This window comes from Enterobacter cloacae complex sp. P12RS, assembly GCF_014895875.1.
Taxonomy (GTDB): Bacteria; Pseudomonadota; Gammaproteobacteria; order Enterobacterales; family Enterobacteriaceae; genus Enterobacter; species Enterobacter bugandensis.
In genome coordinates this window covers 57672-112811 of record NZ_JADBQO010000008.1, presented here as the reverse complement: position 1 = coordinate 112811, position 55140 = coordinate 57672, and the positions used below count along the sequence as shown (strand labels likewise).

Below are 55140 nucleotides of genomic sequence, written 5' to 3'. Positions count from 1 at the left end.
GCTCCACGTACAGACGCTCCAGCAGCAGGTTGGTCTCTCCGCGGGCGAAGCCCTGCACGGAAACAATCGCCCCGCTGCGGGCCGCCACCTGCTCGCACAGCTCGCGCAGCTGGTCGGAATCACCGTGGTAGATCACCGCGTCAAACGGCTGGGTCAGCAGGGCATCGGCCTTCGCAAAGCGAATGCGGGCCGAGACCGCTTTCGGCAGCTGTTTGGCGAGATCGCGATGCAGCGCATCGTCCGGCCACAGCACTTCACACCCGGTGGCCATCGCGGCGGCCAGCTGTACCAGCGCGTCCTGCTCGTTATCCGCCACGCACAGTACGTGCTCGCGCGGCATCAGCGTCCAGGTGTTGCGCTCGCCGGTTGGCCCCGGTAGCAGACGCTGGGTACCGGCCTGCGCCAGCTCGCCGTACTGCTGCGCAATCGCACGCAGTTCAGGACGGTTATCAGCCCACTTAATCAGCGCCTCCAGCGGCTGGGTCAGCACGGCTTTCACCTGCGCGTCCACCGGATACTCCGCATCCTGACGCGCCAGGGTGACTCCCAGTGCGTTCTCAGGACGGTTCGCCAGCAGACGATACAGGTAGAGCGGGCCGCCCGCTTTCGGACCCGTACCGGAGAGGCCTTCGCCGCCGAACGGCTGCACGCCCACGACCGCGCCAACCATGTTGCGGTTGACGTACAGGTTGCCGACTTTGGCCGTGCCGGTGACCTGCGCAATGGTCTCGTCGATACGGGTATGCACGCCGAGCGTCAGGCCGTAGCCGGAGGCGTTGATCTGGTCGATAAGCGCGTTGAGGTTGTTACGGTTGTAACGCACCACGTGCAGCACCGGGCCGAAGACCTCTTTTTTCAGCTCGTCGAAGCTTGCCAGCTCAATCAGCGTAGGCGGCACGAAGGTGCCAGTCTGCCACTCGCGGGCATCTTCGCTGTTCTCGCGCACCGCCTGGAACACCGGACGGCCTTTGGCGCGCATGGCCTGAATGTGGTTCTCAATGTTGGCTTTGGCTTCCGCGTCGATCACCGGCCCGATGTCGGTGGTGAGACGGCCCGGGTTGCCCATGCGGCATTCCGCCATCGCGCCGCGCAGCATCTTCAGCGTGTGGTCAGCCACGTCATCCTGTAAGCACAGCACGCGCAGGGCGGAGCAGCGCTGACCCGCGCTGTCGAAGGCGGAGGCCAGCACGTCAACCACCACCTGCTCGGTGAGGGCGGAGGAGTCAACAATCATGGCGTTCATGCCGCCGGTTTCGGCGATAAGCGGGGTAGGACGACCCTGCGCATCCAGACGGGTGGCGATGTTGCGTTGCAGCAGGGAGGCCACTTCGGTCGAACCGGTAAACATCACGCCGCGAACGCGGTTATCGGAGGTGAGTTTGGCACCCACCGTTTCACCGCGCCCTGGCAGCAGTTGCACCACGCCCGCCGGAACGCCTGCTTCCAGAAGAATGTTGATGCCCTGGGCGGCAATCAGCGGGGTTTGCTCTGCCGGTTTCGCCAGCACGCTGTTGCCTGCGGCAAGGGCGGCGGCAATCTGGCCGGTGAAGATCGCCAGCGGGAAGTTCCACGGGCTGATACAGACCACCGGACCGAGCGGACGGTGCGTTTCGTTGTCGAAATCATCGCGCACCTGACCGGCGTAGTAGTGCAGGAAGTCGACCGCCTCACGCACTTCGGCGATGGCGTTGCTGAAGGTTTTCCCCGCCTCACGCACCAGAATGCCGATGAGCTGCTGCATCTGATCTTCCATCAGCACCGCGGCGCGTTCCAGAATGGCGGCACGCTCCTGCGGCGGGGTGGCAAACCAGATTGGTGCGTTATTCACCGCGCTCTCCAGCGCCTGTTCCACTTCCGCTTCGGTTGCTTCACGCGCGTAGCCGACGATGTCCTTCGGCTCTGCCGGGTTGATCACCGGCTGCATTTCACCGTCCTCAACGGACTGCTCAAGGATCGGTTTGGCCTGCCATTTCTGCAATGCGCTGTTGAGCAGGGCAGAGGAGAGCGACGCCAGACGGTGTTCGTTCGCCAGATCCAGGCCCGCCGAGTTGACGCGGCCCGCGCCGTACAGCTCGCGCGGCAGGGCAATTTTCGGATGCGGCAGACCAATCTGGCCTTCCTGCGCCGCCAGCTTCTCAACGGCCTGCACCGGATCGGCCACCAGTTCGTCGAGCGGCAGCGTGGTGTCTGCGATGCGGTTAACGAAGGAGGTGTTCGCCCCGTTCTCCAGCAGACGACGCACCAGGTACGCCAGCAGGGTTTCGTGGGTGCCCACCGGGGCATAGATACGGCACGGGCGGTTCAGCTTGCCGTCCGCCACTTTACCGGTGACCTGCTCGTACAGCGGTTCGCCCATGCCGTGCAGGCACTGGAACTCGTACTGGCCCGGATAATAGTTCTGCCCGGCCAGGCTGTAGATCGCCGCCAGGGTATGGGCGTTGTGGGTCGCGAACTGCGGATAAATCAGGTTCGGCACGCCGAGCAGTTTTTTCGCGCACGCGAGGTAAGAGACGTCGGTGTAGACCTTGCGGGTATAAACCGGATAGCCTTCCAGACCTTCCATCTGGGCGCGTTTGATTTCGCTGTCCCAGTAGGCGCCTTTCACCAGGCGGATCATCAGGCGGCGACGGCTGCGGCTGGCCAGGTCAATCAGGTAATCAATGACGAACGGACAGCGTTTCTGGTAGGCCTGAATAACGAAACCAATCCCGTTCCAGCCTGCCAGTTCCGGCTCGAAGCACAATTTTTCCAGCAGATCGAGGGAGATCTCCAGACGGTCAGCCTCTTCGGCGTCGATGTTGATGCCGATATCATACTGGCGCGCCAGCAGGGTCAGGGACTTCAGGCGCGGATAGAGCTCTTCCATCACCCGGTCGTACTGCGCGCGGCTGTAGCGCGGGTGCAGTGCGGAGAGCTTAATAGAGATGCCCGGGCCTTCATAAATACCGCGACCGTTGGACGCTTTACCGATGGCGTGGATCGCCTGCTGGTAAGAGACCATGTAGGCCTGCGCGTCGGCGGCGGTGAGCGCCGCTTCACCCAGCATGTCGTAGGAGTAGCGGAAACCTTTGTCTTCAAGCTTGCGGGCGTTCGCCAGCGCTTCGGCAATGGTTTCCCCGGTGACGAACTGCTCGCCCATCAGGCGCATCGCCATGTCCACGCCCTTGCGGATCAGCGGCTCGCCGCTCTTGCCGATAATGCGGTTCAGAGAGCGTGACAGGTTGGCTTCGTTATGGGTGGAGACCAGCTTGCCGGTAAACAGCAGACCCCAGGTGGCGGCGTTGACGAACAGCGACGGGCTGCGGCCAATGTGGGAGTGCCAGTTGCCGTTGCTGATCTTGTCGCGGATCAGCGCGTCGCGGGTAGCTTTATCCGGAATACGCAGCAGCGCTTCCGCCAGGCACATCAGCGCCACGCCTTCCTGCGAGGAGAGGGAGAACTCCTGCAACAGGCCCTGCACCATCCCGGCGCGGCCGGTGGCGGTTTTCTGGTTGCGCAGCTTGTCGGCTAACTGATACGCCAGGCTGTGCGCCTGGGCGGCAATGGCTTCCGGCAGGCGGGCCTGCTCCAGCAGCATCGGCACGGCGTCGGTTTCGGCGCGGCGGTAAGCCCCGGTAATGGCGGCGCGGCTGACGGACTGCGGCAGGATCTGCTCGGCAAATTCGAGGAACGGCTGGTGGTTTTCTTCCACCGCCGTCGCGGCGTCTTCGCTTTCGTTCGCTGCGCCCGCCAGCAGGGCAGGCAGCTCCGGCAGGCCGTCTTCACTCTCCAGCCTTTCCAGATAGTTAAAAATCGCCTGCTTGATTAACCAGTGCGGTGTGCGGTCAATGCGGGTTGCTGCGGTCTTAATCCGTTCGCGGGTCGCGTCATCCAGCTTAACCCCCATGGTGGTCATCCCCATGCCAAAACTCCTGTTGTTCTGTAATTGCGTTCTGTTGATAGCGTGAAATATCCACCATGTTGCAACTTTGTGCAACCGTGTTAAATGTGACCTGGTTTGCAAGCTAGAAAATGAATGGATTGTTAACGAATAGTTAGCTGGAAAAAAGCGCTGGCTTCTGCATGCGAAGCCTGTTTTTATGCGGTGCTTAACACTTTTCAAAGGTGCAACCCATATAAATGTGAGCGAGTGCAACCTATAGGAAAGACGTATAAAACCAGGGATGAAATTCATGTAAATGCAGTGTTAAATCGTTTGTCAGTGGGGAGCGTATACGGCAGGATAGCGCGCCCAACGGAAACACATACACACATCACTACGTTCCGGTGATGACATAACAAGGCAACCCGGACGGTTGTCGCTCGACATTTTGGAGAATTTGAATGGCTATTAGCACACCGATGCTGGTGACATTTCTCGTTTATATTTTTGGCATGATCCTGATAGGGTTTTTGGCATGGCGTTCCACTAAAAACTTTGACGACTACATCCTTGGCGGGCGCAGCTTAGGCCCAATGGTCACCGCGCTCTCTGCGGGCGCATCCGACATGAGCGGCTGGCTGCTGATGGGGCTGCCGGGCGCGATTTTCATCTCTGGTATTTCCGAAAGCTGGATCGCCATCGGCCTGACCGTCGGCGCGTGGATCAACTGGAAGCTGGTGGCAGGCCGTCTGCGCGTACACACCGAAGCCAACAACAACGCCCTGACGCTGCCGGATTACTTCACCGGACGCTTTGAAGATAACAGCCGCATTCTGCGCATTATCTCCGCGGTGGTGATCCTGCTGTTCTTCACCATCTACTGCGCATCCGGCATCGTGGCGGGTGCGCGACTGTTCGAAAGCACCTTCGGCATGAGCTATGAAACCGCCCTGTGGGCCGGTGCCGCGGCAACCATCCTCTATACCTTCGTGGGCGGGTTCCTGGCAGTAAGCTGGACCGACACCGTGCAGGCGAGCCTGATGATCTTCGCCCTGATCCTGACCCCGGTGATTGTGATTTTCACCGTTGGCGGCTTTGGCGATTCACTGGAAGTTATCAAGCAGAAGAGCATCGAAAACGTCGATATGCTGAAAGGGCTGAACTTTGTCGCCATCGTCTCCCTGATGGGCTGGGGGCTGGGCTACTTCGGTCAGCCGCACATTCTGGCGCGCTTTATGGCGGCGGATTCTCACCACACCATCGTTCACGCGCGTCGCATCAGCATGACGTGGATGATCCTGTGTCTGGCGGGCGCGTGTGCGGTCGGCTTCTTCGGTATCGCCTACTTCAGCAATAACCCGGCGCAGGCGGGCGCGGTGAACCAGAACGCCGAGCGCGTGTTCATCGAGCTGGCGCAGATTCTGTTTAACCCGTGGATTGCCGGTATCCTGCTCTCCGCGATCCTGGCGGCGGTGATGTCCACCCTGAGCTGTCAGCTGCTGGTTTGCTCCAGTGCAATCACCGAAGACCTCTACAAGGCCTTCCTGCGTAAAAATGCGAGCCAGAAAGAGCTGGTGTGGGTAGGGCGCTTTATGGTGCTGGTGGTGGCGCTGGTAGCCATTGCGCTGGCAGCCAACCCGGAAAACCGCGTGCTGGGTCTCGTGAGCTACGCGTGGGCGGGCTTCGGTGCCGCGTTTGGGCCGGTGGTGCTGTTCTCCGTCATGTGGTCACGCATGACCCGCAACGGCGCGCTGGCGGGGATGATCATCGGTGCGGTGACTGTCATCGTCTGGAAGCAGTTCGCGTGGCTGGGCCTGTACGAAATCATTCCGGGCTTCATCTTCGGCAGCATCGGTATTGTGGTGTTCAGCCTGCTGGGTAAAGCGCCGTCTGCCTCTATGCAGAAGCGCTTTGCGGAAGCGGATGCGCACTACCACACTGCGCCGCCGACTAAGCTTCAGGCAGAATAATTTTCTCACGCAGTACCGTAGGCCGGGTAAGCGCAAGCGCCACCCGGCTTTTTTCTTGCCAAAATCCGTATTTTCCTGTGATATCCATGTGCTTATAACAATGAGGATAGCGACACATGACCATCAAAACAGGGGTAATGGCAGCGGCATTATTGATGCTGGCGGGCTGCAACGCGCCATCGCAACATGCGGCGGTGGAGACCTGCAAAGCGGATAACCAGATGCAGCAGACCACGCTCTATTTTGGCTTGAATCGCCCGGCAGGGGCGCAGATTACCGGCAGCGAGTGGCAGCAGTTTGTTGACCAGGACGTGACGCCGCGTTTTCGCGATGGCTTAACGGTGTTTGATGCGCGCGGGCAGTGGCTGGGGAACGACGGGAAAGTGGCGCGTGAATCCAGCAAAGCGTTAATGCTGATCCACGGTAAAGATGCGCAGAGCGAGAAGAACATCGAAGCATTGCGCGGGATCTATAAGTCTCGTTTCGCGCAGGAATCGGTGATGCGGGTCGACCAGCCGGTGTGCGTACAGTTTTAATAAAAAACGGCGGGATAACCCGCCGTTGTTGTTTTGTAGCAAAGCAATTTACAGCACTAATCCCGCAAAGCTCGCCGACAGCAGGCTCACCAGCGTCGCACCGTATACCAGGCGCAGACCAAACCGCGACACCACGTTGCCCTGCTGCTCGTTCAGCCCCTTAATCGCCCCGGCGACGATGCCGATGGAGGCGAAGTTAGCGAACGAGACGAGGAAGACGGACAAAATACCCAGCCCGCGCGGTGACATTTCATGAGCAATTTTTTGCAGCTCAATCATCGCTACAAATTCATTCGCCACCAGCTTGGTTGCCATAATGCTGCCCGCGTTTAACGCATCGCTGAGCGGAATCCCGATAAGCCACGCCAGCGGATAAAACACATAGCCCAGGATCTGCTGGAAGCTCATGCCGAATACGCTGGAGAAGAGGGCGTTAACGGCGCTGATGAGGGCGATAAAGCCAATCAGCATCGCCAGAATAATCATCGCCACCTTAAAACCGGCCAGAATATACTCGCCCAGCATTTCAAAGAAGCTCTGGGATTCATGCAGTTTTTCCAGCTTGATATCCGGCTCGGCTTCCGGACGTACCGGGTTAATGACCGAGAGAATAATAAAGGTGCTGAACATGTTCAGGATCAGCGCGGCAACGACAAATTTGGCGTCGAGCATGGTCATATAGGCACCGACAATCGACAGGGAGACCGTCGACATGGCCGTGGCCGCCATGGTAAACAGACGACGCGAGGAGAGATCCCCCAGCACGCCTTTATAGGCAATGAAGTTTTCCGACTGGCCGAGGATCAGCGAGCTCACCGCGTTGAACGATTCCAGCTTGCCCATGCCGTTCAGTTTTGACAGCAGCGTCCCGATGATTCGAATAAAAATCGGCAGGATCCGCCAGTGCTGGAGAATACCAATCAGTGCGGAAATAAAAATAATCGGACACAGCACGCCGAGGAAAATAAACGCCAGCCCTTTTTCTCCCATTCCGCCAAAGACGAAATTCGTCCCTTCCGAGGCAAATTTCAGCAGTGACTCAAAGAAGCCGGAAACGTATTTAATCAGGAATAGCCCGCTTTCGGCGTGCAGGAAAAAGAACGCCAGGGCAATTTCAATAACAATCAGCTGTAAAACATAACGAATGCGAATTTTTCGGCGGTCGAAACTCACCAGCCAGGCAAGCGCAAGAATAATCACCAGCGCCAGCAGGAAATGGACAATCTTAAACATGGGATATTTTCGGTTGGTTTTTGAGGCGGATATTTAGCCACAGCACTGGTTAACCGTAAATGGGCATTTTTATTATAACTTATAAACTTAACGGTAACGGCGGCAACTATTAACAGGCTTTGCGTTTACAACTCGTCATCAAATCACCACACATTTCGCTTGTGTTTCCTTTCGCCGTAATGATAATCACTATCACAAGAATTTACCTTTCTTTGCATCAGTTGACCGCGATAAACATTTAAGGTGTCGGCATGTTTGTTCCATTTCTCATTATGTTACGTGAAGGCCTTGAAGCGGCCCTGATTGTCAGCCTTATCGCCAGCTATCTGAAGCGCACCCAGCGTGGGCGCTGGATTGGCGTGATGTGGGTTGGCGTATTCCTTGCCGCGGCGCTCTGCCTGGGCTTAGGTATCCTCATCAATGAAACCACCGGCGAATTCCCGCAGAAAGAGCAGGAGCTGTTTGAAGGTATCGTCGCCGTGATTGCGGTGTTTATCCTGACGTGGATGGTCTTCTGGATGCGCAAAGTTTCCCGCAACGTGAAGGTGCAGCTTGAGCAGGCGGTGGATAACGCCCTGCAGAAGGGGAATCACCACGGCTGGGCGCTGATCATGATGGTCTTTTTCGCCGTGGCGCGCGAGGGTCTGGAATCGGTTTTCTTCCTGCTGGCGGCATTCCAGCAGGACGTGGGCATCTGGCCGCCGCTGGGCGCCATGCTCGGTCTGGCAACGGCGGTGGTGCTGGGCTTTCTGCTCTACTGGGGCGGCATTCGCCTCAACCTGGGCGCCTTCTTTAAGTGGACCAGCCTGTTCATTCTGCTGGTGGCCGCGGGGCTGGCGGCAGGGGCGATCCGCGCCTTCCACGAGGCGGGCCTGTGGAACCACTTCCAGGACGTAGCGTTCGATCTTAGCAACGTTCTCTCCACCCATTCACTGACCGGCACCCTGCTCGAAGGCATCTTCGGCTACCAGGAAACGCCGAGCGTCAGCGAAGTGGCGATGTACTTTATCTATCTGGTTCCGGCGCTGGTGCTGTTCGCGATGCCGCCGCGTACCGGCTCGCAGGCGTCGCGCGTTGCGCCGTAATTATTGTTTTAGTTACAACATACTTTTTAAGGGAAGAGTCATGGCAATTCAGTTTCGTCGTAGTGCATTGTGCGCAGGCATTGCCGCGCTGTTCGCTTCTGCATTCGCTGCGCAGGCTGCGGATATTCCGCAGGTAAAAGTCACCGTTAACGATAAGCAGTGCGAGCCGATGACCATCACGGTTAACAGCGGTAAAACCCAGTTTATCATTCAGAACCACAGCCAGAAGGCGCTGGAGTGGGAGATCCTCAAAGGCGTGATGGTGGTGGAAGAGCGCGAGAACATCGCGCCGGGCTTCAGCCAGAAGATGACCGCCAACCTGCAGCCGGGTGAATACGACATGACCTGCGGCCTGCTGACCAACCCTAAAGGCAAGCTGATCGTCAAAGGTGCAGCGACGGCGGACGCGGCCAAAGGCACGGCCCTGCTGAGCCTGGGCGACGCTATCACCGCCTATAAAGCCTACGTCACCAAAGAGACGGCGGACCTGGTCACGGGTACCAAAGCCTTCACCGACGCCGTGAAAGCGGGCGATATCGAAAAAGCGAAATCCCTGTACGCGCCAACCCGTCAGCACTACGAGCGCATCGAGCCGATTGCCGAGCTGTTCTCTGACCTCGACGGTAGCATTGATGCCCGCGAAGATGACTACGAGCAGAAGGCCGCCGATCCGAAATTCACCGGCTTCCACCGTCTGGAAAAAGCCCTGTTTGGCGATAACTCCACCAAAGGAATGGAGAAATACGCCGGGCAGCTGAACACCGACGTGCTGGAGCTGCAAAAGCGCATCAGCGAGCTGGCCTTCCCGCCGTCGAAGGTGGTGGGCGGCGCGGCCGGTCTGATTGAAGAAGTGGCCGCGAGCAAAATCAGCGGTGAAGAAGATCGCTACAGCCACACCGACCTGTGGGACTTCCAGGCCAACGTCGACGGTGCGCAGAAGATTGTCGAGCTGCTGCGTCCTCAGCTTCAGAAAGAGAACGGCGAACTGCTGGCGAAAGTGGATGCCAACTTCAAAAAGGTCGATACCATCCTGGCCAAGTACCGTACCAAAGACGGGTTCGAAACCTACGACAAGCTGACCGACGCCGACCGTAACGCGCTGAAAGGCCCGATTACGACGCTGGCGGAAGATCTCTCCCTGCTGCGCGGCGTACTGGGTCTGGACTAAGCACGATGAACAAGCACGAAGAATTCGACGTGGCGGAACCTTCCCGACGTCGTTTGTTAAAAGGGGTAGGGGCGCTGGGCGGCGCGTTTGCCCTGGCGGGAGGTTGCCCGGTGGCGCATGCGGCGAAATCGCAGAGCGCGCCCGGTACGCTCTCGCCGGATGCCCGGATGGAGACCCAGCCGTTTTATGGCGCGCACCAGGCGGGTATTCTCACGCCGCAGCAAGCTTCCATGATGCTGGTGGCCTTTGATTCGCTGGCCAGCGATAAGGCGGATCTGGAGCGTCTGTTCCGCCTGCTGACGGCGCGCATCGCGTTTCTTACCGCGGGCGGGCCGGCACCGGATACGCCGAACCCGCGCCTGCCGCCGATGGATTCCGGTATCCTCGGGGCGTTTATCGCGCCGGATAACCTGACCATTACCGTGTCGGTAGGGGAGTCGCTGTTTGACGGCCGCTACGGCCTGGCAAAACAGAAGCCGAACGCGCTGCAGAAGATGACGCGCTTCCCGAATGACTCCCTCGACGCGGCGCTGTGCCACGGCGATCTGCTCCTGCAGATTTGTGCCAATACCCAGGACACGGTGATCCACGCCCTGCGCGATATCATCAAGCACACGCCGGATCTGCTGAGCGTGCGCTGGAAGCGGGAAGGGTTTATCTCTGACCACGCCGCCCGCAGCAAAGGCAAAGAGACGCCGGTTAACCTGCTGGGCTTTAAGGACGGCACGGCCAACCCGGACAGCAGCGATGCGGCGCTGATGAAAGACGTGGTGTGGGTGACGGCAGATCAGGGGGAACCCGCATGGGCGGTGGGCGGCAGCTACCAGGCTGTGCGTATTATTCAGTTCCACGTGGAGTTCTGGGACCGCACGCCGTTGAAAGAGCAGCAGACGATTTTTGGCCGCGACAAGCAGAGCGGGGCGCCGCTGGGCATGAAGCACGAGCATGATGTGCCGGACTACGCGAACGACCCGGATGGCGACGTTATCGCGCTCGACAGCCATATTCGCCTTGCCAACCCGCGCACCAAAGAGACGCAGTCCAGCCTGATGATGCGCCGTGGCTACAGCTATTCGCTGGGCGTGACCAATTCCGGCCAGCTTGATATGGGGCTGCTGTTCGTCTGCTATCAGCACGATCTGGAGAAAGGCTTCCTGACCGTGCAGAAGCGGTTAAACGGCGAAGCGCTGGAAGAGTACATTAAGCCCATCGGCGGCGGCTATTTCTTTGCCCTGCCCGGCGCGCGCGATGCTGGCGCGTATCTCGCACAAGGTCTGATGGAAGCCTGATAATCGTCCCTGTGATAGTTCGCGGGGACATTATTTTTTCATATGACTATCTTATTGTTATATTTCTGTAATATTCATATATAAGACTGATTCCGCTGCAGGAACAGTCTTAAAAGTTGCATTCAGGTAAAATAAATGTTGCATTTATGATAACTCCTGATGTACTTAAGATAAGACAGCGGTAGTTCCCGGCAGTGATGCTGAATCACTATGGAGATCGCGAATGGTTGCGTCCTGTACTGGACAAGGTAAACATAACAACCGCAGCACCCGGCGCGGAGGCTCAGACTCCGGCAGCGATTTCCTCACCACTAAATTCTCCCCCACATCTCAAGAACCTGATTCGACCGACGTGCAGACCGGTGCGCGTAGCCGTTCTGTATCGTCATCTGATAAAGCAAGCAATGGCTTACAAGGAAGCCAACCCTCTGATGTTCGTGCGCATAATCGTGCCGAAGCTGGCGCGTGTGATGAATACCAACAACTCAAGGTGCTATCCATGGGAAGACAAAAAGCAGTGATCAAAGCTCGTCGCGAAGCAAAACGTGTGCTGAGACGGGACTCACGTAGCCATAAACAGCGTGAAGAAGAATCGGTCACCTCGCTTGTGCAGATGAGTGGCGTAGAAGCAATTGGCATGGCCAGAGACAGCCGTGATAATTCTCCAATTGTGGCGCGCAATGAGGCTCAGGCGCACTACCTGAATGCTATCGAGAGTAAACAGCTCATCTTTGCAACCGGTGAAGCCGGATGCGGGAAAACCTGGATCAGTGCAGCCAAAGCAGCGGAAGCGCTGATCCATAAGGACGTGGAGCGCATTATTGTTACCCGTCCTGTACTGCAAGCTGATGAAGATCTCGGCTTCCTGCCCGGCGATATTTCGGAGAAGTTTGCTCCATACTTCAGGCCCGTCTATGACGTGCTGGTGAAGCGACTGGGTGCATCCTTTATGCAGTACTGCCTGCGACCAGAGATTGGCAAGGTGGAAATCGCGCCGTTCGCCTATATGCGCGGACGTACATTTGAAAATGCGGTTGTTATTCTCGACGAGGCTCAGAACGTGACCGCTGCGCAAATGAAGATGTTTTTAACGCGCCTCGGGGAGAACGTGACGGTTATCGTTAACGGCGATATTACCCAGTGTGACCTGCCGTCCGGCGTGAAGTCCGGACTGAGCGACGCCATGTCACGTTTTGAGGAAGATGAGATGATTGGGGTGGTACGCTTCACCAAAGAGGACTGCGTGCGTTCGGCGCTCTGTCAGCGCACGCTGCAAGCGTATTACTGAGTTTGCTGTTGTGTTCAAGGCCCGGGAAACCGGGCTTTGTTTTATGTGCAGGCATAAAGAGCGCAGGGAGTCTCAAGGTTCGAATCCCCAGGTGCGATCCAAAAGAAAAAAGCCCGTACTTTCGTACGAGCTCTCATCTCAAATATGGCGGTGAGGGGGGGATTGACTCGCTTCGCTCGCCCTGCGGGCAGCCTGTTCGCTGCGCTCTCAGTCTGTCCAACTGGCTTTCGCCAGTTGTCGAACCCCGGTCGGGGGTTCTCATCCCCCCACAGGCGTGCAATATGCAAAAAAAAGCCCGCATTTTCATGCGAGCTCTTCTTAAAATATGGCGGTGAGGGGGGGATTCGAACCCCCGATACGTTGCCGTATACACACTTTCCAGGCGTGCTCCTTCAGCCACTCGGACACCTCACCATATTGTTTTGCTGCCTGACCGCTTGGGGGGCAACGGGGCGCTACTATAGGGAGTTGCGCGAAAGCGGTCAAGCAGATTTTCTGCATTCGTGCTTGTTCGGTTAAGCCTTAATCAGCTTATGTCGTACAGCGCAGGATTAACGCTGCGAATCGAGCACTTCGCTGTTTTTCACCACCTCCTGCGCTTTGCCGTAGCTTTCGATCAGCAACTGGTAGGCCGGGAAGATGTGGGTGTATACTTCAGCCCATTCAGCCGCATCTTCACGGTTCCAGGTTCGCTGGATCTCAGAGGCCACAGCGGCGGTATCCATCGGCACCACGCCTGCCTGGACCACGCGGGCCAGGGTGATCTCCTGCGCCATTTTGCTGTAGGTGCCGGAGGCATCAATCACCGCAAACACTTTATATCCGTCCGCCACCGCGCTGATGGACGGGAAGGCCATGCAGACGCTGGTGATCGTGCCTGCAATAATTAACGTCTTGCGACCGGTAGCTTTTATCGCCGCCACGAATTCCGGGTTATCCCAGGCGTTGATCTCACCTTTGCGGGCCACATACTGCGCATGCGGCGCGTTGGCGTGGATCTCCGGGATAAGCGGGCCGTTCGGTCCCTGTGGAACGGAGGCGGAGGTGATCACCGGGATCTTCGCCAGCGTGGCGATCTTTGCCAGCGCCGCCGCACGGGCGCGCAGCTCCGGCATGGGCATGTCGCCGACGGTCTGGAACAGCCCGCTCTGGTGGTCGATAAGCAGCATGACGGCATCATTTACGTCAATGACGGGACGTGCACCGTTGAAGTTTGCAGGGGTAGACATATTGCGCTCCTTAATTACGTTCAGATCTGGCCAAAGCGGCCGGAGTTGAAATCACGAATGGCTTCCGCGATCTCGGTTTTACTGTTCATCACAAACGGGCCGTAGCCCACAATCGGTTCATTCAGCGGCTCACCGGCCATCAGCAGCAATTTCGCGTCGCTGTTCGCTTCCAGATGCAGCTTTTCACCGCTCTGACTTAGCACAACCAGCTGCGCTTCACCCGCTGGCGTGGTGCCGTTCACCGTTACGCTGCCCTCAAGTACCACCAGCGCCGTGCTCCAGCCTTCGGGCTGGTTGAGCGTCAGATGGCTGCCCTGGTTAAGCGCGATGTCCCAGACGTTCAGCGGTGAGAAGGTATGGGCCGGGCCCGTCACGTCCTCAAGGCGACCGGCGATGACCCGCAGCGTGCCGCTGTTATCCGGCAGCGTGACCACCGGGATATCCGCTTTGATGATGCTCTGGTAGCCGGGCGTCGCCATTTTGTCTTTGGCGGGCAGGTTGACCCACAGCTGCATCATTTTTAGTTCACCGCCTTTCTGCGCGAAGGCGCTGGAGTGGAACTCCTCGTGCAGGATGCCTGCGCCCGCCGTCATCCACTGCACGTCGCCGGGGCCAATAATGCCGCCTCTGCCGGTGGAGTCGCGATGCTCCACTTCGCCGGCGTAAACGATGGTCACCGTTTCAAAGCCGCGATGAGGATGCTCGCCCACGCCGCGTTTCGCGCCGTCCGCCGGGAAGGTGTACGGTCCGGCATAGTCCAGCAGCAGAAACGGGCTCAGCGGCTCGCCGTGCGTCTGGTAAGAAAACATTGAACGAACCGGGAAACCGTCACCGACCCAGTGCGGACGAGGTGCGGTATAAACGCCTGTTACGTTTTTCATGATGTACTCCTGATGTTCTGTTGATGTAATTAGCTTATATTCAGGGTTAATATCCCGGTAGATAGTGAAAATGACATTCACTGTTCTGAATATGGAACGATGAGGGCGTATGCAGGATCTCAATGATTTCGCGTGGTTTGTGAAGGTGGTGGACCATGGTGGATTTGCGGCGGCGGGTCGGGCGCTCGATCAGCCCAAGTCAAAACTGAGCCGCCGGATTGCCCAGCTGGAAGAGCGCCTTGGCGTGCGGTTGATCCAGCGCACCACCCGGCAGTTTACGGTGACGGAAGTGGGGCAGACGTTCTATCAGCACTGTAAAGCCATGCTGGTAGAGGCCGAAGCTGCGGAAGAGGCGGTGGCGGCGTTGCAGGCCGAGCCACGCGGCGTGGTCAGGATCACCTGTCCGGTCACCTTGCTGCACGTGCACGTGGGTCCCATGCTGGCACGGTTTATGGCGCGCTATCCGGGGATCAATCTTCAGCTTGAGGCCACCAACCGACGGGTCGATCTGGTGGGCGAGGGCATTGACGTGGCGATCCGCGTTCGTCCACGTCCGTTTGATGACAGCGACCTGGTGTTAAGAGTGCTGGCAGACAGGGGACACTGCCTGGTGGCGAGCCCTGCACTGATTGAGCGGATGGGTCACCCTGCCGTGCCCTCTGAGCTGAGCGAGTGGCCGGGTTTGAGCATGGGGGTGGGAAAGCAGCTGCACAGATGGGAGCTGAGCGGGCCGGAGGGAGCGAAAGCCGCGATTCATTACACGCCGCGCTTTATTACCACCGACATGCTGGCGCTGCGTGAAGCGGCGATGGCGGGGGTGGGCGTGGTGCAGTTGCCGATTTTGATGGTCAAGGATCAGCTGGCATCCGGGGAACTGGTAAGGGTGCTGGACGCATGGGAACCCCGACGGGAAGTGATTCACGCTGTTTATCCTTCCAGGCGAGGTTTGCTGCCGTCCGTCAGAACGCTGGTGGATTTTCTTACTGAAGAGTATGCGCGGATGGTGGAGGAGTAACGATCCCCTCGCCCTTTTGGGGAGAGGGTTAGGCTGAGGCGCTCAGGCTGCACCGAGCTGAATATAGCACCGGGGGGGATTGACTCGCTTCGCTCGCCCTGCGGGCAGCCTGTTCGCTTTGCTTACAGTCTGTCCAACTGGCTGCGCCAGTTGTCGAACCCCGGTCGGGGGTTCTCATCCCCCCGCAGGCGTGCAACATGCGAAAAAAAAGCCCGCATTTTCATGCGAGCTCTTCTTAAAATATGGCGGTGAGGGGGGGATTCGAACCCCCGATACGTTGCCGTATACACACTTTCCAGGCGTGCTCCTTCAGCCACTCGGACACCTCACCATATTGTCATCCCGTTGTTGCTGGGACGGGCGCTAATGTAAGGAAAAGCCGAACTGCCGTCAACCCACTTTTTCAGTAATTTAGCGCGTTTAGACAAACTTCAGGCAACATGATTCTTAAATGTGCTGAAAGCGTCTTTTTTATCAACAACACGGTCGCGCAAGAAATTTGCTATGCTGACCGTCCAGTTAAAAAGCAAAATAAATCAGCGCAATAAAAGGCAGGAATGACTATGGATATACTCTTCTATCACCCCACTTTTGATACGGCTTACTGGATTAAGGCACTTTCTGCGGCACTGCCGGGCGCTCGCGTTCGTGAGTGGAAGCGGGGCGATAACGAACATGCTGACTACGCGCTGGTCTGGCATCCGCCGGTAGAAATGCTCCAGGGCCGTAAGCTAAAGGCCGTGTTCGCGCTCGGAGCTGGCGTGGATTCCATTCTGAGCAAGCTGAAAGCACACCCTGAAATGCTGCCGGAAGATATTCCTCTGTTCCGCCTGGAAGATACCGGTATGGGCCAGCAAATGCAGGAATATGCCGTCAGCCAGGTGCTGCACTGGTTCCGCCGCTTTGATGACTATCAGGCGCTTAAGCAGCAATCCCGCTGGGAGCCGCTGCCTGAATATCCGCGCGAAGCGTTTACCGTTGGTATCCTCGGCGCAGGCGTGCTGGGTTCGAAAGTGGCTGAAGCGCTCGCGCCGTGGGGCTTCCCGCTGCGCTGCTGGAGCCGCAGCCGTAAAGACTATCCGGGCGTTGAGAGCTTTGCCGGAACGGATGAGCTTCCGGCCTTCCTGAACGGCACGCGTGTGCTGATTAATCTGCTGCCCAATACGGCGGAAACGGTGGGGATTATCAATGAAGGCCTGCTCAACCAGCTGGACGACCAGAGCTACCTGATGAACCTGGCGCGCGGCGTGCATCTGGTCGAGCCGGATCTGCTGAAGGCGCTGGATAGCGGGAAGCTTAAAGGCGCCATGCTGGATGTCTACAGCCGTGAGCCGCTGCCGGAGGAAAGCCCGCTGTGGAGACACCCGCGCGTGGCAATGACTCCGCACGTTGCCGCCGTGACGCGACCTGCCGAGGCAGTGGCCTATATCTCGCACACGATCGGTGAAATAGAGAAGGGTAACCCGGTCACCGGACAGGTCGACCGACAGCGCGGCTACTGAGAGAAACCCGGCGTTCGCCGGGTTTTTGCTAATATTCGCCGCTGATAACTGCTATCCTTTGGAAAAAACGCAGAGGAGAGAAAGATGTATCCCGTTGACCTGCATATGCACACCGTCGCCAGCACCCACGCGTATAGCAACCTCCATGATTATATTGCCCAGGCGAAGCTTAAGGGCATCAAGCTGTTCGCGATAACCGATCACGGCCCGGATATGGCGGATGCGCCGCACTACTGGCATTTTGTGAATATGCGTATCTGGCCACGTCTGGTGGACGGCATTGGGATACTGCGCGGCATTGAGGCGAACATCAAAAACACCGACGGTGAAATTGACTGTACCGGCCCGATGCTGACCTCCTTAGATCTGATCCTTGCCGGCTTCCATGAGCCGGTTTTCCCGCCGCAGGATAAAGAGACCAATACCGCGGCGATGATTGCCACTATTGCCAGCGGCAATGTGCACATCATCAGCCATCCGGGCAATCCGAAATACCCGATTGATATTCAGGCCGTGGCGCAGGCCGCGGCGAAACACCGCGTGGCGCTGGAGATTAACAACTCCTCGTTCGTGCACTCGCGTAAAGGCAGTGAAGCCAACTGTCGCGAAGTGGCTGCCGCCGTGCGTGATGCGGGTGGCATGGTGGCGCTGGGCTCTGATTCGCACACGGCCTTCACGCTGGGGGATTTTAGCGAGTGCCTGAAAATATTGCAGGATGTGGATTTCCCGGAAGAGCGCATCCTGAACGTCACGCCGCGTCGTATGCTTGATTTCCTCGAGTCGCGCGGCATGGCGCCGATTGATGAATTTGCCGATCTTTAATTGAATAACGGAATAAAATAATGAATGAATTTTCCATCCTTTGCCGCGTGCTGGGCTCCCTGTATTACCGCCAGCCGCAGGACCCGCTGCTGGTGCCGCTGTTTACGCTGATTCGCGAAGGTAAACTGGCGCAGAACTGGCCGCTGGAACAGGATGAGTTACTGGAGCGCCTGCAGAAAAGCTGCGATATGCAGCAGATCTCAACGGACTACAATGCTCTGTTCGTGGGCGAAGAGTGCCGCGTGTCGCCGTATCGTTCCGCCTGGCAGGAAGGCGCGACCGAAGCGGAAGTGCGGGCATTCCTTTCAGAACGCGGGATGCCCCTGAGCGATACCCCAGCCGATCATATCGGTACGCTGATGCTGGCCGCGTCCTGGATCGAAGACAACGCTGGCGACGATGAAAATGAAGCCATCGGGATCCTTTTCGAAACGTATCTGCTGCCGTGGGTGGGGACCTTCCTGGGTAAAGTGGAAGCTCATGCCACCTCTCCGTTCTGGCGAACGCTGGCCCCGCTGACGCGTGACGCCATTGCAGCAATGTGGGACGAGCTGGAAGAAGAGAGTGAAGAGTGATGTAAATCACAAAAATCCTGCAACGATACATTTCAACTTGCACGTAATGTGCTTCTGATCTCATTTCTATGGCGCGCTTCTGCTAAGATGCGCGCCATGAACATATTACTTTGTATTGCAATCACGACGGGTATCCTCTCCGGTATTTGGGGATGGGTAGCGGTGTCTCTCGGTCTGTTAAGCTGGGCTGGCTTCCTGGGTTGCACGGCCTATTTCGCCTGTCCTCAAGGCGGGCTGAAAGGGCTCTTTATCTCAGGCTGCACGCTGATGAGCGGCGTTATCTGGGCGCTGGTCATCATGAAAGGCAGCGCGCTGGCGCCGCATCTGGAGATGCTGGGGTACGTCATGACGGGTGTCGTCGCCTTCCTGATGTGTATCCAGGCGAAGCATCTGCTGCTGTCGTTTGTGCCGGGAACCTTTATGGGGGCCTGCGCAACCTTTGCCGGGCAGGGGGACTGGAAGCTGGTGGTTCCTTCCCTGACGCTGGGGCTGCTGTTTGGCTACGCCATGAAGAACAGCGGTCTTTGGCTGGCGGCGCGACGGGAAAAAACGCAAAACATCACCGCGGTGAGTGAATAAAAAAAAAGGCGAGATAATCATCTCGCCTTTTTTATGCGCTGCCCGTCAGGATTCCGGAGGCACCGACATATCACGGTATTTCACCAGGATCGGGTTCTGCACCTCCGCTTTGTTTTGCAGATCCCACAGCCCGCGATCGATACCATCGTTGATTAAGAAGATCACACCGGTTTCAATGGCTGACATCAGACACATCATGACCGGTTCGTTAGAGGTGTAGCCAATTTCTCCCTCCAGCAGACGCTGGTAATCGATGAAGCGGAATACCCCAGCCTGAACTTCATAAGACAATATCGTTTTGCTGGTGTTGACCGAAGAGAGCACTTCACCGGTACTGACGTTCACGACGCGCAGGTTAACCGCAATTTGGTCGAGCTGGTACTGGGTATCTGCGCCGATACCGAAGTAGCGCGCGCCCACGCCACCCGATTTCACGTTGCTCTCGTAACCGATAATCGACCCTTCAATCATCACGTTTGCGGCGGCCAGAGACTGCAGAGGCATCCGGTTATTGTCCGCAACGGTGCCATTCTCCTGCGCGGCACGAATGATTTTTCGTTCATTTAACAGGTTCTGAAGCCCCTGGCGTTCCAGCGGAATAAACCAGTGCGAATCTTTAAGTGCAGTCACCAGCATGGCGGTGGCGCTTTGCGGCACCGCGGTGGAGAAGTTACTTGCCGGATAAGGCTTAAATTGTCCGGTTTCATCCTGAATATTGTATACCGAGACAAATATCTTGCCCGTAGGTGAAGGCAAATGGGTTAAATCACGGTAACTCTGGGCCCGCGGCATTAATGTGGGTTTTGCAGCTTCTTTAGGCGGAGCAGTTAAACAACCGCTCAATAAGCACACTGCAACAAATATCAGGAAGCGCTGCATGGTCGTTGTCCTTATTTAGCTATTGTTTAAAAGTCAGTTGAATTATTTTGCAGGCCGGAAACCTCTATGGTGGAAGTTTTTCCGGTTTTACGATCGGTCACATTCAACTGGAGCTGTCCGTCCCTGTTGGCGATGTCGACGATAAAGTCGTTGGTCATCATTCGGCCGGGTTTGCCGGTATTAATGTTGGTCAGCAATCCCCCTAAAATCTGCGACTGGATAGCCTGGGTGAAGTTATCCAGTGCGGAAGGGGTATCAACGGTAAAATCCTGAAAGCTCGGATCTTTATAGGAGTTTTGTGCCTGAGCTTGATTCAGCAGAAAGGCACCGTTGTTGGGGTTACCGCCAAAGTTAGGGTTACGGAACTGGAAGGTCATATTTCCGGCCCAGCTCAGGGGAGCAATAAGCATGATCGAAACAACTGCATATGCAATACGCATGACAGCCTCCGCATATCGGTTCGCTAGAACTCATCTTTTGCTAAATCGCTGGTGCTTAATAGGGCTTTATCTATTTGCAGGCGATTAATAGCGTCTTCAGTTTGAGCCAGTGCTAAGGCTACGTTTTTTTCGAAGTCTGTTTTCGAGGGGAATAAAAAAGTTTGATAAATAACGTCCTGATTGGCCGTTATGGTTATCCAGCTTCCCCATCGTGCACTGGGCCGCTCGTTGATTGTTAAATTACCCGTGTAGGGACTGTCCCATTTATCGCTGAAGGCCCGGTAAAAACTGTGCCCGATCGATGAAACAGTGTGGTCAGTTAACAATCCGGGAACTTCGACCTCAACGGCCTGCAGGTTCCCTGCAGCGAGCAGGAGACTCGCTGCGGCGATCCAACTCAACGTGCGCTTCATGTGATTAACGCCTGAGGTTATCGTTTGCCCATGAAACCGCCTGAGTTCGGTTTTTAACAGCTATCTTCTTGAAAAGATTATAAAGGTGCGTCTTTACCGTATTTTCGCTGATAAATAACGAACGGGCGATTTCAATATTTGAAGCACCAATGCGTAATTTGTTCAGGATCTCTTTCTCACGGTGGGTGAGCAGCGCTGATTCCGAACTGTTATAGCGGTAATTTCCGGAGTGCGTGATGAGGTAGCTGGCCAGCTTTTGCGAGAAATAGCATTCGCCGCGCAATATGCCTTGCAGACCATCTACCACCCGAACCTCTTCTTCAGTGACGTAGAACACGCCATTGATATGCGGCCAGCTTTCAATATCTCTGAAAGGATATTCATCAGGCGTATTCAATAATAACACGCGGATATTATTGTTTTTCCTGCTTAAGTTATCTTGCCAGTAATGGATAAGCTTTTTATCGGCTTCCATCATATCAAACAGAATGATGCTGCCAGGCGCAATATCATCAAAAGAACGTTGAATATTATGCAATTTCCCGTTCAGTGATAGAGATTGCTTTAAATGTTGTAATAAAGCTGTCGCTTGCAGAGAAGGTTTTGTGATCAACAGTAATGTATGACCATGTAAACTATGGACTTCATTATACATGATGAAACCCCACTTATTTTTGGCACCTGACAGCCGCCCTCTTTGTAAAGAAGAGGGCACCAGAAGTACTGACAGATGTTGCACTGCTGTGTGTAGAATCAGAACATAACCTCCACAGGGAGGTAAATATAAAACCAATTTCGTACATCTAATTTCAATCTAGCTTTTACGAATTTTAAAGCAAGTGTTAATCATGTAACAAGATGTAAAAATCAATATTAATTTGTGAAAATTGCAGATTTTTAATGTTGTTATTTGATATGAAAGTTGTACATGGAAATAGTTGTGCATAGATTTTAAAAATCATACAAATATAATTAACTGGTTAATATTTATAAGTATTTATTATTTTCTTTAGTTTGTATCCAGGTATGAGTAACTGATACTTTCTAAGTCATGTCGCTCTGGTTTTTCTGGCTTAAGAAAACTCGCCTTGTGTCACGGCCTGAAGAAAATCTCATCCTGGCGTTACGCTTAAACAACGCGGGAAGGGGCATGTACGGCTCTCTCGCCTTTGTACAACATGTCGCGCATAAATATTTCATAAAAAATAAAAACGGCCTGTGTCATGCTTTTTATGGTGCAAATTACAACTTTGTGGTGACCTGAAAAATAAAAATAAGCCGCGCGGGTGAGATATTTAAAATGTTTCAGCGGACATACTCTTCACCGTAACGACGCGTTAACAAAAACGAGTCGTTTAATACGAAATACGATCAGGGTGTTTTCAGGTAGCCGGGTCCAGGGTGACAACATGAAAAACACATCGTTATTTTTGATGTTTACATTACTGGGTGCGCCTGGATTTGTAACCGCCGCGAATTCAGATTTAGCAAACGCTGAATATAATTTTGCGGTTAATGAATTAAGTTATTCATCATTAAATCAGGCAGCCATTATTGGTCAACAGGGCGTATTTAATGACGCTCAGCTTCGCCAGGAAGGATCGAAACTCTTGTCCGTCATTTCTCAGGATGGGGCAGGCAACAGAGCGAGAGTTGATCAATCAGGGACTTACAATATTGCCTGGATCGATCAGAGCGGTAACGGGAACGATGCAGGTATTACGCAGGATGGATATGGTAATAGTGCGAAAATTATCCAGAAAGGGTCGGGTAATAGAGCAAATATTACGCAGTACGGTACGCAGAAAACCGCAGTTGTAGTGCAGAAACAGTCGCAGATGGCAATTCGCGTTATTCAGCGCTAGCTATTTCGCGACGACGTTAATCAATCCGATGGGGGTTTACCATGAAATTTATCAAAGTGGCAGCACTTGCAGCAATCGTCGTTTCTGGTAGTGCTATGGCTGGTATGATTAATCAGGGCGGATGGGGTCATGGACACGGTCATGGCGGAAACAGTGGTCCAAATTCAACCCTGAATATTTATCAGAACGGTGGCGGTAACTCCGCGCTGGCGTTGCAAACAGATGCCAGAAATTCCGTTCTTAATATTAGCCAGACCGGTGGCGGTAACGGGGCTGATGTCGGTCAGGGTTCTGACGACAGCAAAATCAACCTGACCCAGAACGGCTTTGGCAACAGTGCGACACTCGACCAGTGGAACAGCAAAAAATCCGTTATGAATGTTAGCCAGTACGGCGGCCTTAACGGTGCGCTCGTAGACCAGACGGCGTCTAACTCCACCGTCAACGTTACCCAGATCGGCTTTGGTAACCACGCGACAGCGCATCAGTACTGATACTGAAATCTGTACTACAAAAAAACAGGGCCGATGCCCTGTTTTTTTTCGGGAGTTCCTCATGAATACCTTCATTCTCCTTGCCGCGCTTTCCGGCCAGATAACCTTTCAAACGTCACAGCAGGGAAATATGACGACCATTATTCCGCAGGTCATTTTGACGGAACCGTGTGATTGTCAGGTTCAGATCCTCTCTTTGAAGGAAGGGCAGAGTGGGCAAAGTGCTTCGCGACAGCAAAATACCCTTTTTATTCCCGCTAATCAGCCGATTGATTTAACGCGGTTGAGTTTAACTATTTCTGCGGAAGACACGATCAACATCGTTGTCACCGTCACGGATGGAAAAGCGCTTCATTTATCACAGCAGTGGTCGCCAGCCGGGGGTGCGCTGTAAATATTCATGAAATCAATGCATTGTGAATATTTGCCGTTGAACTAAGCTGTTATCAGGAACTGCGTTGTTAGGTTCCGTAACGTCAGCCTTCGTTTGCATAATGAAGCGCGTTTGCCCCTCATGGACGATTTTCATTGAGGAGTACATATCGTGACCCACTCTTTTGCACATCTTATTTCAGGTCTGGGCCTGCTTGTTTCGGCATTTATCGCTCCAGCTTATTCGGCCACGCTCGCGCAGGGCGGCGTTATTCACTTTCGTGGCGCAATCGTTGCTGACCCTTGCGAAGTTACACAGCAGCAGCGGCAGCTGGCGGTGTCGTGTCCGGAAAAAAATCGTATGCAAACGCGTATGGTGAGTTACGGCGACGCGCTGAACGGCAAGGCGACGGCTTCCGGCCTGGCGACAGTGAATATGACGTACCTGAATCCTGAAAAAACGCTCGCGGTTGTTCAGATCCAGTACCGTTAATACCCGTGCGCGCCGCCGGTGGGCGCGGTTTTACGTCTATCGTTTTTCTCAATAACCCCTCTGCGATACACTTATAAAAAAGGCGGGCAGCAGAGGGGCTTTATGAAACCGCAAATTGAAGTTATTCATGGCGATATTACGACAGTTCATGTCGACGTCATCGTCAATGCGGCCAATCCTTCCCTGATGGGGGGAGGAGGCGTAGACGGCGCTATTCACCGGGCTGCCGGTCCGCAGTTACTGGAAGCCTGTAAAATGGTGCGTCAGCAACAGGGTGAATGCCCTCCGGGCCATGCGGTGATTACGCTGGCGGGCAACCTTCCTGCCAAAGCGGTGATTCATGCTGTCGGGCCCGTGTGGCACGGCGGAGACCAGCATGAAGCGAGCCTTCTGGAGGAGGCATACCGAAACTGTCTGCGGCTTGCCGCCGACAACGGCTATAAAACGATGGCGTTCCCGGCCATCAGCACCGGCGTTTATGGATATCCTAAGGCGGCAGCGGCGACCATCGCCGTCGAAACGGTTTACCGCTATTTGTCGCTTAAACCGCTGCCAGAGAAGGTGATTTTTGTCTGCTTCGATGAAGACACCACGCATCTTTATCAGCGGCTTTTGACTCAGCGCAGACAAGAGCTGGAGAGCTGAAGCGAAGGCGGCGCACCGTGAGTGCGCCGCGCTGCTCAGGCGGCTTTCGGCTGAGGTTTTCCTGAAAACAGGAAGCGCAGAAGAGGGATCCGCAGATGGATCTCGTAGAGTACGACGGCAATCCCCACCACAAACACCAGCCCGGTAAAGAAGCCCAGCGTGTTGGATGCGATATGCGGGGTGATGTATGCCCCGAAGAACAGCGTCAACGGGTGGTGCACCAGATAGATAAACAGTGAGGCATTGACGAAGTAGGTCACGCGGCTGGACTTAAAGTTCAGCAAACGGTGGCCGAGCGCGAACACTACGTTCACCATCCACAAGCCCAACAGCATGGTGATCACGCTTTCTGTTTCATACATCCAGGCGTCGCCACTCCCGTAGCGCTGGTTCAGCAGGTAGGCCGCAAACGCGATGGCCGCACCCACCGCGCACCACGGTGACGGGGTGGTAAACAGCGCTTTAAGCCTCGAATGAATAAAGGCCAGCGCGCCAATTAAAAAGAACGGAATGTAGAACAGCGACTGCATCACCACAAAATTGAACAGGCCGTCGCTCAGTATTGGTGGATAGACGATAAACAACGTGCGTCGCACTGCGGCATAGGCGATCCCCAGCAGTAAAAAGAGCACCGACAGTTTGCCCAGCGTGACGTTAGCGAAGAAAGAGTCTGCTGTCGTGCTGAGATGACGGCGCAGGCGGCTGAAAATCACCAGACTGACCGTGGTCAGCACCACCAGAACCAGCAGGAACCAGAGGTGAGACACCAGCTCCCAGACCAGCGTGTTGTACTTTTCATACAGCGAGAGATTCGGCCAGTTTTCCGCCTTGCCTTTAACGTATTGCAGCATAATGAACTGCGGCAGCGTCAGGAGCGGTATGGCGGTTAACATGGGAATACCTACGCGCTCCACGCGCACTTTCCACCAGCGCTTAAGCGGATAGCGTAAAAAAAGCATGTACGAGAAATAGCCGGAGATGACAAAAAACACCTGCATGCGGAAGGCGTGAATAAAGTCATTAAACAGCGTCAGCCACCAGGAGGGCATCTGGCTATTAACATGCCACGTGTGGCTGGAGTAAATCAGTGAAATATGAAAGGGGATCCCCAATAGCATCAGCCATGCCCGGATCGAGTCGAGGAAATATTCCCGTTGTATCGGTGTTGTGCTCATATAACGTTGCGCATTCTCAGACTTTTCGCCTTATCCCTAAGGCTCATAATGGTTACATTCGACGCCAACCCTACACCAAGACCGACACACTGTCTCCAGGATAAGCACGCAAAGTGAATAACGGGTTCTTTCATTTGCTTAATCCATGAGCCAGCAGCTGAACAAAGCAGTGATTATGTTGTCGGATTGCCTGAGTTTCCATTAAAATGGATCGGATCGATATAAGCACACAAAGGGGGAAGTGCTTACTTATTATGAAACATAAACCACAGATGATGAAAATGCGTTGGTTGGGTGTTGCGGTGGTGTTATCACTGTATACCTCATCGGCACTGGCCTTTAACATCGACGATGTCGCAAAACAGGCAAAATCGATGGCAGGCAAGAGCTACGAAGCGCCGAAAAGTAACCTGCCCTCCGTTTTCCGCGACATGAAGTATGCGGACTATCAGCAGATCCAGTTCAACCACGATAAAGCGTACTGGAACAACGTTAAAACCCCGTTCAAGCTTGAATTTTATCATCAGGGTATGTACTTCGACACGCCTGTTGCCATCAATGAAGTGACGGCGACCGCGGTACGTAAGATCAAGTACAGCCCGGATTACTTCAATTTTGGCAATGTGCAGCACGACAAAGATACGGTGAAAGACCTGGGCTTCGCAGGCTTCAAGGTGCTTTACCCGATCAACAGCAAAGATAAAAACGACGAAATCGTTAGCATGCTTGGCGCCAGCTACTTCCGCGTGATTGGCGCGGGGCAGGTGTACGGGCTTTCTGCGCGCGGTCTGGCTATTGATACCGCGCTGCCATCAGGTGAAGAGTTCCCGCGTTTCCGCGAGTTCTGGATTGAGCGTCCAAAACCAACGGACAAACGTCTGACTATTTATGCGCTGCTGGATTCCCCACGCGCAACCGGTGCCTATCGCTTTGTGATTATGCCAGGTCGTGACACGGTCGTTGACGTGCAGTCTAAGGTTTACCTGCGTGACAAAGTGGGCAAACTGGGCGTCGCTCCGCTGACCAGTATGTTCCTGTTTGGGCCGAACCAGCCGTCACCGGCAACCAACTTCCGTCCGGAACTGCATGACTCCAACGGTCTGTCTATTCATGCCGGTAACGGTGAGTGGATCTGGCGTCCGCTGAATAACCCGAAACATCTGGCGGTCAGCAGCTTTGCGATGGAAAACCCGCAGGGCTTTGGCCTGCTGCAACGTGGCCGTCAGTTCTCTCGCTTTGAAGATCTCGACGACCGCTATGACCTGCGTCCAAGCGCCTGGGTTACGCCGAAAGGCGACTGGGGTAAAGGCAAGGTAGAGCTGGTTGAAATTCCAACCAACGACGAAACCAACGACAACATCGTCGCATACTGGACGCCGGATCAGCTGCCGGAAGCCGGTAAAGAGATGAACTTCAAGTACACCATTACCTTCAGCCGCGACGAAGATAAGCTGCATGCGCCGGATAACGCGTATGTGACGCAGACTCGCCGCTCTACGGGTGACGTGAAGCAGTCTAACCTGATCCGTCAGCCTGACGGTACGGTAGCGTTTGTCGTGGACTTCACCGGCCAGGATATGAAGAAACTGTCTCCTGATACTGCGGTGTCGGCCCAGGCCAGCATCGGTGACAACGGTGAAATCGTAGAGAACACCGTGCGTTACAACCCGGTAACCAAAGGCTGGCGTCTGACCCTGCGCGTGAAAGTGAAAGATCCGAAACAGACCACTGAAATGCGTGCTGCGCTGGTCAGTGAAGATCAGCCGCTGAGTGAAACCTGGAGCTACCAGCTACCTGCCAATGAATAATACATCTGAATATATTGATGCCATGCCGCTGACGGATATCGAAAAAGCGGCGCTGCCTAAGAGCGACATCCGCGCGGTTCATACCGCGCTGGATGGCGAACATCGTCAGTTTTCCCGTGATGATGATACGCCGCTGGGGTCAGTCAAGGCGCGTCTGGAGCAGGCCTGGCCGGACTCGCTGGCAGAAGGGCAGTTGATTAAAGACGACGAAGGACGCGATCAGCTTCAGGCGATGCCGAAAGCGACGCGTTCCTCAATGTTCCCCGATCCATGGCGCACCAACCCGGTTGGCCGCTTCTGGGATCGCCTGCGCGGGCGTGACGTCACGCCGCGCTATCTGTCGCGCCTGACGAAAGAAGAGCAGGCCTCCGAACAGAAATGGCGTACCGTGGGGACAATTCGCCGTTATATCCTGCTGCTTCTGACGCTGGCGCAGACGGTTGTCGCGACCTGGTATATGAAAACCATTCTGCCTTACCAGGGCTGGGCGTTTATCAACCCGACGGACATGATGGGCCAGGATCTCTGGGTCTCCTTCATGCAACTGCTGCCGTATATCCTGCAGAGCGGCATCCTCCTGCTGTTCGCGGTCCTCTTCTGCTGGGTCTCGGCCGGTTTCTGGACCGCGCTGATGGGCTTCCTGCAACTGCTGATGGGACGGGACAAGTACAGCATTTCGGCGTCAACGGTCGGGGATGAACCCCTCAATCCCGAGCACCGTACCGCACTGATTATGCCTATCTGTAACGAAGACGTTGACCGCGTATTTGCGGGGCTGCGTGCAACCTGGGAGTCCGTAAAGGCAACCGGTAATGCGGCGCATTTCGACGTTTACATCCTGAGCGACAGTTACAACCCGGATATCTGCGTGGCAGAGCAAAAAGCCTGGATGGAGCTGATTGCGGAAGTGCAGGGCGAAGGGCAGATCTTCTACCGCCGCCGCCGCCGTCGCGTGAAGCGTAAAAGCGGCAACATCGATGACTTCTGCCGCCGCTGGGGTAACCAGTACAGCTACATGGTCGTGCTGGATGCTGACTCCGTCATGAGCGGTGACTGCCTGAGCGGTCTGGTACGTCTGATGGAAGCCAACCCGAATGCGGGGATCATTCAGTCTTCGCCAAAAGCATCCGGCATGGACACCCTGTACGCGCGCTGCCAGCAGTTCGCCACCCGTGTTTACGGCCCGCTGTTTACCGCAGGTCTGCACTTCTGGCAGTTGGGTGAGTCGCACTACTGGGGCCACAACGCCATTATCCGCGTGAAGCCGTTCATCGAACACTGTGCGCTGGCGCCGCTGCCGGGCGAGGGTTCGTTTGCCGGTTCGATTCTGTCGCATGACTTCGTGGAAGCGGCGCTGATGCGTCGTGCTGGCTGGGGCGTCTGGATTGCCTACGACCTGCCGGGATCGTACGAAGAGCTGCCGCCGAACCTGCTGGACGAGCTCAAGCGCGACCGCCGCTGGTGTCACGGTAACCTGATGAACTTCCGCCTGTTCCTCGTAAAAGGGATGCACCCGGTTCACCGTGCGGTGTTCCTGACGGGCGTGATGTCTTATCTCTCTGCTCCGCTGTGGTTTATGTTCCTCGCGCTCTCCACTGCGCTGCAGGTCGTCCATGCCCTGACGGAGCCGCAATACTTCCTGCAACCGCGCCAGCTGTTCCCGGTGTGGCCGCAGTGGCGTCCGGAGCTGGCGATTGCGCTCTTTGCTTCCACCATGGTGCTGCTGTTCCTGCCTAAGCTGCTCAGTATCATCCTGATCTGGTGCAAAGGCTCGAAAGAGTACGGCGGATTCTTCCGCGTAACCCTTTCGCTGCTGCTGGAAGTGCTGTTCTCCGTGCTGCTTGCGCCGGTGCGTATGCTGTTCCACACCGTGTTTGTGGTCAGCGCGTTCCTGGGCTGGGAAGTGGTCTGGAACTCACCGCAGCGTGATGACGACTCCACGCCGTGGAGTGAAGCCTTCATGCGCCACGGCTCTCAGTTGCTGCTGGGCCTGGTGTGGGCGGCCGGGATGGCCTGGCTGGATCTGCGCTTCCTGTTCTGGCTGGCGCCGATTGTCTTCTCGCTGATCCTGTCGCCGTTTGTGTCCGTGATCTCCAGCCGTTCAACGGTAGGGCTGCGTACCAAACGCTGGAAACTGTTCCTGATCCCGGAAGAGTATTCTCCGCCGCAGGTACTGGTGGATACCGATACCTATCTGGAGCAGAACCGTAACCGCACGCTGGACGATGGCTTTATGCACGCCGTGTTTAATCCGTCATTCAACGCTCTGGCGACGGCAATGGCCACCGCGCGCCACCGCGCAAGCCAGGTGCTGGAGATTGCCCGCGATCGTCACGTTGAGCAGGCGCTTAACGAGACCCCGGAAAAACTCAATCGCGACCGTCGTCTGGTGCTGCTGAGCGATCCGGTCACGATGGCAAGACTCCACTATCGCGTATGGTCCGCTCCGGAGAAGTACTCTTCGTGGGTGAACTACTACAAAGAGCTGAAGCTGAACCCGCTGGCGCTGAAGGCGAAGTAAGCGGTTAAGCAAGGCGGGTAAGCAAAGCGCCACCCGCCAGATAAAATACCGGCTGTGAGGCCGGTATTTTTTTAGAGGTTACTGATGAAAATAATCATCGTCGTCATGATGGCATGCCTGCTGAGCGGCTGCGGCAGCATCATCAGCCGCACCATTCCAGGTCAGGGCCATGGCAACCAGTACTACCCGGGCGTAAAATGGGATGTCCGTGATTCCGCATGGCGCTACCTGACGGTGCTCGATCTGCCGTTCTCGCTGATTTTCGACACGCTGTTGCTGCCCATCGATGCCAGCCACGGCCCGTACGAGTAGCGTAAATTAACGCTCGTCCCATTCATCGGCTGCGGTTTGACCTTCTTCCGTATCCAGCGGTGGCTCGAGCTGAAATTCGCCCTCATCCCACTCGTGCAGCGTATTCTCCTCCAGCCATTCCTGGCGTAACTCGATTTCATCATAGTCGCCATCAAACACGGCCTGCGCACCTGCACCGCTCAGGACCGGCAAACATTCTCCTTCTTCGCCTTCATCGGCAAAGAATTCGGCCTGCCACATAATATCCCCATCCTGCAGAACATATTTTTGGATATTAAGTTGTTGCACGTCAGCATCTTCTTCCTCAACGCCGGGATTATCGGCAAGGAACTCTTCACGAGCGGCATCAATAGCTTCTTCCAGCGTGGCGTACATGGTCATTGGTGTCTCCCTGTTTTCCAGAAGGTTTCAGGGAAAGAATAGCTGAATATCAGATTCTGCAAGTATGAATGCGAAAATAAGCCGTCAGGCGTTCTTCTTATTCCGTCACCGGCCGTAACGCGCGGGATAAACTGAACCACGAGTAAATCGCGTTGAACAGCACCACGCCTGCCGTCACGATAAAGACGGCGCGAAAACCGAAGCTGGCGGAAATACCCGCCCCGAGAAGCGGCCCGGTGACGTTACCGATATCGCGAAACGACTGGTTATAGCTAAAGATACGCCCGGCAATCTGATTCGTGGAGTTGTAGACCAGCAGGGTCTGTACGGCGGGTAGCAACGCCCCGTCGGCGGCGCCCAGCAAAAAGCGAAGCACGCCCAGCTGCCACGGAGAGTGCACCATCGACATGGGGATAAGCAGCAGGACGGAAACGATCAGTGCGCAGATCAGGATCTTTTCCGGGCCGACCCGGTCACCCAATTTCCCCAGTCTCGGTGCGCTAACCAGCGCCGCCACGCCGGGCACGGAGGCAATCAGTCCGCTGATAAACGCAATATTGCTGACGTTACCCGCCAGGTCGCGAACGTATAGGGTGAGAATAGGAGCGATCGATCCGGTTGCCACCTGAATGATCAATGTCGTTACGAACAGGCTCAGCACCAGTCTGGGATTTTTAAGCGAGGTCAGCACGTCTCTGGCGTGAAGCATCTCTTTTTTGGCGACGGGCGTAAATTTTTCACGGATGCAGACCAGGGTGACGATAAAGCACAGGAACAACACGCTGGCGGTGATGAAAAAGACCGGGCGCAGGCCGTAGTTATCCGCCAGTAATCCCCCCGCCAGCGGCCCAAGCAAAGCGCCGCTCACGCCACCGGTTGACAGCGTGCCGAGCGCCCAGCCGCTCTTATGGCGAGGAATTTGCGTGGCGATCAGGGCGTTCGCGTTGGGAATAAATCCGCCCAATAAGCCCAGCAATGCGCGCAATATCAGGAACTGCCAGACGTTCTGCGCCACGCCCATCAGCGCCATGATTATCGCCATCCCCAGCGCCGAACGCAGCAGCATGATTTTACGTCCCTTGCGGTCGGCAAGTCCGCCCCAGAAGGGGGAGGCAATGGCGGAAAAGAGAAACGTGATGCTGAATACCAGGCCAGACCACATGTTGAGTGCGCTATGGCCCGTCACGCCCAGCTGTTCGACGTAGAGCGGCAGGAAAGGCATGACCAGGCTAAACGCCGCGCCGGTAAGAAAACAGCCAAGCCACGCAACCGTGAGGTTACGCTTCCAGTTTATGGGGGCATCTGAGGGTGTCATAACAATCCGCATAGTGAGGTGCAGAGCACCTGAGGCATGAAGTAATAAGCCTGCTAATTATGCGCCTGGGTTATGATTGCCGCAATGAGGGGGAGCTTTTAAAGCTAAAATAGCATGCGGCCCTGAGGGCCGCATGAGGATCAATAGCGGGAAGGCGTGCCTTCTGGCCGCGTTTTAAAGCGTCGATGCAGCCACATGTACTGCTCGGGTGCCAGCATGATGCACTTTTCCACAACGCCGTTCATCCAGCGCGCGGTGGTTTCCGCATCTTCCAGCGGCGGCGCGAGTTCCGGCTCAAGCATCATCAGTTCGTAGCCTGAGCCATCCGGCATACGGCGGGGAACAAAGGGAACGATGGCGGCTTTGGACATCCGCGCCAGCATCCAGGTGCCGGTCGTGGTAGCGGCCTCATCAACGGCGAAGAAGGGGACAAAGACGCTGGCCTGGGGGCCATAGTCGTGATCGGGGGCATACCAGACCACTTCACCGGCCTTCAGCGCGCGGATCATGCCCTTCAGATCCTTACGGTCGATCATGCTTTTGTTGGAGCGCATGCGGCCGTTGGTCTGGATGAGGTCGATAACCGGGTTGTCGTTAGGACGATAAACCCCGATGCCGGGCGCCTGCATGCCAAACATACGCGCCCCGATTTCGAGCGTCAGGAAATGGACGCCGATCAGCAGCACGCCGGTCTGATTGGCCTGAAGCGTATGCACCGGCTCCATGCCGGTGCCTGTAACCTTGCTCCAGCGGGCCATACGTTTGTCCGACCAGAACCACGCCATGCCGGTCTCCATTAGACCCATGCCGACGGATTCGAAATTCTTCGAGACCATATCATGGCGCTCTGCCTCGCTCATCTGCGGAAAGCACAGCTCAAGGTTACGATACGCGATGCGGGCGCGGCGCTTCATAAGCGTTTGCGCGAGTCGGCCTAATGATGTACCTAACCGGAAGATAACAGGGTAGGGAAGCTGTACCAGTAGCCATAAAAAGCCAATGCCAAGCCAGGTCATCCAATAGCGGGGGTGCAAAAGGGCGACGGTAAATTTTGGTAACTGGGTCATGTCTTTCCTGTGTTCAAACGTCCTGTTTCGCTATTGTCGCATTTTTTGAGACGTAGCCAAAATATCTGCCGTCGAAACCTGCACGACGACGGCAATTGTTAAGCCTGATTCATCAGGGTGTGTGAAATGTAGCGTAAATTGTGTGGATGTAAATTGGTTTTGTTTGCTATATGATGCCGACCGATTTTGATTCTCTCTGACGATTGCAGGACTTGTACACCATGCCAGTGTTACACAACCGCGTTTCGAATGAGATGTTAAAGGCGCGCATGTTGGCTGAAACCGAACCGCGCACAACCATCTCCTTCTACAAATACTTCACCATCGACGATCCGCAGGCGACCCGCGATGCGCTTTATCAGGCCTTCACGGCGCTGAACGTTTTCGGGCGCGTCTACCTTGCCCGCGAAGGCATTAACGCGCAGATCAGCCTGCCGGAAAGCAAAGTGAATGCGTTCCGCGACGCGCTTTATAGCTTCGATCCGGCCCTCAACGGCTTACGCCTGAACATTGCCCTGGATGACGATGGAAAATCGTTCTGGGTGCTGCGCATGAAGGTGCGTGAACGCATCGTGGCGGACGGTATTGACGATCCTGAGTTTAACCCGGCGGACGTCGGCGAATATCTGAAGGCCGCGGAAGTGAATGCGATGCTGGACGATCCGGATGCCGTGTTCATTGATATGCGTAACCACTACGAGTACGAAGTGGGGCATTTCGAAAACGCGATGGAGATTCCGGCCGATACCTTCCGCGAGCAGCTGCCTAAAGCGGTGGAGATGATGCAGGAGCATAAGGATAAAAAAATCGTTATGTACTGCACCGGCGGTATCCGCTGCGAGAAGGCCAGCGCGTGGATGAAGCACAATGGGTTCAACAAGGTCTGGCACATTGAAGGCGGTATTATTGAGTACGCCCGCCGCGCCCGTGAGCAGGGCTTACCGGTACGCTTTATCGGTAAAAACTTCGTCTTTGACGAGCGCATGGGCGAGCGCATTTCAGAAGATGTGATTGCCCAGTGCCACCAGTGCGGCGCGCCGTGCGATACCCACACCAACTGCAAAAACGACGGGTGTCATCTGCTGTTTATTCAGTGCCCGGCCTGTGCCAAGAAGTTTAACGGCTGCTGTAGCGAGCTGTGCAGCGAAGAGAGCGTCCTGCCGGAAGAAGAGCAGCGTCGTCGTCGCGCGGGGCGTGAAAACGGTAATAAGATTTTTAATAAATCACGCGGCCGTCTGAATACCAAACTGGGTATTCCTGACCCGGAATGATAATAATGCCCGGCACGGCGAAAGCCTGCCGGGCGAATCTATTACGACTTCTGCTGCACACCTTCAACGGAAATAACCAGCTCAACGTCCTGCGACGCCGGGCCTAAATCCGTTGTGATATTAAAATCTTTCAGGTGAATTTTACCCGCCGCTTCAAAACCTGCGCGTTTTCCGCCCCACGGATCGTCGCCCTGACCGATCAATTTCGCATCCAGAGTAACGGGTTTGGTTACGCCATTCAGCGTCAGATTCCCGGTAATAGCCAATTTATCACCGTCTTTCTTAACTTCTGTGGAGGTGAAGGTGGCCTGTGGGAATTTTGTGACGTTGAGGAACTCTGCGCTGCGCAGGTGTTTATCGCGCTCAGCATGGTTCGTGTCGACGCTGTTCGTATTAATGGTCACATTGACTTTATCTGCCGCAGGATTTTTCTCGTCAAAAGTAAATGTGCCGTCGAAATCTTTAAAGGTGCCGTACAGCCAGCTGTATCCCAGGTGCTGAATGCGGAAATTGACGAAAGCGTGCTGGCCCTCTTTATCAATTTTATAGTCAGCCGCTACGGCAGAACCGGTGGTGAATAACAGAGAACCGAGGGCAATACCCAGCAGGTGTTTTTTCATTTTATGCTCCAGAGTCAACTGACGAGCGGCCAAGCATGCGCTTAAGCGTATCGTCTTTATCAATAAAATGGTGTTTAAGGGCGGCGAGCCCGTGCAGTACGGACAGGATCACCACGCTCCAGGCAAGCCAGAGGTGAACGACCCCTGCCGTATCGGCCTGAGCCCCGGCATCGCTGAGCGTTGCCGGAACCTCGAACAGGCCAAAAACGCTAATCGGTTTGCCGTCTGCCGTTGAAATGAGATAGCCGCTGATCAGAATGGCGAAGAGCAGCGCGTAGAGCGCAATATGCGCGGCAACGGCGCTGACGCGGGTTATTTTTCCATATGTCTTTAGTGGCGCGGGCGGTGGGGAAATATGTCGCCAGATGGCGCGAAATACCAGCCCCAGCATCAGCAGAACCCCGATGCTTTTATGCAGCTCGGGTGCCTGATGATACCAGCCATCGTAATAGCTGAGCGTGACCATCCAGAGTCCAAGTCCGAACATACCATAGACGGCAATGGCAAATATCCAGTGCAAACTTATGGATATTATTCCGTAGCGCCGGGAGGAGTTACGCAATTGCATCAGAATGTCCATTTTCAAATTAACCGAAAGGTAAAAATGAACGGGAAGTCGCGATATTGCAACTGAAATAATTGACTATTGATTTTTATTTTATTTATTTCAGCGATTTTGAAAAGAAACGGCGAGATTAATTCAATGGCTTCGTGCAAGACGTATTTAGCAGAAAAAAAACCTTAAATAAACATAAAGTAACGTCAGTTAATGTCAATTGTCACTTTCAATAAAACACAATGTAAATAACATCAACGATAGCGAGCAGCGCCCACAATAAGATGTAGAGCATAAAGTGTTCGCGAATATTATTGATGAGGAAATCCACTATCCTGCGCATAACGCCCCACAATTGAGTACGAAGAAAACGGGCCCCGATACCGCCGGAGCCCGTGGCCGATTATCCGTTAAAACGCGAGAGTGAGAACGGCGTCAGATCAAACTGCGGCGTGATACCCTGGGCAAACTGCGCGGCGATTTCACCCAACACCGAAGCGAACTTAAAGCCGTGGCCACTCAGCCCGGTAATCAGCAGGGTGTTGTCATGTCCCGGCAGCGTATCAATGATAAAGTCTTCATCCGGCGTGTTGTCATAGGTGCAGGCCGCGCCATAAAGCAGGCCACCGACGCCCGGGAGAATATTGCGCAGGAACGAGAAGGCTTCTGAGCCGTCCTGCGGGCAGGCGCCAAACGGCTTGCGCTCCTCAGGTGAGGAGATGACCTGCCCGCCGTTGTGTTTTCCAATCTTGAGAGCGTCCTTCTCGGAAGGGAAACCGTAGAACTGATCGCCGTTGGGTAACTCGCCGGTAAAGGCCGGGAATTTATTTTGCGCGCTGTAACGCCCGTCAGACTGGAACCAGGAGAAGACCTTGCGTACCGGCTGGATCGGCAGGTCCGGGAGCAGGCGGGTAACCCAGGTTCCTGCGCTAATAAGCAGGCGGGAAGCCGAATATTCCCCGTCTACGGTTTTCACCGTAACGCCGTTTGCATCATGCGTGATGGCCTCTACGGGGCAATTGAACAGCTGCGCACAGCCCGCTTTGGCGGCAAGATCGACCCAGGTTTTGATCGCCGTTTCACAGTGCAGCACACCGGAGTTGGCTTCAAAGAGGCCGATATAATCCTCCGGGACAGTAATTTCAGGCCAGCGCGAGGTAATGGCCGCCGCGTCCAGCTTCTCAACGTCAAGATTAAAGGCTTTCGCGCTGCGTTCGACGTTGGCGAGAAATTCTGAACGGGCCGGACCGAGGTTGATGATCCCTGTGCGTTCGAAAATGCGCTCTTCAGTCTGTTTCGCCAGCTCGTCCCACAGCGTCTGGGCGCGAAGCACCAGCGGAACGTAGCGCTCCCCCTCGCCATAGGCATGGCGAATGAGACGGGTGTCGCCATGATGGCTACCTTCGCTATGCGGCGGCAGGTGGGCGTCAATCATCAGGACGTTTAGCCCTGCCTGCGTTGCGTAATAACCGGCGGCCGATCCAACGGAGCCGCTACCAATAATGATTAAGTCGTATCTCATATGCATCTCGTAAACTTACGGTTTGTTAGCAGAGTAATTAACAACGCGGGCGTAAACAAGCGGGAAATAAATAAGGCACCGCGAGGGTGCCTGTTGAGTGAAAAGTGGGCATAAGGTTAGTGCCGTTTATACTCATTTTCCTGATAGTCGCCAGATTCTATTTTTGCAATGCCTGCCTCTAAAATAGAAATAAACTGACGGGCGACGTCTGTTGTTAGCCACAGCGTCTGTCCCACTTCCGCTTCGTCACGGTTGAGTTGATTTGGGGTCTGGTAGTGCAAACGCAGCATCAGTGCATCGTAGCTATCTACGGTACTGATATCCCAGCCTACAAGCGGATGGGTCTGGATGACTTCGTTATTCTTTTCCATTATAACCCCCTTAATGCGTGTTAGAAGACAACGGCTCTGAGGTTCAATGCATGTTTTTCTGAAAGCTTCTTCAGTATACCAAGTAATAAGGGTTCCAAAGGGAAAAATAAACAGGTAGCAACACATTTTTCTGCTTTTTAGGATTGTTCGAACAATAAAACACCATCTCGTTCACGATTTTTTAAGAACACGCTGAATTAATTTGAACTTTCGAAATTACAGGCAAAAAAAAGCCGGGGCGACCCGGCAAAAAACACAATGAGGGAGCAGTGTTAATCGGTTATGAACCAGTCGTCTGCGCTTTCCCACGTTTCCTGCAGGATTTCGCTGATGCGATCTTTATCTTCTTTTGCGGCACCCATGACGGAGAGGTTGTTCGCTGCGGCGTAACGCACCGTTACGGCGCCCGCGTTGTCGGGAAAGGTGTTGTTAATACGACGGGATAATTCGCCTGCCAGAGCGTCAAGCGCGCCGGCAGGCAGAACGGTAGTTTTGGCTATGGTGACTTCAATACGCATAAATGCCCCCTGTGTAATATACTGTTTATTTATACAGGCATATTATCGGTTTGACAACAAGGGGCGTTGATTTTTTAGCGTTTTACCGTCCAGCTTACGGTTTCACCTGCCAGGAAGGGGATCAGCGTGTCATCCGTCAGCGCGATAGACTCCTCAACCTGGCTCGCTTTGCGCTCCAGCTCAATGAAGGTGTCATTGACCGGCAGGCCGTAGAAGCGCGGGCCGTTGAGGGAGCAGAACGCTTCGAAATGTTCCAGCGCGTTCATCTCTTCAAATACGGTTGCGTAGCTGGCAAGCGCCGTTGGGGCGTTGAAACAGCCCGCGCAGCCGCAGCTTGCCTCTTTGCGATGGCGGGCGTGAGGCGCGGAGTCCGTGCCCAGGAACGCACGCGTGAATCCGCTGGCGACCAGCTCGCGCAGCGCCTGCTGGTGAACGTTGCGCTTGAGGATCGGCAGGCAGTAAAGGTGAGGGCGCACTCCGCCCACCAGCATATGGTTACGGTTAAACATCAGATGCTGTGGGGTGATGGTCGCAGCGATCAGCTCGTTACCGTCGCGAACATACTCTGCCGCGTCTTTGGTGGTGATATGCTCAAAGACCACCTTAAGCGCCGGCAGGCGCTGGCGCAGGGGCTCCATCACGGTTTCGATAAAACGGGCTTCACGGTCGAAGATGTCAATCTCCGCATGCGTTACTTCACCGTGTACCAGCAGCGGCATGCCCAGTTTCTGCATGCGCTCCAGCACCGGCATGATGGCATCAATACTGGTGACGCCGTGGCTGGAGTTGGTGGTGGCGTTCGCCGGGTAGAGTTTCGCCGCCGTAAATACGCCTTCGTTAAACCCGCGTTCCACTTCGTTCGGATCCAGTGAATCGGTCAGGTAGCAGGTCATCAACGGGGTGAAATCATGTCCCGCCGGAACGGCATCCAGAATGCGCTGACGGTAGGCAATGGCGGCATCGACGGTGGTGACTGGGGGAACCAGGTTTGGCATGACAATCGCGCGGCCATAAATTTCACTGGTATAGGGCACGACGGTTTTCAGCATATCGCCATCGCGCAGATGGATATGCCAGTCGTCTGGGCGGCGGATTTTAAGAACCTGGGGTTGTGCAGTCATGGAAGCTCCGGCTTGTCAGGAATCAGTCATAAGGATGGCTGTTTTTGCCGGACACAAATCATAAGCGGAAACGTTTTCGTTTGCACACTTTTCCGTAAAAAAAAGGGCGCCGCAGCGCCCTTCAGGTTAATCGGTGAAAGGAATAACGATCTCTCCCGGTTTCACCTCTATCCCTTTTGCGTATTTCTTCGCAAGGGCTTCACCCTTGCTGTTGTCTTCGCTTAAGACGTACGCCGGCTGCTGGTTAAAGTAGTTTCGCAGCGACTGGTTCAGATAGGGCATCAGGGTTTGCAGTACCGGCGCCATTTTGTCCGGCGAAACCTGCGCATCGACCACTTCCATCTCCTGCAGGAATATCGCCCCTTTCTCTTTGTTGAAAACGGGGAGCGCCTTCAGCTTGAGCTTTATGTTGGCTTTCTGATTGCCAAAAAGGGACGTCATATCAAGCGCGGCATCGCCTGCGAGAGTGACTTTATTCGGCTCTTCGCGACCAATCTGGCTGGTGAGATTGGTGAGCACGATGTGGGCATCGGCCAGCCCTGGCACGCCAATGTCTTTAGAGAAATTGTTATGTTTTTCCAGCGCCTGATTAATTTCCTGCTCACTGACGGTATATTGCGTAAGCTGGTTACAGCCCACCAGCAGACCGCTGACAACGAATGCCGCGGCTAAGACAATTTTCTTCATAGTGCTCCTCAACGAAAAATCGGCGCTTCTGTCCTGTTACGCCAGTATGTCAGCGTGAATGGGCAGAAACCAGCAGAAAAAACTGAGAAGTGGGGCGGGAGAGGCTTCCGCCCGAGGGAAAGGCTACGCGCCAGGCTCCAGCATGCCGCTCGCGCTGCGCTTCTGGCTGAACTGCCACCACAGGGCGAGAAGCGTCATGATGCCTACCACGCCGAGCATCATCCAGGGGAGTTCCGGCTGGTTCAGCGCTTTGCCTGCATCGAACAGCCAGCCGCCGCCGGCGTAACCCAGCGCACCGCCAAAGGCCAGACCCAGGCGGCTGAAGCCCATATAACTGCCGCGCGCACGCGCATCCGCAAGCGAGGCGCTCAGCGTTTCGCGGGCGGGCTCGGCGATGATGGAGCCGATATAGAAGGTGCAGATCAGCGTAAAAAGCTGCTGAAGCGTGTTTACCAGACCGATCGGCATCATGCTCAGCGTCATCAGAAACAGCCCTGCCATCAGACGATGCTCCAGGCGAAAACGCCGTTCACTCCAGCGGGCAATCGGGTAGAGCAGCGTTAATGACAGACAGGCTTCAATGGCGTACATCCATTTTACGGCAGCAGGCGTGCCCGCAATATCGTTCACCATGATTGGCAACATCAGCATCACCTGTACGGCGAGCATGTAATAGCCGGTCAGGGTCAACACGTAGGTGACAAAACGCCTGTCGCGCAGGACGCGTCCTAGCCCCTCCCGCACCGGGGCTTTTACCGTCGACAGCTTCCAGGCCGGAAGGTAGAGGCCGTTAAACAGGGCGCACAGAATAAACAGCACCGCCCCGGCCGCGCAAACCAGACGGAAATCGTACTGCAGCAGCCAGCTGCCCAGCAGGGCGCCAACAACCGCCCCGGCGCTGTCCTGCATCATCAGAATGGAGAAGAAACGGCCGCGGTGCTGAGGACGAATCAGCTTGACCACCAGCGCGGTGCGTGGCGGGTCAAACAGGGTGCCCCCGATGCCGGAGAGAAAGCAGGAGAACCACAGCAGCCAGGGCTCGTGGGCGATCGCCATCGTGGCAAAGCCTGCCGCGCGGAGCAGCATTCCGGTCACGATCATCGGTTTAGCGCCAAAGCGGTCAGCGATCGCCCCGCCAAAGACGCCCAGACCCTGCTGGACAAACTGACGTAGCCCCAGGGCAATCCCAACCATTAATGCCGCCCAGCCCATTTGATCGACAAAGCGGATCGAGATGAGGGGGAACACGACAAAAAAGCCGAGCACGACCAGCATGTTATCGACGAGCAGGAAATATTTACCCAGGCTCCTGGCCTGTGATACGCGGGACATTTTCCCTCCAGGGAAAATAAGAAGGTGAGCACGCTAACATTCTGCGGTGTCGCCGCGTTTTTTCCCACCCCCGGGCGCGACAATATTTTTTTATCAAAACGGTGCTTTGATAGAGAGTTCTCATCGAAAAATGTGAAAAGAGGTCAAAATGGTATGTCACTGTTTTCACAGACGGCACGGGCGCAGGTATAGTAAAGCTAATGGGTAAGCTGAAGTGACGGGAAGGAGTGGTATTGATGTTTGGCTATCGCAGTAATGTGCCAAAAGTGCGTCTGACAACGGACAGGCTGGTCGTTCGTCTTGTGCATGAGCGTGATGCCTGGCGTCTGGCGGATTATTACGCCGAGAATCGCCAGTTTTTAAAACCCTGGGAACCCGTTCGGGATGAGAGCCATTGTTACCCCTCCGGCTGGCAGGCACGCCTCAGCATGATCGCTGAATTTCATAAGCAGGGCAGCGCGTTTTATTTCGCGCTGCTGGATCCAGAAGAGAAAGAGATTATCGGGATCGCCAATTTTTCAAACGTGGTGCGGGGATCGTTTCACGCCTGCTACCTTGGCTATTCCATCGGCCAGAAATGGCAGGGGCAGGGGCTGATGTACGAGGCGTTAACGGTAGCCATCCGCTATATGCAACGCACGCAGCATATCCATCGCATTATGGCGAACTACATGCCGCATAATCAGCGCAGCGGGAATTTGCTGGCGCGTTTAGGGTTTGAGAAAGAGGGTTATGCCAAAGACTATCTGCTGATAGACGGAGAGTGGCGCGACCACGTTCTGACGGCATTAACCACCCGTGACTGGACCGCAGGTCGTTAAGGAGAAAAGATGAAGTATCAGCTAAACGGTACGGAAGCGCGCGTGATTGGGTGCTTACTCGAAAAACAGGTCACCACGCCGGAGCAGTATCCGCTCTCTGTTAACGCCGTGACCATGGCCTGCAACCAGAAGACCAACCGCGAGCCGGTGATGAATCTCAGCGAGCATGAGGTTCAGGACGTGCTGGATGCGCTGGTGAAGCGCCACTATTTGCGCACCGTCAGCGGCTTCGGCAACCGCGTGACCAAATACGAGCAGCGCTTCTGTAACTCCGTATTTGGCGATCTGAAGCTGAACAGCGCGGAAGTGGCGGTTATTACCACGCTGCTGCTGCGCGGGGCGCAAACGCCGGGGGAACTGCGAACGCGCGCTTCCCGAATGCATGAGTTCAGCGACATGCAGGAAGTCGAGCAGACCCTGGAAGGGCTGGCCGCGCGTGAGGATGGCCCTTTCGTGGTGCGCCTGGCGCGCGAGCCGGGTAAACGTGAGAGCCGCTACATGCATCTCTTCAGCGGCGACGTTGACGCCGCAAGCGTGGCGACGGAATCGAGCCCTGCAACCCGTGACGACCTTGCCGCGCGCGTAGAGGCGCTGGAAGACGAGGTGGCCGGGCTGAAACAGCGTCTGGATGCACTGCTGGCACATTTGGGAGACTAACGGTGAAAAAATTACGCATTGGCGTGGTGGGGCTGGGCGGTATTGCGCAGAAAGCCTGGCTGCCCGTATTGGGCGCTGCGTCAGACTGGACGCTGCAAGGGGCATGGTCACCCACCCGAGAAAAGGCAGAACGTATCTGTGAAACCTGGCGTATCCCGTATGCGGCATCGCTCCAGGATCTGGCCCGCGAGTGCGATGCGGTCTTTGTGCATACCTCAACGGCAACCCACTATCAGGTGGTGAGCGAGTTGCTCAATGCGGGGGTTCACGTCTGCGTGGATAAACCGCTGGCGGAAAATGTTCAGGACGCTGAACGGCTGATTGAGCTGGCGGCACGTAAAAAACTGACGCTGATGGTCGGTTTCAACCGCCGCTTCGCGCCGCTTTACCAGCAGCTGAAGGCGCAGTCCGGCAATATGGCCTCGCTGCGCATGGATAAGCACCGCACCGACAGCGTGGGACCAAACGATCTGCGCTTTACCCTTCTCGATGACTACCTCCACGTGGTGGACACCGCGCTGTGGCTGACTAACGGCGAAGCGCTGCTGAAAAGCGGCACTCTTGTCACCAACGAACAGGGGCAGATGGTCTATGCGGAACACCATTTTGCCGTTGAGCATCTTCAGGTCACCACCAGCATGCACCGCCGCGCGGGCAGCCAGCGGGAATCCGTGCAGGCGGTAACCGACGGCGCGCTGTACGACGTTACCGACATGCGTGAATGGCGGGAAGAGAAGGGCGGCGGCGTGGTGATGCAGCCGGTCCCCGGCTGGCAAAGCACTCTGGAGCAACGAGGTTTCGCTGGATGTGCCCGCCACTTTATCACCTGCGTGCAAAATCAGACGGTTCCTGAAACGTCCGGCGAGCAAGCCATTCTGGCTCAGCGCATTGTGGAACGGCTCTGGCGCGAGGCCATGAGTGAATAACTCGCTGTAACATCTGCGGATAGTAATTCGTTGAAATCGGGTTAGACTAAGCGCCGCTTGTTGGCTTTGCCGGGTGGCGCTTGTGCGTTCCCGGTCTATAAATCCGTATGGTTCTGGAAATTCACGTTAATGAACTTATTAAAATCGCTGGCGGCCGTCAGCTCGATGACCATGTTCTCTCGCGTTCTCGGTTTTGCGCGCGATGCCATTGTGGCAAGGGTCTTTGGTGCAGGGATGGCAACGGACGCCTTTTTCGTGGCGTTCAAGCTGCCGAACCTGCTGCGTCGCATTTTTGCTGAAGGGGCGTTCTCCCAGGCGTTTGTGCCCATTCTGGCGGAATATAAAAGCAAGCAGGGTGAAGACGCGACGCGCGTGTTTGTCTCTTATGTCTCCGGGTTGCTGACGCTGGCGCTGGCCGTGGTGACGGTAGTCGGTATGCTGGCCGCGCCCTGGGTCATTATGGTGACCGCGCCCGGCTTTGCCGACACGGCGGATAAATTTGCTCTGACCTCGCAGCTTCTGCGCATTACCTTCCCCTATATTCTGCTGATCTCGCTGGCCTCGCTGGTGGGGGCGATCCTGAACACCTGGAACCGCTTCTCCGTTCCGGCGTTTGCGCCGACGTTTCTCAACGTCAGCATGATCGGTTTTGCGCTGTTCGCCGCGCCGCACTTCAACCCGCCGGTGCTGGCCCTGGCCTGGGCGGTCACCGTGGGCGGCGTGCTGCAGTTGGCTTATCAACTGCCGCATCTGAAGAAAATCGGCATGCTGGTGCTGCCGCGTATCAACCTAAAAGATGCCGGGGCGATGCGCGTTATCAAGCAGATGGGGCCCGCCATTCTTGGCGTCTCCGTCAGCCAGATCTCGCTGATTATCAACACCATTTTTGCCTCTTTCCTGGTGTCGGGTTCCGTCTCGTGGATGTACTACGCTGACCGCCTGATGGAGTTCCCGTCCGGCGTGCTGGGCGTGGCGCTGGGGACCATCCTGCTGCCGTCGCTGTCGAAAAGCTTTGCCAGCGGCAACCATGACGAATACTGCCGCCTGATGGACTGGGGCCTGCGTCTCTGCTTCCTGCTGGCCCTGCCAAGCGCGGTAGCGCTGGGGATCCTCGCCAAACCGCTGACGGTGTCGCTGTTCCAGTACGGGAAATTCACCGCGTTTGACGCCGCGATGACCCAGCGCGCGCTGGTCGCTTACTCGGTGGGACTGATGGGGCTGATCGTGGTGAAAGTGCTGGCGCCGGGCTTTTACTCGCGTCAGGACATCAAAACGCCGGTGAAAATTGCCATTGTAACGCTGATTATGACGCAGCTGATGAACCTTGCATTTATCGGCCCGCTGAAGCATGCCGGCCTGTCGCTGTCTATTGGTCTGGCGGCCTGTCTGAATGCCGGGCTGCTTTACTGGCAGCTGCGCAAGCAGGATATCTTTACGCCGCAGCCGGGTTGGGCAAGTTTCCTCGTGCGTTTGGTAGTGGCGGTGCTGGTGATGTCTGCGGCACTCATCGGGATGATGTACGTCATGCCGGAGTGGTCTCTGGGCACGATGCCTTATCGTCTGATGCGGCTGATGGCCGTGGTGGGCGTTGGGGTGGTAGCGTATTTTGCCACGCTCGCCGTGCTGGGCTTCAAAGTGAAAGAGTTTACCCGCCGGACGGCATAAACGCCAAAAGGGGAGTTCACCTCAGGGTGCTCCCCACTACAAGATTTGTCGCTTACGCGTCAAATCGAAATCTTTTTTACACCCGCAATACGTGCCGTCGCCGTCTGACCATCCGCGCCGTACAGTCCGGTTTCTTTATGTGGCTTCAGCACCTCAAGCGCCTGCTGATTACGCTCTATCTGGCCTTCAAGCAGCCAGCCGTTATGCTGGTTGAGATCGCGCAGATGCTGGGTTTTTTCAGTAATGGTCTGCCAGCGCTCGGCAATATCGTCATTGGCGCTGCGCTTCGAGTCCTGCTCGGCGCGGCGCTGCTGCTCCAGATAATCCAGCGTGGCCAGCAGCGAACTCTTATCTTCAGTAATACGCTGCAGCGCGCTGCCGTTAATGTGACCGGAAGAGAGATGCTGTTGTTCAGCATCCATTACCGTTTTCAGGTCGTTCAGGACAACCGTCATTTGATCCAGTATTTCTGACAGTCGACTCATACGGTTAGTTACTCTGTAAGAAACTCTGTGCTTCCTGAATCAGGGCATCAGCGATTTTGCTGGTGTCCATTTTCAGCTCACCGTTGCGAATAGCCGTTTTCAGCGCTTCAACACGTTCCATATTGATATCGCTGCTGCCTGGCTGCATCAGTTTTGCCTGGGCATCGCTCAGGGTCACGCTGGTGCTGTTAGACGTTGACGGTTTTTCCAGACGCGTTTTCTGAGGGGTAGCGTCGTTCGTTTCGCGAGGCTGTACAGCGCTTACCGGCTTCAGGGCTGATGTACGATCAATGCTCATAGTGTTGTCCTCATCGAGGGTTCGCGGCGTTTGCGCCTGACATCATCATTAGTGGAATATTTATCGGCACGCGCCGCGAAATCTTTAAAAAGATTATAGGTTAATCAGAATATTCCCATCAGAATCGACGGTTCCGCTCACCACCTGGCCTGAGGACATTCTGACGCGGGCGTTTTGCGCTACCGCGGCATTGTTCAACGCTTTCCCTTCACTGTTGATGCTAAAGCCGTCTCCGTTGGCAACGACCATCACCTGCTGTCCCGCTTTGACACGCCACGCCTGGCGCAGCATGGAGAGCTGAATCGGCTGGCCCGGCGCGACATCGCGCAGGCTGACGGCGTCCTGTGCCTGGTTAATGTCCAGCATTGTCCGCGGCGGGAGCTGATCCAGACGCCCGCGCTTTAACGTCACGCTGTTTGCCTGCAGCGCGCTGCCACGCACAATGGGGACGGCGGCGACAACATAATTGCCCGTCGCCTGAACTGCAACCTGTAAATAGCGTTTTTCGTTGGCGCAGCGTGCCAGGACGTTCACATTGCCCCACAGCTTCGTGGTCCCCGTCACGCTGAATGACGGTTGCTCGCAGGTCGGATACAGATTCGGCGGCGTGCGGATGGTCACGTTAACGTCATCGCTAAAGCCCGCCAGCTTCTGGGCAAAAAAATTCGTCAGCGCATCCTGTAAATCCCCGGCATTCACCAGAGGGCTAAACAGCAAGAAGGTTGCCATCAGGCCACGTTTTAACGTTTGCATCGCAAGTTCCACCGTTTCCAGAGTTGGATGAATTCTACCTGCAGTGGTTTTGCATCAACGGAATAAATAGCGACGCATTTTGTGCTTATTCCGTCGATAGGGGAGACCGGGTGAGATTTAAGCTGTGAACTGAAATTTTGCCATCAGCGGAGGAGACATGCTCGATAAACTCGACGCCGCGTTACGTTTTCAGCAGGAAGCGCTCAATTTACGCGCCCAGCGGCAGGAGATTTTAGCCGCCAACATCGCTAACGCCGATACGCCCGGGTATCAGGCGCGCGATATTGATTTTTCCAGTGAGCTCAAAAAGGTGATGGAGCGTGGACGTGCCGAAGGAACGGGTGTTGCACTCGCCATGACATCCTCTCGCCATATTCCCGCTCAGGCGATGACCGCGCCAGCGACCGATTTACTTTATCGCATCCCTGACCAGCCTTCACTCGACGGTAACACCGTGGATATGGACCGGGAGCGTACGCAGTTTGCCGATAACAGCCTGAAATACCAGACGGGCCTGACCGTACTCGGCGGACAAATCAAAGGCATGATGAACGTCCTGCAGGGGGGCAACTGATAAATGGCCTTGCTGAATATTTTTGATATCGCCGGCTCGGCGTTAACCGCCCAGTCCAAACGTCTGAACGTGGCCGCCAGTAACCTGGCGAACGCCGACAGCGTGACCGGACCTGACGGACAGCCTTATCGTGCCAAACAGGTTGTGTTTCAGGTCGACGCTGCGCCAGGCGCGGCTACGGGCGGCGTGAAGGTGTCTGACGTGGTTGAGAGCCAGGCGCCGGACAAGCTGGTGTATGAGCCAGGTAACCCGCTCGCGGACGCTAACGGATACGTGAAGATGCCAAACGTGGATGTGGTAGGCGAGATGGTGAACTCCATGTCGGCGTCCCGTAGCTACCAGGCGAACGTCGAAGTGCTTAATACCGTGAAGAGCATGATGCTCAAAACACTCACTCTCGGCCAGTAAAGGAGACATGCATGTCCATCGCCGTAAATGTGAATGATCCGACGAACACGGGTGTTAACAACACCAAAAGTTCGACAAGCTCCAGCTCCCTGACGGGAAGCAATGCCTCCGATTTGCAGAGCAGTTTTCTGACGCTGCTGGTGGCGCAGCTTAAGAACCAGGATCCGACTAACCCAATGCAGAACAACGAACTGACCACGCAGCTTGCGCAGATCAGTACCGTGAGCGGCATTGAGAAACTGAACACCACCCTCGGTTCCGTCTCCGGTCAGATTAACAGCGCTCAGTCCCTGCAGGCGGCAAGCCTGATTGGTCACGGCGTAATGATCCCGGGGACCACGATCCTGGCGGGCACCAGCACCACCGACGGTACATCGACCACCACCACTACGCCGTTCGGCGTTGAATTGCAGCAGGCGGCTGACAAAGTGACGGCGACGATCACCGACTCAACCGGCGCCGTGGTTCGCACCATCGACATCGGCGAGCTGAAAGCGGGCGTTCACACCTTTACCTGGGACGGCAGCCTGACCGACGGCACGAAAGCACCAAATGGCTCCTACAAAGTTGCGATTAGCGCCAGCAACGGGACGACCCAACTGGTGGCGCAGCCGCTGCAGTTCGCGCTGGTTCAGGGCGTGATTAAAGGGGGCGACGGCAACAAACTGGATTTGGGTACCTCTGGTACCACCACACTCGACGAAGTTCGGCAGATTATCTAAGCCTTAACACTTATCAGGAGTAAGTCATGGCCTTTTCTCAAGCGGTCAGCGGCCTGAATGCTGCGGCCACCAACCTGGACGTCATTGGCAACAACATCGCCAACTCCGCGACCTATGGTTTCAAATCCGGTTCTGCGTCTTTTGCAGATATGTTTGCCGGTTCCAAAGTGGGTCTGGGCGTAAAAGTTGCGGGCATCACTCAGGACTTTACCGACGGTACCACCACCAACACCGGTCGTGGCCTGGACGTTGCCATCAGCCAGAACGGTTTCTTCCGTATGGTCGATGCAAACGGCTCGGTGTTCTACAGCCGTAACGGCCAGTTCAAGCTGGACGAAAACCGTAACCTGGTGAACATGCAGGGGATGCAATTAACGGGGTATCCGGTTGCCGGAACACCATCAACGGTTCAGACCGGTGCGAATCCACAGGCGATTAATATCCCGACCACGCTGATGGCCGCGAAGTCCACCACCACGGCTTCCCAGCAGATTAACCTCAACTCCACCGATGCCGCACCAACCGCCGCCTTCGATCCGGCCAACCCGGATACCTACAACAAAAAAGGTACGGTAACCGTCTTTGATAGCCAGGGTAATGCGCACAACATGAACCTGTTTTACGTCAAAGATGCGACCCCGGCGAACTCCTGGAAAGTGTATGCCCAGGACGGCAGCGTGGCAGGCAGCGCGGCGGCAGTGGCCACGACCTTGACCTTCGATAATAACGGTACGTTGATCGGGGGTGGAAACATCAACATCACTACCGCGACTATCCCAGGTGCGGACCCGGCGACCTTCGCGATGAGTTTTGCTAACTCCATGCAGCAGAACACCGGTGCGAACAATATCGTGGCGACCAACCAGAACGGCTTCAAGCCGGGCGATCTGGTCAGCTATCAGATTAACGATGACGGCACCGTCGTCGGGAACTACTCCAACGAGCAGACTCAGGTGCTGGGCCAGATCGTGCTGGCAAACTTCGCCAACAACGAAGGTCTGAAGTCCGAAGGGGATAACGTCTGGTCTGCCACGCAGTCTTCCGGTGTTGCCCTGCTGGGCACCGCGGGCTCCGGTAACTTCGGCACGCTGACCAACGGCGCGCTGGAAGCCTCTAACGTGGACCTGAGTAAAGAACTGGTGAACATGATTGTCGCGCAGCGTAACTATCAGTCGAATGCGCAGACTATCAAGACCCAGGATCAGATCCTCAACACGCTGGTTAACCTGCGTTAAGCGGCTAACAGGAAAGCGCAATGGATCACGCAATATATACCGCGATGGGCGCGGCAAGTCAGACGCTCAGCCAGCAGGCCGTTACCGCCAGCAACCTGGCAAACGCCTCTACGCCGGGCTTTCGCGCGCAGCTGAATGCGCTGCGCGCGGTGCCGGTGGAAGGGCTCTCCCTGCCGACCCGTACGCTGGTGGCGGCATCCACCCCGGGCGCAGACATGACGCCAGGGCAGATGGATTACACCTCACGCCCGCTGGACGTTGCTCTGCAGCAGGACGGCTGGCTGGCGGTGCAAACGGCGGACGGTGGCGAAGGCTATACCCGTAACGGGAATATCCAGGTCAGCGCGACCGGCCAGCTGACGATTCAGGGGCATCCGGTGATGGGTGAAGCGGGCCCGCTGACCGTGCCGGAAGGCTCTGAGCTGACCATCGCCGCGGACGGCACCATCTCGGCGCTGAACCCGGGCGATCCGGCCAACACCGTTGCCCCCGTCGGGCGTCTGAAGCTGGTCAAAGCGGAAGGCAAAGAGGTGCAGCGCGGCGACGACGGCATGTTCCGTCTGACCCAGGCAGCTCAGGCTACCCGTGGTGCCACATTACAGGCCGATCCGAGCATCCGCGTGATGTCCGGCGTTCTGGAAGGCAGCAACGTTAAGCCGGTAGCTGCCATGAGCGACATGATCGCCAGCGCCCGTCGTTTTGAAATGCAGATGAAAATTATCAGCAGCGTGGACGAAAACGCGGGCAAGGCTAACCAACTTCTGTCGATGAGTTAACAGGACTCTTTATGATCAGTTCTTTATGGATCGCGAAAACTGGCCTGGACGCGCAGCAAACCAACATGGATGTGATTGCCAACAACCTGGCAAACGTGAGCACCAATGGTTTCAAGCGTCAGCGCGCCGTTTTCGAAGATTTGCTTTATCAAACCATCCGCCAGCCGGGCGCGCAGTCTTCTGAACAGACGACGCTGCCGTCAGGCCTGCAGATCGGTACCGGCGTTCGCCCGGTGGCGACCGAGCGTCTGCACAGCCAGGGCAACCTGTCTCAGACCAACAACAGCAAAGACGTGGCGATCAAAGGCCAGGGCTTCTTCCAGGTGCAGCTGCCTGACGGGACCTCTGCCTACACCCGTGACGGTTCCTTCCAGGTCGATCAGAACGGTCAGCTGGTGACGGCGGGCGGTTTCCAGGTTCAGCCTGCGATCACCATTCCGGCGAACGCCCTGAGCATTACCATCGGCCGCGACGGCATCGTGAGCGTGACCCAGCAGGGGCAGGCCGCGCCGGTCCAGGTCGGACAGCTCAACCTGACCACCTTCATGAACGATACCGGTCTGGAAAGCATTGGTGAGAACCTCTACACCGAAACGCAATCCTCCGGTACGCCAAATGAAAGTACGCCAGGCCTGAACGGTGCCGGTCTGCTGTACCAGGGGTATGTCGAAACCTCCAACGTGAACGTGGCGGAAGAGCTGGTGAATATGATCCAGGTCCAGCGCGCGTATGAAATTAACAGTAAAGCAGTCTCGACAACCGATCAGATGCTGCAGAAACTGACGCAACTCTAAGGTGTAGCCCGGTGCGGTAAACCCCGCACCGGCTCCCTGTTTTCGAAGATGAAGGCAATGCAAAAAAACGCGGCGTTTCGTTATCCGATACTGACTGTTCTGGCCGTCACCCTCAGCGGGTGCGCTTTGATCCCGTCTAAACCATTGGTCCAGGGTGCGACGACTGCCCAACCCGTTCCTGGCCCTGCGCCAGTTGTAAACGGCTCCATTTTCCAGACCGCGCAGCCGATTAACTACGGCTATCAGCCGCTGTTTGAAGATCGCCGCCCGCGTAATGTCGGCGATACATTGACCATTGTGCTGCAGGAAAACGTCAGCGCGAGCAAGAGCTCGTCGGCGAACGCCAGCCGCGATGGCAAAACCAATTTTGGCTTTGACACCGTTCCACGCTATCTGCAGGGCCTGTTCGGCAATGCCCGTGCGGATGTTGAGGCCTCCGGCGGCAACACCTTTAACGGTAAAGGTGGCGCGAACGCCAGCAACACCTTCAGCGGTACGCTGACGGTCACGGTTGACCAGGTGCTGGTTAACGGCAATTTACACGTCGTGGGTGAAAAACAGATCGCCATTAACCAGGGCACTGAATTCATTCGCTTCTCGGGCGTGGTGAATCCACGCACCATCAGCGGCACCAACACCGTTCCGTCCACCCAGGTGGCGGATGCGCGCATTGAGTACGTCGGTAACGGCTACATTAATGAAGCGCAGAATATGGGTTGGCTGCAGCGCTTCTTCCTTAATTTATCGCCGATGTAAGCGAGGTGACCCATGTTTAAATCGATCTTCGCCGCGGCGCTGGTTCTTGTCGCAACGTTTGCCCAGGCCGACCGCATTCGCGATCTCACCAGCGTTCAGGGCGTTCGCGGGAACTCGCTGATTGGCTATGGCCTGGTGGTGGGGCTGGACGGTACCGGTGACCAGACGACCCAGACGCCGTTTACCACCCAAAGCTTAAACAACATGCTTTCCCAGCTCGGCATTACCGTGCCAGCGGGAACAAACATGCAGCTGAAAAACGTGGCCGCGGTAATGGTCACTGCCTCCTACCCGGCGTTTGCGCGCCAGGGGCAGACCATTGACGTGGTGGTCTCCTCAATGGGTAACGCCAAAAGCCTGCGCGGCGGTACGCTGCTGATGACCCCGCTGAAAGGCGTCGACAGCCAGGTCTACGCGCTGGCGCAGGGGAACATCCTGGTCGGCGGGGCAGGCGCATCCGCTGGTGGAAGCAGCGTACAGGTGAACCAGCTGAACGGCGGGCGCATCACCAACGGTGCGATCATCGAGCGTGAACTGCCGACCCAGTTTGGCGCGGGCAACACCATCAACCTGCAGCTGAATAATGAAGACTTCACGATGGCGCAGCAGATTGCCGACACCATCAACCGCAGCTATGGCAATGCCACGGCACTGGATGCGCGTACCGTGCAGATCCGCACCTCCACCGGCAGCAGCAACCAGGTGCGCATGCTGGCGGATATCCAGAATCTGGAAGTGAACGTGCCGGTGCAGGATGCCAAAGTGATCATCAACTCCCGTACGGGCTCCGTGGTGATGAACCGGGAAGTGTCGCTGGATAGCTGTGCCGTGGCGCAGGGTAACCTGTCGGTGACGGTTAACCGTTCCGCCAACGTCAGCCAGCCGGATACACCATTTGGTGGCGGCCAGACGGTAGTGACGCCGCAAACGCAGATTGATTTACGCCAGAGCGGCGGTTCCCTGCAGAGCGTGCGCTCCAGCGCCAACCTGAACAGCGTGGTGCGTGCCCTGAACGCGCTGGGCGCGACGCCGATGGATCTGATGTCCATTCTGCAATCCATGCAAAGCGCGGGCTGCCTGCGCGCCAAACTGGAAATCATCTGATGCTGACCGATAGCAAACTGTTGACCAGTGCCGCCTGGGACGCCCAGTCGCTCAACGAACTGAAAGCCAAAGCAGGTAAAGACCCGGCGGCGAATATCCGCCCGGTTGCCCGCCAGGTGGAAGGGATGTTTGTACAGATGATGCTGAAGAGCATGCGCGAAACCCTGCCGAAAGACGGGATGTTCAGCAGCGATTCAACGCGTCTCTACACCAGCATGTATGACCAGCAGATTGCGCAGCAGATGACCGCCGGTAAAGGCCTCGGTCTGGCTGACATGATTGTCAAACAGACCGCTGCCGCACAGGGTGTTCAGCCAGAAGAGCAGCCGCCGCAGGTGCCGATGAAGTTCGACCTCGAAACGGTGACCAGTTATCAGAACCAGGCGCTGACGCAGATGGTGCGTAAAGCGATACCGAAGGCAACGGGCAGCGGCGACGAGGCGCTCTCCGGTGACAGCAAAGACTTCCTGGCGCAGCTTTCTCTGCCGGCACGGCTTGCCAGTGAACAGAGCGGCGTGCCTCACCACCTGATACTGGCGCAGGCCGCGCTGGAGTCGGGCTGGGGCCAGCGCCAGATCCGCAAGGAAAACGGCGACCCAAGCTTCAACATCTTCGGCGTGAAGGCCACCTCCAGCTGGAAGGGGCCGACCACCGAGATCACAACTACGGAATACGAGAACGGCGCGGCGGTGAAGGTGAAAGCCAAATTCCGCGTCTACAGCTCGTATCTGGAAGCGTTGTCTGACTATGTGGGTCTGCTGAGCCGAAATCCGCGTTATACCGCCGTTACGCAGGCGGCAACGGCGGAGCAGGGCGCTCAGGCCCTGCAAAACGCGGGCTACGCGACCGACCCGAACTACGCGCGCAAGCTTACCAGCATGATCCAGCAGCTGAAATCCATGGGCGAGAAGGTCAGCAAAGCCTATAGCACAGATATCGAAAATCTGTTCTGAAAGTTCTCAAGTCCCGGTGGAGGTTGCCGATAACCTTCATCAGGACTCGTGTCTGAACGTATAAAAGGAACCCCCATGTCCAGTTTGATTAACAGCGCCATGAGTGGCCTCAGTGCCGCGCAGTCGGCACTCAATACCGTCAGTAATAATATTTCAAGCTATAACGTGGCAGGTTACACCCGCCAGACGACGGTGCTGGGTGCATCTAACAGCACGCTGACCGGCGGTGGCTGGGTGGGTAACGGGGTGTATGTCTCCGGTGTCCAGCGTGAATATGACGCTTTCATCACCAACCAGCTGCGCGCCGCGCAGACCCAGAGCAGCGGCCTGACCACGCGCTATCAGCAGATGTCAAAAATTGACGATGTGCTCTCCGATACCACCAACTCGCTTTCCACCACCCTGCAGGATTTCTTTAAGAGCCTGCAAACGCTGGTGAGCAACGCGGAAGACCCGGCTGCGCGTCAGACGGTGTTGGGAAAAGCGGGCGGCCTGGTCAATCAGTTCAAAACCAACGATCAGTATCTCCGCGATCAGGATACGCAGGTGAATACGGCGATCGGGACCAGCGTTTCGCAGATCAACAACTATGCCAAACAGATTGCCAATCTGAACGATCAGATTTCCCGCCTCACCGGCGTCGGCGCGGGCGCATCGCCTAACGATCTGCTCGACCAGCGCGATCAGCTCGTCAACGAGCTGAACAAAATCGTGGGTGTGGAAGTTTCGGTTCAGGATAGCGGCACGTTTAACATCTCTTTCGGCAACGGCTACAGCCTGGTGCAGGGCAGCAAAGCTAACCAGCTGGCTGCTGTGAAGTCCAGCGCCGATCCGTCCCGTACCACTATCGCCTACGTTGATGACGTGGTGGGTAATGTCGAGATCCCGGAAAAGATGATCACCACCGGCTCGTTAGGCGGTTTGCTGACCTTCCGCGCGGAAGATCTGGATAAGGCTCGTAATAACCTGAACCAGATGGCGCTGGCGTTTGCTGACGCGAT

General features: G+C 55.9%; 58 protein-coding genes, 2 tRNA genes and 1 other RNA gene (2 of these 61 running past the window's edge). 34 read left to right on the top strand and 27 right to left on the bottom strand.

What is annotated here, in order from left to right; translation table 11 throughout:
* Positions 1-3901 carry the 5' portion of a trifunctional transcriptional regulator/proline dehydrogenase/L-glutamate gamma-semialdehyde dehydrogenase gene (gene putA, locus IM284_RS06185; protein ID WP_047368264.1) on the bottom strand. The gene continues 62 nt to the left of window position 1, outside the view, so 3901 of the gene's 3963 nt are visible here — the first part of the coding sequence; its start codon is at positions 3899-3901; the stop codon falls past the left edge of the window.
* Positions 3902-4323: 422 nt separating this feature from the next.
* Here putA and putP point away from each other — a divergent pair, with 422 nt between their 5' ends.
* Together putP and IM284_RS06175 are read left to right on the top strand one after the other, a co-directional pair.
* Entirely contained in the window at positions 4324-5832 is a 1509-nt protein-coding gene (putP, locus tag IM284_RS06180) for a sodium/proline symporter PutP (RefSeq protein ID WP_045261668.1), read from the top strand.
* Positions 5833-5948: 116 nt separating this feature from the next.
* Positions 5949-6368 carry a DUF3574 domain-containing protein gene (locus tag IM284_RS06175; RefSeq protein WP_047368265.1) on the top strand — a complete coding sequence of 140 codons (420 nt, stop codon included), beginning with the start codon at positions 5949-5951 and terminating at the stop codon, positions 6366-6368.
* Between the two features lie 48 nt (positions 6369-6416).
* Here the strand turns inward: IM284_RS06175 and IM284_RS06170 are convergent, their stop codons facing one another.
* Positions 6417-7601, bottom strand: a complete 1185-nt coding sequence (locus IM284_RS06170) for a NupC/NupG family nucleoside CNT transporter (protein ID WP_047368266.1) — start codon at positions 7599-7601, stop codon at positions 6417-6419.
* Positions 7602-7852: 251 nt separating this feature from the next.
* Here IM284_RS06170 and efeU point away from each other — a divergent pair, with 251 nt between their 5' ends.
* From efeU to phoH, 4 genes are all read left to right on the top strand, one after another.
* Complete coding sequence (efeU, locus tag IM284_RS06165) at positions 7853-8686, top strand: iron uptake transporter permease EfeU (protein ID WP_028012665.1); 834 nt, start codon at positions 7853-7855, stop codon at positions 8684-8686.
* A gap of 40 nt (positions 8687-8726) precedes the next feature.
* Positions 8727-9854 carry an iron uptake system protein EfeO gene (gene efeO, locus IM284_RS06160; RefSeq protein ID WP_028012666.1) on the top strand — a complete coding sequence of 376 codons (1128 nt, stop codon included), beginning with the start codon at positions 8727-8729 and terminating at the stop codon, positions 9852-9854.
* A gap of 5 nt (positions 9855-9859) precedes the next feature.
* Entirely contained in the window at positions 9860-11143 is a 1284-nt protein-coding gene (gene efeB, locus IM284_RS06155) for an iron uptake transporter deferrochelatase/peroxidase subunit (protein ID WP_047368267.1), read from the top strand.
* A gap of 499 nt (positions 11144-11642) precedes the next feature.
* Positions 11643-12431 carry a phosphate starvation-inducible protein PhoH gene (gene phoH / locus IM284_RS06150; RefSeq protein WP_024908976.1) on the top strand — a complete coding sequence of 263 codons (789 nt, stop codon included), beginning with the start codon at positions 11643-11645 and terminating at the stop codon, positions 12429-12431.
* Between the two features lie 145 nt (positions 12432-12576).
* On the opposite strand, the gene IM284_RS06145 is transcribed toward phoH, so the two are convergent.
* From IM284_RS06145 to IM284_RS06130, 4 genes are all read right to left on the bottom strand, one after another.
* A non-coding RNA gene (locus IM284_RS06145) (RtT sRNA) lies at positions 12577-12714 on the bottom strand.
* 43 nt (positions 12715-12757) lie between these two features.
* Positions 12758-12845: transfer RNA gene (locus IM284_RS06140), tRNA-Ser, on the bottom strand.
* Between the two features lie 137 nt (positions 12846-12982).
* The gene (locus IM284_RS06135) at positions 12983-13660 is read right to left on the bottom strand and encodes an isochorismatase family protein (RefSeq protein ID WP_193055755.1); all 678 of its coding nucleotides are present in this window, start codon (positions 13658-13660) and stop codon (positions 12983-12985) included.
* 20 nt (positions 13661-13680) lie between these two features.
* Entirely contained in the window at positions 13681-14541 is an 861-nt protein-coding gene (locus IM284_RS06130) for a pirin family protein (RefSeq protein WP_047368269.1), read from the bottom strand.
* A gap of 109 nt (positions 14542-14650) precedes the next feature.
* Here IM284_RS06130 and IM284_RS06125 point away from each other — a divergent pair, with 109 nt between their 5' ends.
* Complete coding sequence (locus IM284_RS06125; RefSeq protein ID WP_028012669.1) at positions 14651-15556, top strand: LysR family transcriptional regulator; 906 nt, start codon at positions 14651-14653, stop codon at positions 15554-15556.
* Positions 15557-15799: 243 nt separating this feature from the next.
* Here IM284_RS06125 and IM284_RS06120 read toward each other — a convergent pair.
* Positions 15800-15887, bottom strand: a tRNA-Ser gene (locus IM284_RS06120).
* Positions 15888-16119: 232 nt separating this feature from the next.
* Here IM284_RS06120 and ghrA point away from each other — a divergent pair.
* The 4 genes from ghrA to IM284_RS06100 all read left to right on the top strand — a co-directional run bounded on the left by ghrA (position 16120) and on the right by IM284_RS06100 (position 19034).
* Positions 16120-17058 carry a glyoxylate/hydroxypyruvate reductase GhrA gene (ghrA, locus tag IM284_RS06115; protein ID WP_028012670.1) on the top strand — a complete coding sequence of 313 codons (939 nt, stop codon included), beginning with the start codon at positions 16120-16122 and terminating at the stop codon, positions 17056-17058.
* A gap of 84 nt (positions 17059-17142) precedes the next feature.
* On the top strand, positions 17143-17880 hold the full coding sequence (locus IM284_RS06110) for a phosphatase (protein WP_028012671.1): 738 nt from the start codon (positions 17143-17145) through the stop codon (positions 17878-17880).
* Between the two features lie 20 nt (positions 17881-17900).
* The gene (locus tag IM284_RS06105; RefSeq protein ID WP_047368270.1) at positions 17901-18455 is read left to right on the top strand and encodes a molecular chaperone; all 555 of its coding nucleotides are present in this window, start codon (positions 17901-17903) and stop codon (positions 18453-18455) included.
* Positions 18456-18551: 96 nt separating this feature from the next.
* Complete coding sequence (locus IM284_RS06100; RefSeq protein ID WP_131701657.1) at positions 18552-19034, top strand: DUF1097 domain-containing protein; 483 nt, start codon at positions 18552-18554, stop codon at positions 19032-19034.
* A 45-nt stretch (positions 19035-19079) separates the two neighbouring features.
* On the opposite strand, the gene csgG is transcribed toward IM284_RS06100, so the two are convergent.
* The 4 genes from csgG to csgD are packed head-to-tail and all read right to left on the bottom strand — an operon-like array spanning position 19080 to position 21421.
* Positions 19080-19913 carry a curli production assembly/transport protein CsgG gene (csgG, locus tag IM284_RS06095; protein ID WP_047368272.1) on the bottom strand — a complete coding sequence of 278 codons (834 nt, stop codon included), beginning with the start codon at positions 19911-19913 and terminating at the stop codon, positions 19080-19082.
* Positions 19914-19939: 26 nt separating this feature from the next.
* Complete coding sequence (gene csgF, locus IM284_RS06090) at positions 19940-20353, bottom strand: curli production assembly/transport protein CsgF (RefSeq protein WP_028012675.1); 414 nt, start codon at positions 20351-20353, stop codon at positions 19940-19942.
* A gap of 23 nt (positions 20354-20376) precedes the next feature.
* A complete protein-coding gene (gene csgE, locus IM284_RS06085) occupies positions 20377-20766 on the bottom strand; it encodes a curli production assembly/transport protein CsgE (RefSeq protein WP_028012676.1) in 390 nt (129 codons plus the stop codon).
* 4 nt (positions 20767-20770) lie between these two features.
* Complete coding sequence (gene csgD / locus IM284_RS06080; RefSeq protein WP_028012677.1) at positions 20771-21421, bottom strand: biofilm master transcriptional regulator CsgD; 651 nt, start codon at positions 21419-21421, stop codon at positions 20771-20773.
* Positions 21422-22175: 754 nt separating this feature from the next.
* On the opposite strand from csgD, the gene csgB reads away from it, so the two are divergent.
* The 5 genes from csgB to ymdB all read left to right on the top strand — a co-directional run bounded on the left by csgB (position 22176) and on the right by ymdB (position 24635).
* Positions 22176-22631, top strand: coding sequence for a curli minor subunit CsgB (gene csgB, locus IM284_RS06075; protein WP_028012679.1), 456 nt, complete (start codon positions 22176-22178; stop codon positions 22629-22631).
* Between the two features lie 41 nt (positions 22632-22672).
* Positions 22673-23125 carry a curli major subunit CsgA gene (csgA, locus tag IM284_RS06070; RefSeq protein WP_047368274.1) on the top strand — a complete coding sequence of 151 codons (453 nt, stop codon included), beginning with the start codon at positions 22673-22675 and terminating at the stop codon, positions 23123-23125.
* Positions 23126-23186: 61 nt separating this feature from the next.
* Entirely contained in the window at positions 23187-23519 is a 333-nt protein-coding gene (gene csgC, locus IM284_RS06065; protein ID WP_041910536.1) for a curli assembly chaperone CsgC, read from the top strand.
* A gap of 150 nt (positions 23520-23669) precedes the next feature.
* Positions 23670-23990 carry a type 1 fimbrial protein gene (locus tag IM284_RS06060; RefSeq protein ID WP_045261657.1) on the top strand — a complete coding sequence of 107 codons (321 nt, stop codon included), beginning with the start codon at positions 23670-23672 and terminating at the stop codon, positions 23988-23990.
* A 102-nt stretch (positions 23991-24092) separates the two neighbouring features.
* The gene (ymdB, locus tag IM284_RS06055; RefSeq protein WP_045630081.1) at positions 24093-24635 is read left to right on the top strand and encodes an O-acetyl-ADP-ribose deacetylase; all 543 of its coding nucleotides are present in this window, start codon (positions 24093-24095) and stop codon (positions 24633-24635) included.
* A gap of 35 nt (positions 24636-24670) precedes the next feature.
* On the opposite strand, the gene mdoC is transcribed toward ymdB, so the two are convergent.
* Complete coding sequence (gene mdoC / locus IM284_RS06050) at positions 24671-25810, bottom strand: glucans biosynthesis protein MdoC (protein WP_047368275.1); 1140 nt, start codon at positions 25808-25810, stop codon at positions 24671-24673.
* 254 nt (positions 25811-26064) lie between these two features.
* Here mdoC and mdoG point away from each other — a divergent pair, with 254 nt between their 5' ends.
* The 3 genes from mdoG (at position 26065) to IM284_RS06035 (ending at position 30451) form a co-directional block, all read left to right on the top strand.
* Complete coding sequence (gene mdoG, locus IM284_RS06045) at positions 26065-27618, top strand: glucans biosynthesis protein MdoG (RefSeq protein ID WP_028012685.1); 1554 nt, start codon at positions 26065-26067, stop codon at positions 27616-27618.
* Positions 27611-30139, top strand: a complete 2529-nt coding sequence (gene mdoH, locus IM284_RS06040) for a glucans biosynthesis glucosyltransferase MdoH (protein ID WP_041910533.1) — start codon at positions 27611-27613, stop codon at positions 30137-30139. Before mdoG ends, mdoH begins: the two co-directional genes overlap by 8 nt.
* A gap of 84 nt (positions 30140-30223) precedes the next feature.
* Positions 30224-30451, top strand: a complete 228-nt coding sequence (locus tag IM284_RS06035) for a YceK/YidQ family lipoprotein (protein WP_013097162.1) — start codon at positions 30224-30226, stop codon at positions 30449-30451.
* Between the two features lie 6 nt (positions 30452-30457).
* Here IM284_RS06035 and IM284_RS06030 read toward each other — a convergent pair whose 3' ends face one another.
* The 3 genes from IM284_RS06030 to IM284_RS06020 form a co-directional block, all read right to left on the bottom strand.
* Entirely contained in the window at positions 30458-30832 is a 375-nt protein-coding gene (locus tag IM284_RS06030; RefSeq protein WP_028012687.1) for a MysB family protein, read from the bottom strand.
* A 97-nt stretch (positions 30833-30929) separates the two neighbouring features.
* Positions 30930-32147 carry a multidrug efflux MFS transporter MdtG gene (mdtG, locus tag IM284_RS06025; RefSeq protein ID WP_047368276.1) on the bottom strand — a complete coding sequence of 406 codons (1218 nt, stop codon included), beginning with the start codon at positions 32145-32147 and terminating at the stop codon, positions 30930-30932.
* A gap of 140 nt (positions 32148-32287) precedes the next feature.
* Positions 32288-33214: a Kdo(2)-lipid IV(A) acyltransferase gene (locus IM284_RS06020; protein ID WP_047368277.1), complete on the bottom strand. Its 927-nt coding sequence runs from the start codon at positions 33212-33214 to the stop codon at positions 32288-32290.
* 221 nt (positions 33215-33435) lie between these two features.
* Here IM284_RS06020 and IM284_RS06015 point away from each other — a divergent pair, with 221 nt between their 5' ends.
* Positions 33436-34485, top strand: coding sequence for a rhodanese-related sulfurtransferase (locus tag IM284_RS06015; RefSeq protein ID WP_193055754.1), 1050 nt, complete (start codon positions 33436-33438; stop codon positions 34483-34485).
* A 41-nt stretch (positions 34486-34526) separates the two neighbouring features.
* Here IM284_RS06015 and IM284_RS06010 read toward each other — a convergent pair whose 3' ends face one another.
* From IM284_RS06010 to mdtH, 9 genes are all read right to left on the bottom strand, one after another.
* Positions 34527-35105, bottom strand: a complete 579-nt coding sequence (locus tag IM284_RS06010; RefSeq protein WP_028012691.1) for a YceI family protein — start codon at positions 35103-35105, stop codon at positions 34527-34529.
* Between the two features lies 1 nt (position 35106).
* Positions 35107-35673 carry a cytochrome b gene (locus IM284_RS06005; RefSeq protein WP_028012692.1) on the bottom strand — a complete coding sequence of 189 codons (567 nt, stop codon included), beginning with the start codon at positions 35671-35673 and terminating at the stop codon, positions 35107-35109.
* 217 nt (positions 35674-35890) lie between these two features.
* Complete coding sequence (locus IM284_RS06000; protein ID WP_032644857.1) at positions 35891-36004, bottom strand: YceO family protein; 114 nt, start codon at positions 36002-36004, stop codon at positions 35891-35893.
* Positions 36005-36064: 60 nt separating this feature from the next.
* On the bottom strand, positions 36065-37183 hold the full coding sequence (gene solA / locus IM284_RS05995) for an N-methyl-L-tryptophan oxidase (RefSeq protein ID WP_047368279.1): 1119 nt from the start codon (positions 37181-37183) through the stop codon (positions 36065-36067).
* Between the two features lie 116 nt (positions 37184-37299).
* Positions 37300-37554 (bottom strand): biofilm formation regulator BssS, encoded by a 255-nt coding sequence (gene bssS, locus IM284_RS05990; protein ID WP_023299782.1) that lies wholly within the window; start codon positions 37552-37554, stop codon positions 37300-37302.
* A gap of 272 nt (positions 37555-37826) precedes the next feature.
* Entirely contained in the window at positions 37827-38072 is a 246-nt protein-coding gene (gene dinI / locus IM284_RS05985; RefSeq protein ID WP_028012694.1) for a DNA damage-inducible protein I, read from the bottom strand.
* Positions 38073-38146: 74 nt separating this feature from the next.
* The gene (gene pyrC / locus IM284_RS05980) at positions 38147-39193 is read right to left on the bottom strand and encodes a dihydroorotase (protein ID WP_028012695.1); all 1047 of its coding nucleotides are present in this window, start codon (positions 39191-39193) and stop codon (positions 38147-38149) included.
* A gap of 126 nt (positions 39194-39319) precedes the next feature.
* A complete protein-coding gene (locus IM284_RS05975) occupies positions 39320-39880 on the bottom strand; it encodes a lipoprotein (RefSeq protein WP_028012696.1) in 561 nt (186 codons plus the stop codon).
* Between the two features lie 123 nt (positions 39881-40003).
* A complete protein-coding gene (gene mdtH / locus IM284_RS05970) occupies positions 40004-41212 on the bottom strand; it encodes a multidrug efflux MFS transporter MdtH (protein ID WP_045630086.1) in 1209 nt (402 codons plus the stop codon).
* A gap of 236 nt (positions 41213-41448) precedes the next feature.
* Between mdtH and rimJ the strand changes: the two genes are divergently transcribed.
* From rimJ to murJ, 4 genes are all read left to right on the top strand, one after another.
* Positions 41449-42033 (top strand): ribosomal protein S5-alanine N-acetyltransferase, encoded by a 585-nt coding sequence (rimJ, locus tag IM284_RS05965; protein WP_013097146.1) that lies wholly within the window; start codon positions 41449-41451, stop codon positions 42031-42033.
* A gap of 9 nt (positions 42034-42042) precedes the next feature.
* Positions 42043-42690 (top strand): YceH family protein, encoded by a 648-nt coding sequence (locus IM284_RS05960; protein ID WP_193055753.1) that lies wholly within the window; start codon positions 42043-42045, stop codon positions 42688-42690.
* Between the two features lie 2 nt (positions 42691-42692).
* Positions 42693-43616, top strand: a complete 924-nt coding sequence (locus tag IM284_RS05955) for a Gfo/Idh/MocA family protein (protein ID WP_047368281.1) — start codon at positions 42693-42695, stop codon at positions 43614-43616.
* 129 nt (positions 43617-43745) lie between these two features.
* Positions 43746-45281 (top strand): murein biosynthesis integral membrane protein MurJ, encoded by a 1536-nt coding sequence (gene murJ / locus IM284_RS05950; RefSeq protein ID WP_028012700.1) that lies wholly within the window; start codon positions 43746-43748, stop codon positions 45279-45281.
* Positions 45282-45340: 59 nt separating this feature from the next.
* Here murJ and flgN read toward each other — a convergent pair whose 3' ends face one another.
* The 3 genes from flgN to flgA all read right to left on the bottom strand — a co-directional run bounded on the left by flgN (position 45341) and on the right by flgA (position 46817).
* Positions 45341-45766: a flagella biosynthesis chaperone FlgN gene (gene flgN / locus IM284_RS05945; RefSeq protein WP_028012701.1), complete on the bottom strand. Its 426-nt coding sequence runs from the start codon at positions 45764-45766 to the stop codon at positions 45341-45343.
* Positions 45767-45770: 4 nt separating this feature from the next.
* Positions 45771-46064: a flagellar biosynthesis anti-sigma factor FlgM gene (flgM, locus tag IM284_RS05940; RefSeq protein WP_047368282.1), complete on the bottom strand. Its 294-nt coding sequence runs from the start codon at positions 46062-46064 to the stop codon at positions 45771-45773.
* 93 nt (positions 46065-46157) lie between these two features.
* The gene (gene flgA, locus IM284_RS05935) at positions 46158-46817 is read right to left on the bottom strand and encodes a flagellar basal body P-ring formation chaperone FlgA (protein ID WP_028012702.1); all 660 of its coding nucleotides are present in this window, start codon (positions 46815-46817) and stop codon (positions 46158-46160) included.
* A 157-nt stretch (positions 46818-46974) separates the two neighbouring features.
* Between flgA and flgB the strand changes: the two genes are divergently transcribed.
* The 10 genes from flgB to flgK form a co-directional block, all read left to right on the top strand.
* Positions 46975-47391 carry a flagellar basal body rod protein FlgB gene (flgB, locus tag IM284_RS05930; RefSeq protein WP_008500815.1) on the top strand — a complete coding sequence of 139 codons (417 nt, stop codon included), beginning with the start codon at positions 46975-46977 and terminating at the stop codon, positions 47389-47391.
* A 3-nt stretch (positions 47392-47394) separates the two neighbouring features.
* Positions 47395-47799: a flagellar basal body rod protein FlgC gene (gene flgC, locus IM284_RS05925; RefSeq protein WP_013097138.1), complete on the top strand. Its 405-nt coding sequence runs from the start codon at positions 47395-47397 to the stop codon at positions 47797-47799.
* Between the two features lie 11 nt (positions 47800-47810).
* A complete protein-coding gene (gene flgD / locus IM284_RS05920; protein ID WP_041910524.1) occupies positions 47811-48521 on the top strand; it encodes a flagellar hook assembly protein FlgD in 711 nt (236 codons plus the stop codon).
* Between the two features lie 26 nt (positions 48522-48547).
* Positions 48548-49756, top strand: coding sequence for a flagellar hook protein FlgE (gene flgE / locus IM284_RS05915; RefSeq protein ID WP_041910523.1), 1209 nt, complete (start codon positions 48548-48550; stop codon positions 49754-49756).
* Positions 49757-49776: 20 nt separating this feature from the next.
* Positions 49777-50532 (top strand): flagellar basal body rod protein FlgF, encoded by a 756-nt coding sequence (locus IM284_RS05910; protein WP_028012705.1) that lies wholly within the window; start codon positions 49777-49779, stop codon positions 50530-50532.
* Positions 50533-50543: 11 nt separating this feature from the next.
* Positions 50544-51326: a flagellar basal-body rod protein FlgG gene (flgG, locus tag IM284_RS05905; RefSeq protein ID WP_000625853.1), complete on the top strand. Its 783-nt coding sequence runs from the start codon at positions 50544-50546 to the stop codon at positions 51324-51326.
* 57 nt (positions 51327-51383) lie between these two features.
* Complete coding sequence (gene flgH, locus IM284_RS05900; protein WP_023311139.1) at positions 51384-52082, top strand: flagellar basal body L-ring protein FlgH; 699 nt, start codon at positions 51384-51386, stop codon at positions 52080-52082.
* A gap of 12 nt (positions 52083-52094) precedes the next feature.
* Complete coding sequence (locus IM284_RS05895; RefSeq protein WP_028012706.1) at positions 52095-53186, top strand: flagellar basal body P-ring protein FlgI; 1092 nt, start codon at positions 52095-52097, stop codon at positions 53184-53186.
* A complete protein-coding gene (gene flgJ / locus IM284_RS05890) occupies positions 53186-54139 on the top strand; it encodes a flagellar assembly peptidoglycan hydrolase FlgJ (protein ID WP_041910522.1) in 954 nt (317 codons plus the stop codon). The genes IM284_RS05895 and flgJ overlap by 1 nt, the downstream gene beginning before the upstream one ends.
* A gap of 75 nt (positions 54140-54214) precedes the next feature.
* Positions 54215-55140: the 5' portion of a flagellar hook-associated protein FlgK gene (flgK, locus tag IM284_RS05885; RefSeq protein WP_047368283.1), read on the top strand. The gene runs 715 nt beyond the window's last position; the window shows 926 of its 1641 coding nt (coding positions 1-926); the start codon lies at positions 54215-54217; its stop codon lies off the right edge, out of view.

Excerpts from the sequence above, each read along its gene's own strand:
- putP (WP_045261668.1), top strand. The coding sequence starts at position 4,324 with ATGGCTATTAGCACACCGATGCTGGTGACATTTCTCGTTTATATTTTT.
- IM284_RS06175 (WP_047368265.1), top strand. The coding sequence starts at position 5,949 with ATGACCATCAAAACAGGGGTAATGGCAGCGGCATTATTGATGCTGGCG.
- IM284_RS06170 (WP_047368266.1), bottom strand. The coding sequence starts at position 7,601 with ATGTTTAAGATTGTCCATTTCCTGCTGGCGCTGGTGATTATTCTTGCG.
- efeU (WP_028012665.1), top strand. The coding sequence starts at position 7,853 with ATGTTTGTTCCATTTCTCATTATGTTACGTGAAGGCCTTGAAGCGGCC.
- efeO (WP_028012666.1), top strand. The coding sequence starts at position 8,727 with ATGGCAATTCAGTTTCGTCGTAGTGCATTGTGCGCAGGCATTGCCGCG.
- efeB (WP_047368267.1), top strand. The coding sequence starts at position 9,860 with ATGAACAAGCACGAAGAATTCGACGTGGCGGAACCTTCCCGACGTCGT.
- phoH (WP_024908976.1), top strand. The coding sequence starts at position 11,643 with ATGGGAAGACAAAAAGCAGTGATCAAAGCTCGTCGCGAAGCAAAACGT.
- IM284_RS06135 (WP_193055755.1), bottom strand. The coding sequence starts at position 13,660 with ATGTCTACCCCTGCAAACTTCAACGGTGCACGTCCCGTCATTGACGTA.
- IM284_RS06130 (WP_047368269.1), bottom strand. The coding sequence starts at position 14,541 with ATGAAAAACGTAACAGGCGTTTATACCGCACCTCGTCCGCACTGGGTC.
- IM284_RS06125 (WP_028012669.1), top strand. The coding sequence starts at position 14,651 with ATGCAGGATCTCAATGATTTCGCGTGGTTTGTGAAGGTGGTGGACCAT.
- ghrA (WP_028012670.1), top strand. The coding sequence starts at position 16,120 with ATGGATATACTCTTCTATCACCCCACTTTTGATACGGCTTACTGGATT.
- IM284_RS06110 (WP_028012671.1), top strand. The coding sequence starts at position 17,143 with ATGTATCCCGTTGACCTGCATATGCACACCGTCGCCAGCACCCACGCG.
- IM284_RS06105 (WP_047368270.1), top strand. The coding sequence starts at position 17,901 with ATGAATGAATTTTCCATCCTTTGCCGCGTGCTGGGCTCCCTGTATTAC.
- IM284_RS06100 (WP_131701657.1), top strand. The coding sequence starts at position 18,552 with ATGAACATATTACTTTGTATTGCAATCACGACGGGTATCCTCTCCGGT.
- csgG (WP_047368272.1), bottom strand. The coding sequence starts at position 19,913 with ATGCAGCGCTTCCTGATATTTGTTGCAGTGTGCTTATTGAGCGGTTGT.
- csgF (WP_028012675.1), bottom strand. The coding sequence starts at position 20,353 with ATGCGTATTGCATATGCAGTTGTTTCGATCATGCTTATTGCTCCCCTG.
- csgE (WP_028012676.1), bottom strand. The coding sequence starts at position 20,766 with ATGAAGCGCACGTTGAGTTGGATCGCCGCAGCGAGTCTCCTGCTCGCT.
- csgD (WP_028012677.1), bottom strand. The coding sequence starts at position 21,421 with ATGTATAATGAAGTCCATAGTTTACATGGTCATACATTACTGTTGATC.
- csgB (WP_028012679.1), top strand. The coding sequence starts at position 22,176 with ATGAAAAACACATCGTTATTTTTGATGTTTACATTACTGGGTGCGCCT.
- csgA (WP_047368274.1), top strand. The coding sequence starts at position 22,673 with ATGAAATTTATCAAAGTGGCAGCACTTGCAGCAATCGTCGTTTCTGGT.
- csgC (WP_041910536.1), top strand. The coding sequence starts at position 23,187 with ATGAATACCTTCATTCTCCTTGCCGCGCTTTCCGGCCAGATAACCTTT.
- ymdB (WP_045630081.1), top strand. The coding sequence starts at position 24,093 with ATGAAACCGCAAATTGAAGTTATTCATGGCGATATTACGACAGTTCAT.
- mdoC (WP_047368275.1), bottom strand. The coding sequence starts at position 25,810 with ATGAGCACAACACCGATACAACGGGAATATTTCCTCGACTCGATCCGG.
- mdoG (WP_028012685.1), top strand. The coding sequence starts at position 26,065 with ATGAAACATAAACCACAGATGATGAAAATGCGTTGGTTGGGTGTTGCG.
- mdoH (WP_041910533.1), top strand. The coding sequence starts at position 27,611 with ATGAATAATACATCTGAATATATTGATGCCATGCCGCTGACGGATATC.
- IM284_RS06035 (WP_013097162.1), top strand. The coding sequence starts at position 30,224 with ATGAAAATAATCATCGTCGTCATGATGGCATGCCTGCTGAGCGGCTGC.
- IM284_RS06030 (WP_028012687.1), bottom strand. The coding sequence starts at position 30,832 with ATGACCATGTACGCCACGCTGGAAGAAGCTATTGATGCCGCTCGTGAA.
- mdtG (WP_047368276.1), bottom strand. The coding sequence starts at position 32,147 with ATGACACCCTCAGATGCCCCCATAAACTGGAAGCGTAACCTCACGGTT.
- IM284_RS06020 (WP_047368277.1), bottom strand. The coding sequence starts at position 33,214 with ATGACCCAGTTACCAAAATTTACCGTCGCCCTTTTGCACCCCCGCTAT.
- IM284_RS06015 (WP_193055754.1), top strand. The coding sequence starts at position 33,436 with ATGCCAGTGTTACACAACCGCGTTTCGAATGAGATGTTAAAGGCGCGC.
- IM284_RS06010 (WP_028012691.1), bottom strand. The coding sequence starts at position 35,105 with ATGAAAAAACACCTGCTGGGTATTGCCCTCGGTTCTCTGTTATTCACC.
- IM284_RS06005 (WP_028012692.1), bottom strand. The coding sequence starts at position 35,673 with ATGCAATTGCGTAACTCCTCCCGGCGCTACGGAATAATATCCATAAGT.
- IM284_RS06000 (WP_032644857.1), bottom strand. The coding sequence starts at position 36,004 with ATGCGCAGGATAGTGGATTTCCTCATCAATAATATTCGCGAACACTTT.
- solA (WP_047368279.1), bottom strand. The coding sequence starts at position 37,183 with ATGAGATACGACTTAATCATTATTGGTAGCGGCTCCGTTGGATCGGCC.
- bssS (WP_023299782.1), bottom strand. The coding sequence starts at position 37,554 with ATGGAAAAGAATAACGAAGTCATCCAGACCCATCCGCTTGTAGGCTGG.
- dinI (WP_028012694.1), bottom strand. The coding sequence starts at position 38,072 with ATGCGTATTGAAGTCACCATAGCCAAAACTACCGTTCTGCCTGCCGGC.
- pyrC (WP_028012695.1), bottom strand. The coding sequence starts at position 39,193 with ATGACTGCACAACCCCAGGTTCTTAAAATCCGCCGCCCAGACGACTGG.
- IM284_RS05975 (WP_028012696.1), bottom strand. The coding sequence starts at position 39,880 with ATGAAGAAAATTGTCTTAGCCGCGGCATTCGTTGTCAGCGGTCTGCTG.
- mdtH (WP_045630086.1), bottom strand. The coding sequence starts at position 41,212 with ATGTCCCGCGTATCACAGGCCAGGAGCCTGGGTAAATATTTCCTGCTC.
- rimJ (WP_013097146.1), top strand. The coding sequence starts at position 41,449 with ATGTTTGGCTATCGCAGTAATGTGCCAAAAGTGCGTCTGACAACGGAC.
- IM284_RS05960 (WP_193055753.1), top strand. The coding sequence starts at position 42,043 with ATGAAGTATCAGCTAAACGGTACGGAAGCGCGCGTGATTGGGTGCTTA.
- murJ (WP_028012700.1), top strand. The coding sequence starts at position 43,746 with ATGAACTTATTAAAATCGCTGGCGGCCGTCAGCTCGATGACCATGTTC.
- flgN (WP_028012701.1), bottom strand. The coding sequence starts at position 45,766 with ATGAGTCGACTGTCAGAAATACTGGATCAAATGACGGTTGTCCTGAAC.
- flgM (WP_047368282.1), bottom strand. The coding sequence starts at position 46,064 with ATGAGCATTGATCGTACATCAGCCCTGAAGCCGGTAAGCGCTGTACAG.
- flgA (WP_028012702.1), bottom strand. The coding sequence starts at position 46,817 with ATGCAAACGTTAAAACGTGGCCTGATGGCAACCTTCTTGCTGTTTAGC.
- flgB (WP_008500815.1), top strand. The coding sequence starts at position 46,975 with ATGCTCGATAAACTCGACGCCGCGTTACGTTTTCAGCAGGAAGCGCTC.
- flgC (WP_013097138.1), top strand. The coding sequence starts at position 47,395 with ATGGCCTTGCTGAATATTTTTGATATCGCCGGCTCGGCGTTAACCGCC.
- flgD (WP_041910524.1), top strand. The coding sequence starts at position 47,811 with ATGTCCATCGCCGTAAATGTGAATGATCCGACGAACACGGGTGTTAAC.
- flgE (WP_041910523.1), top strand. The coding sequence starts at position 48,548 with ATGGCCTTTTCTCAAGCGGTCAGCGGCCTGAATGCTGCGGCCACCAAC.
- IM284_RS05910 (WP_028012705.1), top strand. The coding sequence starts at position 49,777 with ATGGATCACGCAATATATACCGCGATGGGCGCGGCAAGTCAGACGCTC.
- flgG (WP_000625853.1), top strand. The coding sequence starts at position 50,544 with ATGATCAGTTCTTTATGGATCGCGAAAACTGGCCTGGACGCGCAGCAA.
- flgH (WP_023311139.1), top strand. The coding sequence starts at position 51,384 with ATGCAAAAAAACGCGGCGTTTCGTTATCCGATACTGACTGTTCTGGCC.
- IM284_RS05895 (WP_028012706.1), top strand. The coding sequence starts at position 52,095 with ATGTTTAAATCGATCTTCGCCGCGGCGCTGGTTCTTGTCGCAACGTTT.
- flgJ (WP_041910522.1), top strand. The coding sequence starts at position 53,186 with ATGCTGACCGATAGCAAACTGTTGACCAGTGCCGCCTGGGACGCCCAG.